Consider the following 56022-nt stretch of genomic DNA (forward strand, 5'->3'; position numbering starts at 1 on the left):
AACACGACCCCTGCTACGAAGTTCCACTCACATAGGTTGGTCTGCGTGACGGCACCAGTTGGGGCCGCGTTCACCATTCGTTAGCCGCGACTGAGCACAGTCCTCGCGGTGAGTGCAACAACCGAACGAGTGCTGCCCACGGCAGGCAAGAAGAGCTTCTTCTCGCGGCCGTGGACCGATTACGCACTGTTCCTGATTCTCGTGGGACCCAACCTGGTTCTGTTGGCGGTCTTCACGTACCGCCCGTTGGTGGAGAACTTCCAGTTCTCGTTCTTCGACTGGAACCTGTCCTCGCCCACGTCCACGTTCGTCGGATTCGAGAACTACCGCGAGTGGGCCGCCCGTGACGACACGTGGCAGATAGTCGGCAACACTGTCGTGTTCACCGTGGCCGCCGTCGTCGGCTCGCTGGTGCTCGGTCTGATACTTGCGCTGCTGCTCGATCGTAAACTGCGGGGCCGCAACTTCGTTCGCTCCGCAGTGTTCGCGCCGTACGTGATCTCCGGTGCCGCGATCGGTATCGCATTCCAGTTCGTCTTCGATCCCAACTTCGGACTCGTCCAGGACCTGATGCGCAGATTCGGCCTCGGTGCGGTCCCGGATTTCTATCAGGATCCGAAATGGGCGATGGTCATGATCACCGTCACCTACTTGTGGAAGAACCTGGGCTACACCTTCGTCATCTATCTCGCGGCGCTGCAGGGTGTGCGCAAGGAATTGATGGAAGCGGCCGAGATCGACCAGGCCGGCCGCTGGACCACGTTCCGCAAAGTGCTTCTGCCGCAACTGCGTCCGACGACGTTCTTCCTCTCGATCACGGTGTTGCTCAACTCCCTTCAGGTCTTCGACATCATCAATGTCATGACGCGCGGTGGCCCACTGGGCACCGGAACCACCACGATGGTCTACCAGGTCTACGAGGAAACGTTCCGCAACTTCCGGGCCGGCTACGGGGCGACCGTCGCGACCATCCTGTTCCTCGTGCTGTTGATCGTCACTCTCGTACAGGTACGAATCATGGATCGGGACGATCAGCGATGACCTTGGTGAGCAAGCCCGATGCTGCAGTCCCGGAAAAGCCTTCGCTCGGTCGGGACCCGCAGCGCACGCGTCGCAGCGCGAATGTCCTCGGCTACGCGGCGATGGTTGCCGTCCTGCTGATGATCGGCCTGCCGCTGTTCTGGATTCTGGTCACCTCGTTCAAGGACCGCCCGGACATCTACGTTCAGCCGGTCACGTGGTGGCCCAGCAGTTTTCATCCGCAGAACTACAACGAGGCGACGACGGAGGTGCCGTTCTTCACGTACCTGCGCAACTCGATCGTCATCACCACGGCGGTCGCGTCGATCAAGTTCGTCCTCGGTGTGCTCAGTGCGTACGGCCTGGTGTTCCTGCGCTTTCCGGGCAAGAACATCGTCTTCCTCGTCATCATTGCCGCGCTGATGGTGCCCAACCAGATCACCGTCATCTCCAACTACTCGCTCATCTCCGAGCTCGGTTGGCGAAATTCGTTTCAGGGCATCATCATTCCGCTGGCAGGCGTTGCATTCGGTACCTTCCTGATGCGTAACCACTTCCTGTCGCTGCCACCGGAGATCATCGAGGCCGCGCGCATGGACGGCGCGGGCCCGGTGCGGTTGATGTTCCGCGTCATCCTGCCGCTGTCGGGTCCGACGATGGTGGCGTTCGCGATCATCACCATCGTCACCGAATGGAACGAATACCTCTGGCCGTTCCTGATGTCCGACGACTCGTCGGTTGCTCCGCTCCCGGTCGGCCTGACGCTGCTCCAGAACAGCGAGGGCTACACCAACTGGGGAGCGGTCATGGCCGCGACAGTGCTCACCATTCTGCCGATTCTTCTCGTCTTCCTCGTCCTGCAGCGCCACATGATCAAGGGCCTCACCTCCGGTGCGGTCAAGGGCTGATCCACCTCACTATCAGGAGTCGAACACCATGGCACACATCATCAATCGGCGTGGCTTCCTCACGCTCACCGGTGCGGCTGCGGCCGCTGCAGCCCTCGCGGCGTGCAGCGGTCCCGGATCGGGATCGTCCGGCGGCGGCGGCGTCGAAGGCGATGCGAACACCATCAACTTCTGGTCGAACCACCCGGGCAAGTCCCAGGAATTCGAGAAGGAGCTGATCTCGCGGTTCCAGGCGCAGAACCCCGGACTGACGGTCAATCTCATCGACGGCGGCAAGAACTACGAGGAGGTGTCGCAGAAGTTCAATGCGGCATTGTCCGGCAACGATGTGCCCGACGTAGTCGTACTCTCGGATGTCTGGTGGTTCAACTACGCACTGACCGGGGCGATCGAGCCCCTCGACAAGCACTTCTCTGCGGCCGGGGTCGACCAGTCCGATTACGTGGATTCGCTGCTGGCCGACTACAACTGGAACGGGAGCCACTGGGCTCTGCCGTACGCTCGCTCCACTCCGCTGTTCTACTACAACAAGGCCGTCTGGTCGGCAGCCGGCCTGCCCGATCGCGGACCGGCCACGTGGCAGGAATTCGACGAGTGGGGCCCGCGCATCCAGGCCGTCGTCGGAAACGGCAAGCTCGCCCACGGCTGGGGCAATGCCGTCGACTATCTCGGGTGGACGTTCGAGGGACCGATCTGGACCTTCGGCGGATCGTACTCCGATCAGTTCGAGCTGAAGTTCGACGACCCCAATACCATTGCGGCAGGCAAGTTCCTGCAGGACATGATCCACACCAAGAAGTACGCGGCGGTCTCCAACGACATCGCCAACGACTTCGCCGCGGGCATCCTCGCATCCACGATCGCCTCCACCGGAGACCTGTCCACCATCACCAAGGGTGCCGCGTTCGAGTTCGGTACGGCCTTCCTGCCGGCCACCGACGGCGCGCCCGGATGCCCCACCGGCGGCGCGGGTCTGGCCATCCCGGCCAAGATCTCCGACGAGCGCAAGGTGAACGCACTCAAGTTCATCGATTTCGTGACCAACGGTGCCAACACTGCGTACTTCTCGCAGAACACCGGGTACATGCCGGTCCGCAAGTCGGCGCAGCAGGACCCGTCGGAAATCGCGTTCCTCGAGGCCAACCCGAACGCGAAGACGGCCGTCGACCAGTTGGCGCGTACCCGCTCCCAGGACGCTGCCCGCGTGTTCGTGCCCGGCGGCGACAAGATCATCGGTAGCGGTCTCGAGCAGATCGCTCTGCAGAATGCAGACGTCGCAACGACATTCGCGTCCGTCTCGGATCAATTACAACAGATCATCGACCGCCAGATCACCCCGAAGCTGCCGAAGTAATGGCGACCGTTCACTATGCGGGTGTCTCGCACAGGTACCCGGGCGCGGACTCTCTCGCCGTCGACACGCTCGAACTCGACATAGCGGACGGCGAGTTCATCGTGCTGGTGGGACCGTCCGGATGTGGAAAGTCGACGAGTCTGCGGATGCTGGCCGGCCTCGAATCCGTCGAGAGCGGCCACATCGACATCGGCGGAGTGGACGTCACCTCGCTCGCCCCACGGGCGAGGGACGTCGCGATGGTGTTCCAGAACTACGCGCTGTACCCCAACATGACCGTCGGCGACAACATGGGCTTCGCATTGCGAAACGCGGGAATGAGCAAGGCCGACACTGCGGCTCGCGTACTGGACGCCGCGAGGATGCTCGAACTCGAGCCGCTGCTGGGTCGCAAGCCCGGCAAGCTCTCCGGTGGGCAGCGGCAGCGAGTGGCCATGGGGCGAGCCATCGTTCGTCAACCCAAGGTGTTCTGCATGGACGAGCCGCTGTCCAACCTCGACGCCAAATTGCGAGTGTCGACGAGGGCCCAGATCGCCGGACTGCAGAAGCGATTGGGTACCACCACCGTGTACGTCACCCATGATCAGGTCGAGGCGATGACGATGGGTGACCGGGTTGCGGTGTTGCGGGACGGCAAGTTACAGCAGATCGCCGCTCCGCGGGAGCTGTACGACAACCCCGTCAACACCTTCGTCGCCGGGTTCATCGGGTCTCCCGGCATGAACCTCGTCGACGCTCCCGTGCACGAGGGCGCTGCGGTCCTCGGAGACGTTCGGATCCCTGTTCCGTCGTCGGCGGGCCACCGCGTCGTCGTCGGGGTTCGGCCGGAATCGTGGGAGCTCGTCGGCGAACATGCGGGCGGACTCCGACTCACCGTCGAATTGATCGAGGAATTGGGTGCGGAGTCGTTCGTGTACGCCTCGGCACCCAACGCCGACGGTCAGTGGACGACGCCCTCTGGACGTATCTCGGTGAGGGTGGACCGCAAGCTGTCGGTCGCCCTCGCCGAGACCGTCCGGTTGAAGCCGGTGCTCGACGAACTGTTCTTCTTCGACGCCGCTACCGGCCTGCGGTTGTCCTGACGGGTTCGCCCAGATCCACCGGAAGTGTTGCCCACCCGTGCAATACGCGCGTGTCGCGACGGGTTCCCTCGCCTGCAGAACGTAGGTGGGGGAACCTGTCGAACAACGTCTTCAGACCCACCTCCGACTCTGCCTTCGCCAGCGCTGCGCCCAGGCAGTAGTGGCGTCCGCCGGAGAACGACAGGTGCTTACCCGCGTTGTCGCGGGTGACGTCGAACCGGTCGGGGTCCTCGAATACCAGCGGATCGCGGTTGGCACCGGCCAGCACGAGGACGACCAGTGAGTCCTTCGTGATCGGCACACCCTCCACGACGACGTCGTGCTTGGCCGCCCGAGCCGTCAGCTGAACGGGAGATTCCATCCGCAACATCTCGTCGATCGCGGTGGGCCAGTGCGATGGATCCTGTTGCAGTACAGCCAGTTGATCCGGATGATCGAGCAGGAGTCGGATGCCGCTGCCGAGCAGATTGACGGTTGTCTCGAACCCGGCCGCCAATACCAATCCTGCTGTGGCCCTGAGCTCTTCGTCGTTCAGGCCGATGCCCTCGTCCTCGGCGGCGATCAGTTGGCTCATCAGGTCGTCGCCGGGGTTGCGGCGAAGTTCGGCGATGTGCTGCGAGAGCCACGCGTCGAAACCGATGAGGCCACGCTCCACCTGCTTGAACTGGCTCCACGAGATACCGATGTCGAGGCTGGGTGCCGCCATTTCGCCGAATTCGAGGACGCGCTGATTGTCCTTCTCCGGAACGCCGAGGATGCGGCCGATGACTGCGACGGGAAGGCGAGCGCAGTATCGGTCGACGATGTCGACGACAGGGCTGCCGTCGGTCAGTTCGTCGAGTAGCGCGTCCGCGGTTTCCTGCACCTGATCTCGCATCTGCGCGACCGCCCGGGCGGTGAAGACCGAGGACACCAGCTTGCGGTAGCGGGTGTGATCGGGTGGCTCGACCGACAGCAGGGACGGCGGAAGGATCGGATGCAGGGCACCGGAGCGGGTGTGGCGTTCCACCCACTTCAGCGGTGCCGGCAGCGTGCCGCCCAGCTGGGTGACCCGAAAATCGTCGGAGCGCAGCAGCGCGAACGCCACCCGGTGATGCACGGTGATGTTGGAGATTCGGGTCTTCACCAGCGGTGCCGTCGCCCGCAGTTCCTCGTACACCGGCGTCGGATTTGCCCGTGTCGCCGGATCGGCGACCAGCATGGCCTGCCGGTCACCGGCGGCCGCAGCACGCTTGGCCCCGAACCTGATGACCCCGTGTGCCGCGATCCACCGTACGAATTCCCTCATCCGACTGTCCTCCCCGTTGTCCCGCCCTATGTGAGTGGTTTCTCGTAGCAGACTACGAAGTTCCACTCACGTGCTACCAGATCTTGACGCGCTTCCCCGGGTCCAAGTACAGCGCATCACCGGGCTGTACGTCGAACGCTTCGTGAAAACTGTCCAGATTGCGCACGACTCCGTTGCACCGGAACTCCGGCGGTGAGTGCGGATCGACGGCGAGGCGGCGAAGTGCTTCGGCGTCTCGTGCCTTGGTGCGCCACACCTGCGACCAGCCGAAGAACACGCGCTGCAACCCGGTCAGGCCGTCGAGCACCGGTGCGTCCTTGCCCTCGAGCGAGATTTCGTATGCGGCGACGGCGATGGACAGGCCACCCAGATCGCCGATGTTCTCACCGATGGTGAATTCGCCGTTGACCTTGTGGCCGGGCAGTGCCTTCGGCTCGAATTCGTTGTACTGCTCGATCAGGGCTGTGGTGCGCTTACCGAATTCGGTGCGGTCGCTGTCGGTCCACCAATCCACCATGTTGCCGTCGCCGTCGTACTTGGCACCCTGGTCGTCGAATCCGTGCCCGATCTCGTGACCGATGACGGCTCCGATCCCGCCGTAGTTGGCTGCGTCGTCGGCCTCGGCGTCGAAGAACGGCGGCTGCAGAATGGCTGCGGGAAAGACGATTTCGTTCATCCCGGGGTTGTAGTACGCGTTGACGGTCTGCGGCGTCATGAACCATTCGTCGCGATCGACCGGACCGCCGAGCTTGTCGAGATCACGCTGATAGTCGGCCTCGTAACCGCGGCGGTAGTTGCCGAGCAGATCGTCGGCGGCGATGACGACGCTCGAGTAGTCGCGCCAGCGGTCGGGGTAGCCGATCTTGGGAGTGAACTTGTCCAGCTTGTCCAAGGCCTTGCGGCGCGTCTCCGGGCTCATCCATTCGAGCTCGGAGATGTTGCGGCGGTAGGCCTCGGCGAGGTTGTCGACGAGCACCTGCATGCGTGCCTTCGAGTCCGCCGGGAAGTGGCGTTCGACGTAGAGCTTGCCGACGGCCTCGCCGAGGACGTCCTGTACGAGCGAGACGCCGCGCTTCCAGCGCTCGCGGTTCTCCTCGGTTCCGGTCAGCGTCGTTCCGTAGAACGCGAAGTTCTCGTCGACGAGTGCGCTGGTCAGGAACGGAGCCCGGGCATGGACGACGCGCCACGCGAGCCACGCCTTCCACGTCTCGATGTCCTCCGACGTCCACAGGGACACGAACGTGTTGACGAACGGTGGCTGGCGCACGACGATCTCGGCGAACTGTTCGGTGGTGCCGCCGAGGCCGGAAATCCATGCGGTCCAATTGAATCCGGGCTCGTTCTGCACCAGAGTGTCGAACTGGACGAGGTTGTAGCTCTTCTCGGCGTCGCGCCGGGCGACGACGTCCCAGTGGCCCGCGGCGATCTTTCGCTCGAGATCGAACACCGTCTGCGCGTCGTACTCGACGCCGCTGAGCGCGAACATCTTCGCGATGTGCGCGATGTAGCTCGTGCGGATGTCGGCGTATTCGTCCTGACGGTAGTACGACTCGTCGGGCAAGCCGATTCCCGACTGGCTGAAGTGCACCAGGTAGCGGTCGGATCGCTTGGCGTCGGTGTCGACGTAGTGAGCGATACCGCCGCCGACTCCGGTGCGTTGCAGAGAACCGAGAACGCCTGCGAGCGTGACCAAGTCGGTCGCATCGGCAACCGCGGCGAGCTCGTCGGCGATCGGGGTGGTGCCGAGCTGTTCGGCCCGGTCGGCGTCCATGAAGCTCGAGAACAGGTCGCCGATCTTCTGTGCGTCGCTACCGGCGGGCGGATTCGCGGCCGCCGATTCTTCGATGATGGTCTGTACGTCGACCTCGGCGCGGTCGTACAACGTCCGGAACGCACCGTCGACGGCGCGGTCGGCGGGAATGCTGTAGTCCTCCAGCCATTTGCCGTTGACGTGCACGAAGAGGTCGTCCTGCGCGCGTGTGTTCTCGTCCTGGTAGCTGAGATCGATGCCCGAGTTCACTACTGAAGTCATGTATCCATCTTTACACTCTTGCGCTCGATTGAACGGGTGTTTAATGTGCTGTACATGCGTTCAGCATCGGAGGATCTGACCACTCGCGCGCGGATCCGCGACACCGCGATCGACGTCTTCGGCATGCAGGGTTTCACCGCCGGTGTGCGGTCCATCGCCAGCGCCGCCGGCGTCTCACCCGGGCTGCTCAACCACCACTTCGGGTCCAAGGACGGACTTCGGGCAGCGTGCGACGAGTACGTCCTGCGCACGATCCGCGAATCGAAGGCCGGTACTACCGGGGTGATGGAACAGCTTGCTCGCATCGACGAGTACGCACCGCTCGTCGCCTACATCGTGCGGAGCTTCTCCTCGGGCGGAGCGCTGGCCCGAGAGTTATTCGAGCACATGGTCGACGACGCGGTCCGGTACCTCGACGACGGAGTACGCGACGGCCGATTCACACCCAGCCGCGACCCCGCGGCGCGCGCCCGGTTCCTGACGCGCCAGAACGTGGGCGGTCTGCTGTTGTACGTGCAGATGGCCGGCCCGGACGTCGATTTCCGTGCGGCTCTCAGCGCGCTCGGTGACGAGGTCATGTTGCCGGCACTCGAGCTGTACACCGATGGATTGTTCACCGATTCCCGAATCTTGGACACCTATCTGGAGGCCGAGCAATGACCGACGCCATCGCAGTCGACGATCTGGTGAAGACGTTCGGTTCGGTCCGGGCCCTCGACGGCCTGAACCTGCACGTCGAGACCGGTGATGTGCACGGCTTTCTCGGCCCCAACGGGTCGGGTAAATCCACCACGATCCGCGTGCTGCTCGGTCTCGTGCGCGCGACGTCGGGGACGGTCCGGTTGCTCGGCGGTGATCCGTGGGCCGACGGCGTCGCACTGCATCGACGGCTGGCCTACGTTCCCGGAGATGTGACGCTGTGGCCGTCGTTGACCGGCGGGGAGGTGATCGATCTGCTCGCCAGGATGCGCGGCGGTATCGATTCCGGCCGCCGGGCCGAGCTGATCGAACGGTTCTCCCTCGACCCAGGAAAGCGGAGTCGCACCTATTCGAAGGGCAATCGCCAGAAGGTCGCTCTGATCTCGGCCCTGGCATCGAACGTGGAGCTGCTGCTCCTCGACGAGCCCACTTCCGGTCTCGATCCCCTGATGGAGCAGCAGTTCGCCGAATGCGTGAAAGATGCTGCGCGACGCGGAGTCACGGTGCTGCTGTCCTCGCACATCCTGTCCGAGGTGGATGCGTTGTGCAGTTCGGTCACCATCGTCCGGGACGGGCGCACGGTGGACACCGGGACCCTGGCGTCGATGCGGCACCTCACCCGCACGACGATGACCATCACTGTGGATCGAGTACCCGGCGATCTCGACAGGCTCACCGGGGTCAGCGGGGTGACCGTGGACGGGTCCACGATTACCTGCACGGTGGAGAACGAGGCGCTCGCTGCGGTGATGCACGTCCTGGCCGACGCAGGCGTGCAGAGCATGATCAGCTCCGCGCCGACTCTCGAAGAGCTGTTCCTGAGGTACTACGCATGAACAGCCTGAGCGGCACAGTGGCATTGCTGCGGTTGTATCTACGCCGCGACCGACTCGTGTTGCCGATCTGGGTCGTTCTGCTCGGAGCGCTCCCGCTGCTGTACGCGGTCAGCTTCGAGGGGCTGTATCCGACGGCGGCAGACCGTCGAGCGTTCTATCTCAGCACCGAGGCAGTGCCGGCGCAAGCGGCTCTCGTAGGGCCGATCTTCGGTAGCGACCTCGGTGCCCTGGTGTCGTGGCGCGCCGGACTGATGCTGACCCTCGTTCCGTTGGCGGCGATCCTCACTGTCGTTCGGCATACCCGCGGTGAGGAGGACGCGGGTCGTGTCGAGCTGGTCGGGTCGACTGCAGTGGGCAGATTTGCAGGGTTGACAGCGGCCGTGCTCCTGGCGGGCGGCGGTGTGATGGCGACGGGAATGCTGACGTCCGTCTCGCTGTGGGCGTTCGGTCTGCCGGTGGCCGGGAGCGTCGCGTTCGGTGCCTCGATCGTCGTCGTCGGTGCGGTGTTCGTCGGCTGCGCGGGGCTGGCAGCACAGGTGGCGTCCGGGGCTCGCGCGGATCGCGGCTATGCCCTCGGCGTGTTGGCCGCAGCGTTCGTTCTCAGAGCGATCGGCGACATCGGTTCGGGAACCCTGTCGTGGTTCTCGCCGATCGGGTGGTCGGCGCAGGTGCCACCGTTCGCCGACGAACGGTGGTGGCCGCTGTTGCTGTCGCTGGCGACCGCGACGGTGTTCGTCGCCGCAGCGTTCGTGGCAGCGAATCGACGCGATCTCGGCAGTGGTCTGCGGGCCGAACGCCGCGGCCGGGTGGCTGCCGTTCCGTCACTGTCCGGTCCCGTCGCCCTCGCGTGGCGACTGTCCCGCGGAACCACCGTCGTCTGGACCGTCGGCCTCGCCCTGTTCGGTATCGCGATCGGATCGTCGACGGACGGCATCGGCGATCAACTCGGCAGCAGCGCCGCCATCAGCGACGCACTGGGCAAGTTCGGCGGCACCACGATCCAACAGTCGTTCATCGCCGTCGTGCTGAGCATGGTCGGCATCATGGTGGCGGCCTATTCCTCGTCGGCCGTGCTACGTCTGCACAGCGAGGAAGAGTCGGGTCTGGCCGAGATCGTGCTGGCCACCGGTATCTCGCGCCCTCGGTGGGCGGCGGGGTATCTACTCTTCGCCGTCCTCGGCCCGGCGTGGCTACTGCTGGTCGTCGGCCTCACCATCGGGCTGACGTACGGGTCGGCAACCGGCGACATGTCGCGCGAACTGCCGTCCGCCGTGGTCGGCGCTCTGGCTCAGCTCCCGGCCGTGTGGGTGGTGACGGCCATCGGCGTGGCATTGTTCGGCGCTGTCCCTCGATTCGCAACCGTCGTGTGGGCCGTCCTCGGCGGCTTCGTTGCCCTAGGGCAGATCGGGGCGGTAGTTGGGCTGCCCCAATGGTTGCAAGACATCTCGCCGTTCACCCACCTGCCCAAGCTGCCAGGTGGGGAGTTCTCGGTGGTGCCCTTGCTGTGGCTCGTCGCTGTCGCCGCCGCCGCAGGCGGTGCCGGAAGCATCGCGCTGCGTCGACGGGACGTCCGCGGCTGAATGAGTCGGCCGCGACTCAGTTCGGTGTCGAGTCGTCGTACTGGTTCTCGACGTTCTGCTTGAATTCGTCGGCGCATTGCTGTTGCGCTGCAGTATCGCTGCCTGCGTTGGTCATGCAGTCGGTGAAGTCCTGTCCACCGACTGCGTTGAACAGGCCGACGCCGACGACGACGAGAACGATCGACAAAGCCGCCGCCACGAAACCGAGGATGATCGCGATGAGAGACACGGTGCCGTTGGTGGCGACGCGCTTCTTGTACCTCGACCGACCGATGAAGCCGAGGACGATCGCGATCAGGCCGAGAACAATGCCGCCGACGATCGTCCAGGAGAACAACACGCCGAGAATCGCGAGAACCAGAGCCACTGTGCCGATGGTGTTCTTCGGCGCTACCGGCTGTTGCTCGTATCCACCCTGCTGATATCCACCCTGCTGATATCCGCCCTGCTGGGGGTACTCGCCGGGTGAAGGATAGTTTCCGGGCGGGGGATAGTCATTCGACACGTCTGATACCTCCGAGATCGGCGATCGTGAACGCTCGGAGTGTATGCAGATCTCTGTCGTGCGCGCAGACGCCACGTGCCCCCGTGATCAACTTGTCATCGAGCGTGCCTGTCAGCCGCCCAGTCGCGAGTGCATCTCCCAGATCAGGATCTCGGCTGGCTCCGAGGCCGTAATTCGCTGTCCGCCAGTGGAACTCATGCGTACCGCGTCACCCTCGTACAGTTCTCCGACACCCTCCATCGAGACGGTGCCGCGGACCACGAACACGTGCACGAACGGTGCGTCGGGAACGGTCACGGTCGAATCCGGTGTCAGTCGCGCAGCGTGCAACGCGGCCGACTTCTGGCCGATGCCGATGGCCGCCTGACCACGGTGTCGGTTCATTCCCGACGCGACGGTGACGAGTCCGCCGCGCAGCAGTTCGTCGTCGATCTCGAGTTGCTCGTAGCCCGGTGCGGTGCCGGGACTGTCGGGTATCACCCACATCTGTACGAAGCGGACGGGTTCGGTGTGCCGATTGCCGTCGATACTCCAGGAGTCGTTCTTCTCCGAGTGCATGATGCCTTCGCCCGCACTCATCCGTTGCGCCAGTCCGGGATAGATGATGCCGGAGTGCCCGATCGAATCCTGATGCACCAGAGAGCCCTGCACCACCCACGTGATGATCTCCGTGTCGCGGTGCGGATGCGTTTCGAATCCCTGCCCGGCAGTGACGATGTCGTCGTTGTTCACCAACAACAGGCCGTGGTGGGTGTTCTCGGGGTCGTAGTGCTGACCGAAAGAGAACGAGTGCTTCGAGTCGAGCCAGGACACACGGGTTTTCAGTCGATCACCGGCACGATGCACGTCGATGTGGGCGGTCAGTGGAGCGGACATGTCCCCACTGTACGAGCATGTCGATGCACCGGCGTACGACCTGCATAACGTTCGGGTGTCTTTGCCGCCGGGGTGTGACGGCGGCCCCGAGTGGGTAGGTTCGGACACGGTACGGTCACACGCTCTGCAACTCCCCGAAGGCGGCGAGAGATACTCATGGTCGGTTCCAGCTCGAGCGCGGCACACGCTGTTCGACACCTGCTCGAGGACGCACTGGTGTCGTGGTTGCCAGGTCAACGATGGTTCGGCGCAAAGGGTTCGACGGTGGGTGCCGTACGGATCGTCGCTCGGGACGTACTGCACGACGAGCCGCATTTCGCCGCCGAGCACCTGCTCGTCGAGGTGGACCTCGTCCAAGACGGCACGTCGGTGACCCAGACCTATCAGGTGCCCCTCGGTTTCCGCACCGAGGTACCCGAGGAACTACGCCCGTGGCTGTTGCCGGTGCCCGGTGAGGTGGCAGTGTTCGACGGGTTACGTGATCCGGAGATCATCGCCCTGTACGGTGATGCGTTCTCCGATGAGAACCCTACGGGCAGTATCGAATTCAAGGTCGTCGACGGTTCGAGCGTGCCGCAGGGCATGCGCGGTCGGGTTCTGGGTGCAGAGCAGTCCAACACGTCGGTGATCCTCGGTGATCTGCTGCTGCTCAAGCTGTTTCGTCAGGTACCGCCCGGAATCAGTCCGGACGTCGAGTTGCACCGTGCGCTGGCCGAGGCCGGCAGCGTCAACGTGGCACCGCTGCGAGGGTGGCTCGAAGCGCAGGTCGGCGGTGAGACCACCACGCTGGGGATGATCCAGGACTTCGCCGCGAATTCTGCCGAGGGATGGACCACTGCGCTGGCCAGCGTGCGCGAGGTGTTCGATTCCCCCGACACACCGATCGAGGATTTGTCCGCCGATTTCGCTCCCCACGCGTATCGACTCGGCGCTGCCGTCGCGCAGGTACACCACGACCTGGCCTCGGTCTTGGGGACCGCCGAACGGTCCGTGGAATCGACGGCCGTCGAAGAGATCCTCGAGCGCATCTCCGGAGTAGCGCGAGTGGTTCCGGAGATCGCCCAGTACATCCCCGCCGCGACGGCCCTGATCTCACGGGCCGAGGCGTCGAGCAGTACCACCGTCCAACGCATTCACGGCGATCTGCATCTGGGGCAGGTATTGGGGACCCCCGAACGGTGGCTGCTCATCGATTTCGAGGGAGAGCCGGCCAAGACGCTGGACGAGCGCAGACAAATGGACAGTGCTTTGCGCGACGTCGCGGGAATGCTGCGGTCGTTCGACTATGCCGCCAACCACCTCCTCGTCGACCTGCCGGAGGACCCGGCTAGACGGGAACGCGCCGAGCAGTGGGCTGCGCGGAGCATCACGGCCTTCTTCGATGGGTACGCATCGGTGGCCGGCCACGATCCACGCGACGAAGCCGATCTGCTGCGCGCATACGAACTGGACAAAGCGGTCTACGAGGTTCTGTACGAAGCGCGCAATCGACCGACCTGGCTGTCTCTGCCGATGCGCGCGGTCGAACGGTTGGTCAGCTGACGGCCGGGAAACGGGCTGTAGGGGCGGGCGTGGACCGGCCCGTCTACGACAAGTACCGTATTGCCTGACACGGGAGGCAGGACATGAACGGTATTTTGGCAATTTTCGGCATCGCGGTGGTAGTCATCACCATCGTCGTGGTGGTCGTGCTCGTCGCGGTGTTGTTCGTCGCGTCGATCAAGCCCGACAAGCTGAACATCGACCTCGGTCGCAAGAAGCGTGAACGGGAAGAAAGTTCCTCGAAGGTCTGAGACCTCGGTCACCTCTGGCACCGATTCGCGCAGACGCGGAGTTGTATCGATTCGAAGCGTCGGTCGACGCTTCCGGTTCTACAACTGGAGACCTCGTGAGCACAGCACTGTCAGCGCCTACGGAGCCCGACTGCAGGGCGCGCCTGTTCGGTGAGACTGTGCCGGCCCAGTTCGCTCGTTTCGTGATCGTCGGGGTATCGAGCAACGGCGTCTATGCACTGCTGTTCGTCGCTCTCGCGTCGTTCGGGTCTTTCCCCGCCAATCTTGCGGGAGCGTCGGCGAGCACCGTTCTCGCCAACGAGTTGCACCGTCGCCACACCTTCCACGCCGCCGACCGCGTCGGCTGGTTCCAGACCCAGTGGGAAGCGGGAGGACTCGCCCTGATCGGGCTGGGTCTGAGTACCGCCGCGCTGGCCGCAGTCCACCTCCTTGTTCCCGCCGCCGCCACGTACGTGCAAGTTCTGGCTGTGATCGCCGTCAGCGGTCTGGTCGGTGCCGCTCGATTCCTCGCCCTTCGCGGATGGGTATTCCGTTCGCCGAGCCTCCCCGGGATGGAAGCGGCTCACTCGTGATGCTGTGACAGAGCACGACCGGTCTCGAAGATCGGTTGCTACCTGTAACAGAGTTTCGGCGAGGCTTCGTGATAGTCGCCCGTATCGACCTAGGCTCGTGAGCTGACGTCAATGCGAGGAGGCATGTCGAATGGCCAGGGATCTGACACAGCTCGAGCTTCTGCAGGAGCTGGTGCCCACTGCCGAGGACAATGTGAACCGTCATATTTCGATGGCGCGCGAATGGCATCCCCACGACTACGTGCCGTGGGACGAAGGCCGCAACTTCGCCGCGCTCGGCGGCACGGACTACGACCCGGAGCAGTCCAAGCTCTCCGACGTCGCGCAGGCCGCGATGATCACCAACCTGCTCACCGAGGACAATCTGCCGTCCTACCACCGTGAGATCGCCGAGAACTTCTCCCAGGACGGTGCCTGGGGAACCTGGGTCGGCCGGTGGACCGCCGAGGAGAACCGCCACGGCATCGTCATGCGCGACTACCTCGTCGTCACCCGCGGTGTCGATCCCGTCGCCCTCGAAGAAGCCCGCATGATTCACATGACCAACGGGTACGCGTCGCCCGCCGGCGCAGGGGTCGGTCTGTTGCACTCGGTCGCGTACGTGACGTTCCAGGAACTGGCGACCCGCGTCTCGCACCGCAACACCGGCAAGGTCTGTGACGACCCGATCGCCGACCGCATGCTCCAGCGCATCGCCGCCGACGAGAACCTGCACATGATCTTCTACCGCAACATCACCGGCGCAGCGATGGACATCTCGCCGGATCAGACGTTGCAGGCCGTCTCGGACATCGTGACGAACTTCGTCATGCCCGGTGCCGGCATGCCGAACTTCCGCCGCAACGGTGTGTTGATGGCCAAGCACGGCATCTACGACCTGCGTCAGCACCTCGAAGACGTCGTCTGGCCCGTGCTGCGCAAATGGCAGGTCTTCGAGCGCAACGACTTCACCGCACGCGGTGAGAACAAGCGTGAAGAACTCGCCGCGTTCCTCGAAGACCTCGAACGTCAGGCCACCAAGTTCGAGGAGATGCGAGATCGCTCGCTGGCCCGCGAACGGGCCAAGGCCGAGGCGCGCGCGTCCTGAGGTGACCCATGTGAGCGGAACTTCGTAGTCTGCTACGAAGTTCCGCTCACATAGGGTGTGGTGTGAACGAATTCTGGGACCGCATTTCCGCGGTGAGTCCTGATCCACCCGTGTGGATCGTCCAAGTGGCTGCCCTGGCGGCGCTCGTCATCGTCGTGTTGCCGCAGACCTGGCGGATTGCACGCAACGTGGTGACCATCGCGCACGAGGGTGCGCATCTGTTCGTCGCGTTGATCACCGGGCGTCAGTTGATGGGTCTTCGGCTGCATTCGGATACTTCCGGCGTCGCGATCTCCAAGGGCAAGCCCACCGGTCTCGGTGTCATCGCCATGACTTTTGCGGGCTACGTCGGGCCGTCGCTTCTCGGACTCGGAGCCGCTCTGGTACTGGGTACACAGCGAGCGTCGGCCGTGCTGTGGATCGGCATCATCTCGATTGCGTTGATGCTGTTGATGATTCGAAATATCTACGGACTGCTGTCTCTCGTCACCGTCGGTGGGCTGCTGTTCGTCGTGTCCTGGTGGGGTACCGGGGAACAACAGGTCGCTGCGGCGTACTTCATCACGTTCTTCCTGCTGATCGCCGGTCCGCGCCCCGTTCTCGAACTGCAGAAATCCCGAAGCGCCGGACGGGCGCGGGACTCCGACGCCGATCAACTGGCTCGGCTCACATTCCTGCCCGGCATCGTCTGGGTCGGACTGTTTCTCGTCGTCACCGTCGGCGCACTCGCACTGGGGGCGTGGAGAATCCTGGTTCCGGTGCAGTGACGGCGGCATGGATGAGGCGCTAGAACACCACCCACAGCAGCGACGCGAGGGCGAAGATAGCCAGTCCCAGTGTCGTTTCCATGACCGTCCAGGTCTTGAGGGTGGTTTTTTCGTCCATGCCGAAGAAGCGGCTGACGAGCCAGAAGCCGGAGTCGTTGACGTGGGAGAGCACGGTGGCTCCGGCGGCCAGTGCGAACACCAACAGCGCGATCTTGAAATTGCTCAGATCGAGCTCGGCGACCTGGACCGAGATCAGCCCGGCGGTGGTGGTCAAGGCGACGGTGGCCGAACCCTGCGCCACGCGTAGCGCGGTGGCGATCAGGAAGGCCTGCAACAGGATCGGCAGTCCGAGATCGGACAACGAGGCGGTCAGAGACTGGCCGATGCCACTGGCCCGAAGTACTCCGCCGAACATGCCGCCGGCACCGGTGATCAGGATGATCGAGCAGATCGGACCGAGGGCCTGGTCCATGTACTTGGCACCGTCGGCGACGGGGAATCGTCCGGGCGCGAGGATGAACAGGGCCAACAGCAAGGTGATGAGCAGCGCGATGGGCGTCTGCCCGATGAGAGTCAGGGCCGCTGCCCAGGTCTCGTCTCCGGTCAGCACACCCGAGGTGGTCAGAGTGTTGACCACGGTGTTGAGCGAGATCAGTACGAGCGGTGTCAACAGAATGAACAGCACCGCACCGAACTTGGGGGCCGGGTCGCGGAGGCCGGCCATCTCTTTGTCGTGTTCTTCGGAGTTGGCTGCGCCGTCGGCGAAGAGGTCGGCAGGCGCGGTGACGAATCGTTTGCCGAGCTGGGTACCGACCAGGTAGGAGCCGACGAACCAGGAGACGACTGCGACGGGGACGCCGACGAGAAGCACCGAACCGATATCTCCGCCGAGGAGTTCCGTGGCGGCGACGGGACCGGGGTGCGGGGGAACGATGGCGTGCATCGCGGCGAACGCGCCTGCGGTCGGCAGTGCGTACAGCAGCACCGACCCGCCGAAACGCCTGGCAACTGTGAAGATGATCGGTAGGAAGACGACGAGTCCGGCGTCGAAGAAGATGGGGAAGCCGAAGATCAGCGCGGCGACACCGAGGGCGAGCGGTGCGCGCTTGGCTCCGAATCGGTTGATCAGAGTATCGGCCAATACTTGAGCGCCACCGGTGATTTCGAGCAGTCGGCCGACCATCACGCCCAGGGCGACGAGTAGAGCGACCGAACCGAGGGTGGAACTGAAGCCCGAGAGCAATGCCGACGGCACGTCTGCCAGTGGGATCCCCGCTGCGACGGCGGTGACGGCGCTGACCAGAACCAGCGAGACGAAGGCGTGCAGTTTCACCTTCATGATCAGGAACAGCAGAACTGCGACGGCTGCTGCGGCGATCAGGAGTAGGGGAGTCGTCCCGTACGCCGGTTCGATCGGATCCATCTGTGTACCTCGTTCACTCGGCTGGAGATTCGACCATAACGGACAGCTCAGTGCCCGCGCGGGGATACCGAGCACGGCCGTCGGACCTGGAGTTCGTGGTGGAGTACCGTGCGAGTATGAGTGATGGGGATCACGTAGTGGGTGGGGACAGCTCCGACAAGCCTTCGAAGGACGCTCTACGCGAGCAAGCGCAGCGCTATGCCGCAGCGGCCCGGCTGAAGATGAAGGAGCGACGCGCGAAGGCGTCGGGTGGCCTCGGGTCCGTGGTCGCCGACCGCGCAGGAGATTGGGATCTCGACGATCAGAACACCGTGGCGATGGACCGTCAGCAGAAGCTCTGGAACGGGGTCATGGATCGCTACTTCCGAATGGAGATCGATGGGTGGGAGACGATTCCCGAGTCGCCGGTTCTCGTCGTCGGAGTGCATTCGGGTGCGCCGTTCGTGTGGGACGCGTGGACGGTGGGTGCGCAGTGGTGGCGACACTTCGGCGACAAGCGCATCCTGCACGGCACTGCGCACGACGCGCTGATGGCATTTCCGTTGATCGGCAAAGTCTTTCGGTCCATGGGAGTGTTACCGGCGGCTCCGGACTCGATGTCGACCGCGTTGGCCGAGGGCCGAGACGTGATCGTGTGGCCCGGTGGTGAGGTCGATTCGCTGCGGCCGTGGAGCAAGCGTGACGAGGCGACACTGGGTGGTCGTACCGGTTTCGTCAAGCTTGCGATCCGGATGGGTGTGCCCATCGTGCCGGTGGCGACCGTGGGCGGGGCCGACGCCATGCCGGTGCTCATTCGAGGCGACAAGCTCGCAAAAGCGCTCGGACTGGACAGGTTTGCGCGCCTGAAGGTCTTTCCCATCGCCATCTCGCTGCCGTGGATCATCGCGCCTGCCGCGCTGCCGCAGATTCCGTTGCCCGCCAAGATCCGAACCCGGTTCATGCCTCCGGTCGAGCTGGACCACGATCCGTCGCGCTGTGACGACGAGGCCTACGTCGACGCGAAATACGACGAGGTCCGGGCCAGTATTCAGGCCGGCATGGACGAGCTCGCCAGCAAGCGCAAGTTCCCGGTGTTCGGCTAGTTCGCTCGCGCCGGGCATCGCGGACCGTAGCTGACCGCGATCGTTTCTAGCGTCTCCTCTCGTACGGATTCACCGATACGACGAGGGGCGCACGAGATGATCGAAACATCGGGATTGACCAAGACTTTTCGGCAGGGCAAGAAGACCGTGGAGGCGGTGCGCGGCATCGATCTGACGATTGGTGAGGGAGAACTGGTCGCTCTCCTCGGCCCCAACGGTGCGGGCAAGTCGACCACGCTGCGAATGCTGACCACACTGCTGGCACCGACGTCGGGTTCGGCCCGGATCGCGGGGTTCGACGTGGGCAGGGACCGGGACAGTGTCCGGCGCAGTCTCGGCTACGTGGGGCAGGGAAACGGCGCGGGACACAACCAGCGCGTGCGAGACGAACTCGTCGTGCAGGGCCTGTGCTACGGCATGACTCGTCAGCGATCACGAACTCGCGCAGACGAATTGATCGACGCACTCGAACTCGGTGAACTGCGCCCGCGCACCGTCTCGACGCTCTCCGGCGGACAGCGTCGTCGACTCGATATCGCCCTGGGGCTGGTGCACCGACCGGCACTGTTGTTCCTCGACGAGCCGACCACCGGGATGGACCCGCAGAGTCGGGCCAACCTGTGGGATCACATCCTCCGGCTGCGACGCGAGATGGGCACGACCATCGTTCTGACCACCCACTACCTCGACGAGGCCGATTCGATGGCCGAGCGGGTCATCGTCGTCGACCACGGAACCGTCATCGCCGACGACACCGCCGCGTCGCTGAAATCGGAACTGGCAGGCGATCTGATCGTTCTCACCGTGTCCGACGCGTCGGCGCTTCTTCCGCTTCTCGACGGCATCGACGGCATCAGAGACGTCACGAGATCGGGTTCGCGCCTGAACCTGCGTGTCGGACGCGCCGAAGTCGTTCTCCCGGAAGTGCTGCGGCGGTGCGAGTTACACGCTATCCGCGTCCATACTGCGGACATGACCCGACCGACTCTCGACGACGTGTTCCTCGGACTGACCGGCCGTAGTCTTCGAGAAAGTGCCGCAGCGCTCGACAACGCTAGCGTGGCAGGAGAACTCCGATGAACGTTCTCTCCGGAAGCACTCTGGTGATGGGTCGGGAATTGCGGCCGATGGTGCGCGATCCGTTCACCGTCATCTTCAGTCTCGTCCAACCGCTGATCCTGCTCGCTCTGTTCGGCCCACTGCTCGCCGATGTCCCCGGTCTCGGCGACGGAAGTGTCTGGGACTGGTTCGTGCCGGGTGTTCTCGCCATGATCACCATCTTCGGCACTTCCATGACGGGCTCGAATCTGCTGGCCGAATTGCAACAGGGTTCTCACGAGCGAATGTTGGTGACCCCGTTGCCGCGATCTGCTCTGCTCGTCGGGCGGGCGTTCAAAGAAATGGTGCCGCTCGCTGCGCAGGCCGTGTTGATCGTTCTGGTCGCATTGCCGCTGGGGTTGTCCGTGAATCCGATCGGTGCCGCTGTGGGAATCGTGCTGCTCGGGGTGTTCGGCGTCGGGCTCGGCGCGCTGTCCTACGCGTTGGCTTTGGCTGTGCGCGGACAGGATTGGGTGTTCTGGTCCATCCAGCAGACGTTGATGTTCCCGCTGCTGATCCTCTCCGGCACGATGTTGCCGCTGACGGCCGCACCGGGGTGGATGCAGTTCCTGGTGAACATCAACCCGCTCGGATATCTCGTCGACGCCGAACGTGCACTCTTCGCCGGAGACTTCGCGAGTTCGACGGTGATGGCAGGTGTCGTCGCAGCCGCGGCCACTGCGGCGGTCGGGTTGATCGTCGGCATCCGGGCTATGGGCTCCTCGCGCGAGTGAGGCTAAGCTCGCGTCATGGATCGGCCTGCGGTAATTCTCGAGAACGACGAGACGGTGTACGACTTCTATCTGCGGCATCAGCAGAATCGTCAGGTTGCGAGGCTGGCGTATGCCGCCCTCGCCCGGCGCTTCCGCCCGCGGGTGTCGTATTCCGACGGTGCCCGGGAGGAGCTGCGGCGTCTGGTGTACGACAACACGCGTCTGCTCATCGCGGTCAATCACCTCACCGAGAGTGATCCGTACACCCTCGCAGCGGCGGCCTGGGCGTCGCCGCTGCGTCCGGTGATCGGGCGCACCAGAGTGCTCGCGAAGGACGAATTGTTCCAGGACCCCAAGCAGCGCAAGCGAATCGACATGATGGGTGGCATTCCCGTCTTTCGCGGTAAGAATCACGGGATGCGGGCAGTCAGTGCGGCAGGCAACCGCATGATGGACATCAGTGCCGAAAGAATGAAGCGCGGCGACGACCTCGCAGTGTTCCCGGAAGGCACCTGCAACCTCGAGGACCCGACGACGGTGCAACACGTCGGCAGCGGAATCGGCCACATCGCGATGCGGGCCCGCAAACTCGGCGTCGAGCCGACGTTGATCTGCATCGGACTGAGTTACGGCCCCGGCTCGGCGAAAGTGAAGCAGGCGAGCGTCTACTTCGATACTCCCATCACCGATCTGCCCCAGAAACCGATCGACATCACCCGGGTGGTGGCAGAGGGAATGCAGAAAGCACTCGACGGAGCGGTGGCTGCGTACTGACTGCGCCGCCGGGGTTGGTAGAAACAGATGACAGGTAATTCGATTCGGCGTTGTGTCAGGAGATATTCGTGAGTGATCAGATCAAGACGGCCATCGTCACCGGTAGTGCCCGGGGCATCGGTGCAGCAGTGGCCAAGCGACTGGCCAAGGACGGTTTCGGCGTCGCGGTGGTCGACCTCGACGAGGCCGCATGCAGCGACACCGTCGGCGCGATCGAGTCCGCAGGCGGGCAGGCCGTGGCCATCGGCGCAAACGTGGCCGACGAGGAGTCGGTGCAGACTGCAGTCGACCGCATCGCGAGCGAGTTCGGTGCACCGACCGTACTGATCAACAACGCAGGCATCACCCGCGACAACCTGCTGTTCAAGATGACGGTGCAGGACTGGGATTCCGTGCTCGGCGTACACCTGCGCGGCTCGTTCCTGATGACGCGTGCGGTGCAGAAGCACATGATCGACGCCAAGTGGGGTCGCATCGTCAACCTGTCGAGCACCTCGGCCCTGGGCAACCGCGGCCAGGCGAACTACTCCGCGGCCAAGGCCGGCATGCAGGGATTCACCAAGACTCTCGCCATCGAGCTCGGCAAGTTCGGCGTCACCGCCAACGCCATCGCCCCCGGATTCATCGAAACCGAGATGACGGCAGCCACCGCCGAGCGGGTCGGAATGTCGTTCGACGACTTCAAAGCTGCTGCGGCGTCGCAGATCCCGGTTAACCGCGTCGGACATCCCGACGACATCGCCCACCTGGCGTCGTTCTTCGTCAGCGAGGGTGCCGGATTCATCTCGGGTCAGGTCGTTTACGCAGCCGGTGGCCCGAAGGACTGACGTCTCCCGCATGCGTGCATGGACCATTCACGAGCCCAGACGGGTGTGAATGGTCCATTCACGCAGAGCGCGGAGCGCACAGCGACTACGGCGTCGGCATTCCGCCGTTGACGTTGAGGGTGTCTCCGGTGACGTATCCCGATTCCGCTGAGGACAGGTACACGTACGCGCCGGCGATCTCGGCCGGCTGACCTGCCCGGCCCAGTGGGGTTTCCTTGCCGAATTCCGGCAGTGCCGACGTCGGCTGCCCGCCCGCGGCCTGCAGCGGAGTCCAGAACGGACCGGGCGCAACGACATTGACGCGAATTCCCTTCGGTGCCAACTGCTGCGCGAGTGCCTTGCTGATGGTGTTGATGGCCATCTTCGTCGTCGCGTAGTCCACCAGACCGGGCGAGGGCGTGTACGCCTGGATGGAGCTGGTGTTCACGATCGTCGAGCCGGCAGGCATGTGCGGCACGGCTTCCTGAATGATCCAGAACAGTGCGTACACATTGGTTTTGAAGGTCTGGTCGAACTGCTCCGACGTGAGATCCGCCAGATCCTCGACGAACTGTTGCTTGCCTGCAACGTTGATCAACAGGTCCAGGCCGCCGAGCTCGTCGACGGCGGTATGCACGAGGGCACGCGCAGCTTTCTCGTCGGTGAGATCTGCCGGTGCCAGGACGGCGGTGCGACCGGCGTCGCGAACCAGCTGGGCGACGTCCTGCGCGTCCTTCTCCTCCGACGGCAGATAGTTCAGGACTACGTCGGCACCCTCGCGGGCGATGGCGATTGCGGCCGCACGCCCGATGCCGGAGTCGGCACCGGTGATCAGGGCCTTACGGCCGGTCAGCCGTCCGGACCCGCGGTACGTCTGCTCGCCGTGGTCGGCCAGGGGTTGTAGATCGGCAGCGAGACCGGGCGGATCCTGGTGCTGCTCAGGGAATCCGTCCTGGCGGTACTGCGTGACGGGATTGGTGAAGGTGTACTGATCACTCACGATGGGGTCGTCTCCGAACCTGGTATTCATTGCGTGGGGAACCTGCTGCTCGATTCCGTCTCCACGCCGAATGCCCAGAGTCGCCCGCAAACAAACTGAGTCGGGTCTCTCCCTGGCTCACGCCATCCCCCAAGTTCACACCATCCCCGCCAACGGATGAATGCGGCATTCAGCTACTTGGAGTAGCTGAATGCCGCATTGATCCAGAAGGGGGCGGCGTGCCGGAAAAGCAAGGCAGCGGGCTAGGAGTACGTGTAGAAACCCTTGCCGCTCTTGCGACCCAGCATTCCCGCGTCCACCATGCGCTGCAGCAGCGGGGGCGGAGCGTAATGCGGCTCGCGGAATTCGGCGTACAGCGATTCTGCGACCGCGAGGGTGACGTCGAGGCCGACGGTGTCGGTCAGACGCAACGGTCCCATGGGGTGGGCGCAACCGTTGACCATGCCGTCGTCGATGTCCTCGGCGCTGGCGAAGCCGGATTCGAGCATCCGGATGGCCGAGACCATGTACGGGATGAGCAGCGCGTTGACGATGAATCCCGCACGGTCGCCCGCACGAATCGTCTTCTTGCCCAATGTGTTCGCCGCGTAATCGGTGACGGCGTCGACGGTCTCTTCGCTGGTGAGGAGGCTGACGACGATTTCGACCAACGGCAGTACCGGCACCGGGTTGAAGAAGTGCACTCCGACGACCTGGTCGGGTCGCTTCGTCGCGTTGGCCATCTTGATGACGGGGATCGACGAGGTGTTCGTCGCCAGGATTCCTTCGGGCTTGACGATGGAATCGAGCTTGCCGAACAGATCCAGCTTCAGCGATTCGATCTCCGGTGCCGCCTCGATCACGAGGTCGCGGTCCGCGAAATCGTTGATGTCGAGCGTCAACGAGATTGCGGCGCGGGCTTTCTCGGCCGCGTCGGCGTCGATGCGGCCGGACTTGACGGCCCGTGCGAACGACTTGTCCAGGCGTGCTTCGGCGGCGTCGGCGGTGCCCTGGGTGGTTTCCAGGATCAGCACCGAGCTACCGGAGCGGGCGCACATTTCGGCGATACCGGCACCCATGGTGCCGCCGCCGATGACACCTACGAGTTCGATGGTGCTCATTTGAGCAGCGCCCGCGACATGACGACACGCTGAATCTGGTTGGTGCCCTCGTAGATCTGCGTGATCTTGGCGTCGCGCATCATGCGCTCGACGGGGAAGTCGGTGGTGTAGCCGGCACCGCCGAAGAGCTGGACGGCGTCGGTGGTGACCTCCATGGCCACGTCGGAGGCGAAGCACTTCGCTGCGGCAGAGATGAATCCGAGGTTCTTTTCGCCGCGCTCGGCGCGTGCCGCGGAGCTGTAGACCATCAGGCGGGCGGCTTCGACCTTCATTGCCATGTCGGCGAGCATGAACTGCACGGCCTGGAAGCTCGAGATCGACGTGCCGAACTGCTTGCGGTCCTTGGTGTATGCGATGGCTGCGTCGAGAGCGCCCTGAGCGAGGCCGACGGCCTGTGCACCGATGGTGGGCCGGGTGTGGTCGAGAGTCTCGAGCGCGGTCTTGAACCCGGTACCGGGCTCACCGATAATGCGGTCTCCGGGGATCTTGCAGTTCTCGAAGTAGAGCTCGGCGGTGGGCGAACCCTTGATGCCGAGCTTCTTCTCCTTGGGGCCGACGACGAATCCTTCGTCGTCCTTGTGCACGATGAACGAGCTGATGCCGTTGGCACCCTTGTCGGGATCCGTGACGGCCATGACGGTGTACCAGTCGGACTTGCCGCCGTTGGTGATCCAACACTTGGAGCCGTTGAGGATCCAGTCGTCTCCGTCGGCCTTCGCGCGGGTCCGCATGCTGGCGGCGTCGGAGCCGGCTTCGCGTTCGGACAGTGCGTACGACGCCATCGCGCCGCCTGCGAGCGAGGGCAGAACCTGCTTCTTGAGCTCCTCGGAGCCCTTGAGGATGAGGCCCATCGTGCCGAGCTTGTTGACGGCGGGAATCAGTGAGGACGAGCCGCAGACGCGGGCGACCTCTTCGATGACGATGCAGGCGGCAACCGAGTCGGCACCCTGACCGTCGTATTCCTCGGGTACGTGCACGGCGTTGAAGCCGGAGGCGTTGAGGGCATCGAGTGCCTCCTGCGGGAAGCGCGAGTCCTCGTCGACCTCCTTGGCGTACGGGGCGATCTCCTTCTCCGACAGGGCCCGGATCGCTGCGCGCAGCTCCTCGTGCTCCTCGGGTGACTGGTAGAGATCGAAGTCGGGATTTCCGGCCATGTCGGCCACGCTCCTCGCGATGTCGGGGGTACAGCACTGCCCAGAAAGGGCACTCAGTGCCAAGCTTCATCCCAGTGTACGACCGGACCGGCCTCGATTCAAGGGTGGGGCTCGCCGAGACGGCACTGAGTGCCATCTCGGGTGGGTGTCACTCGGGGAGGTGGCGGGCCAACGCGTCGGCGACGGTGTTCACGGACGTGCCCCGCGGGAATGTCGCGACCACGACGTCTCCCGAGGACTGGGCGCGGACCTGCGCCAACGCTGCGCGCAAGTCGGTGACGGACGTCGGCAGGCCGTCGCGAATCATCCGTCGTAGAAAGTAGTTGTGGGTCGCGGTCACCGAGGCGGAGAACTGCAGGATCTCCAGATGAGGGTGGTCGGGAAGCGCCCGCTGCAGGTATTCGACGAAGAGACGGTCGTAGCGGAACACGGTGACGATCTCGCGATCGCGCAGGGCGGGAATTCGATGCACCACCTGATATCGCAGCCGCGACATCTCTTTCCAGTCCGAGAATCGCTCGTACACCAACTGGGCGGCATCGCAGACGGCCTGCCATGGGTCGCCGGTGTTGGACGCGAGCAAAGCGCCGACCTGTTCGAGCAGAATCTCGTGATCGGCGAAGACGACGTCTTCCTTGGCGCGGAACTGCCGGAAGAACGTTCGACGCGAGATTCCGGCCGCCACCGCGATGTCGTCCACCGTCGTCGAGTCGTAGCCCTTGACCGAGAACAGATCCAGGGCCGCGGTGGCCACGGTCAGCCTGAAGTCGGTGGATTCCTCGGGTTCTCCGCGCATGCCAGTGAAGGTAGCGGAGTTTCGGCAGGGGCACTGAGGTCGTCCTTCTCGGTGGCTGATTGCTAGTGTTCGCAAGTAGCCTGCTTCGCAGTGCTCGGCGAAGCGGAAGGACGTCATGGCCACGGATTCGAGTCGACCGCTGTACAGAATGAAGGCCGACTTCTTCAAGACGTTGGCTCATCCCGCGCGTATTCGAGTGCTGGAACTGTTGAGCGAACGCGAACACGCAGTGTCCGAGATGCTGCCCGAGGTGGGCATCGAGCCGGCGAATCTGTCACAGCAGCTGTCGATTCTGCGTCGCGCGGGTCTCATCGAGGGCACTCGGGAGGGGTTGTCGGTGTCGTACACGCTGACGTCGCCGAAAGTGGCGGACCTCCTCGTGGTGGCCCGGGAGATATTGACCGGCGTGGTGGCCAACCAGGTAGAACTGCTGGACGGCGAGTCCGGATCGCGCACCTGAGCTGACCGTCGAGGGAGGTGTGCAGTATCTCGCGGCGACTTGATTCATTACTTGCTAAACTTAGCAATCAACTGGATCAAGAACGATGAGCTTTCAGGAAGCGTCGCATGTCCGAACCGACGAAACGCACCCGCACGAACGACGCCCTGAGGGCGGTTTCCGCCCTTCTACCCAGATGGAGCGAGTGGAAGCCCGCGCTGCGCGCACCCGGTTCGGATCTTCTCGCCGGCCTCATCGTGGCGCTGGTGGCGCTGCCCCTCGCGCTCGGATTCGGAGTCAGCACCGGGCTGGGTGCAGCGGCGGGACTGACCACCGCCATCATCGCGGGAGTCGTGGCAGCGGTATTCGGTGGCTCACGGTTTCAGGTATCGGGTCCGACCGGTGCGATGACGGTGGTGCTGGTCCCGATCGTCGCCGAATTCGGGCCGACGGGAGTGCTCGCGGTCGGGCTGCTGGCCGGGATAATTCTGTTGGTGCTCGCGGTAGCAGGAATCGGCCGAGCTGTGCGGTACATGCCCGCGCCCGTCATCGAAGGATTCACCGCGGGCATCGCCGTTGTCATTGCACTGCAACAGGTTCCGTCGGCGCTGGGTATCACGGACGCCGAAGGTGACAAGGTCTGGCAGTCCGCGTTCGATGCCGCCCGTTCGTTTGTCGCGCATGCGAGCATCCTCACCCCCGCTGTGGCGATCGCCGTCGCGATCGTCATGCTCGTCGGCGGCCGCCTGGCACCGAAGATCCCGTTCTCGTTGGTCGCGGTTGCTGCCGCTACCGTGGCCACCCAGCTGTTCGATCTGGACATCGCCCGCATCGGCACCATTCCGTCGTCGTTGTCCGCCCCGAGCCTGGGCTTTTTCCACCTGGGTGACGTGACGGCGTTGCTGGCCCCGGCGTGTGCCGTCGCAGCTCTGGCTGCCCTGGAATCGTTGCTGTCCGCCACCGCCGCGGACTCGATGGGCGTCGGCGCTCGCCACAACCCCGACCGGGAATTGTTCGGACAGGGCCTTGCGAACATCGCCGCACCCCTGTTCGGGGGCATTCCCGCCACAGGTGCGATCGCCCGGACAGCAGTCAACGTTCGATCCGGTGCCCGCACCAGGCTTGCGGCCCTCACCCACGCGGTGATCCTCGCCGTCATCATGTACTCCGCGGCCGGGTTGGTCGCCGATATCCCGCTTGCAGCCCTGGCCGGAGTGCTGCTCGCAACCACCGTGCGGATGGTCGAGACCGCGTCCATCCGGGCGATCACCCGCGCCGGCCGCGGGGACACCGTGGTGATGGCGGCGACCTTCCTCGTCACGGTGGTCTTCGATCTCGTGACGGCGGTGGCGGTCGGCGTCGGGTTCGCTGCCGTCCTGGCTCTCCGGGCCGTTGCGCGATCGGCCACGGTCGAGCAGGTCCCCCTGAACACACTCGATGCGGTCTCGAAGGAAGAAGGAGACCTGCTGCGGGAACACATCGTCGCGTACCGCATCGACGGTGCGCTGTTTTTCGGTGCCGCGCACAGCTTCCTGCTCGAACTCGCCGACGTCTCGGACGTGAAGGTGGTGATCCTGCGCATGTCCCGAGTCACCACGATCGACGCCACCGGCGCCATGGTTCTCAAGGACACCATCACCGAACTCGAACACCGACACATCACCGTCCTGATCTCCGGTGCCAAGCCCGAGCACCTGCGTCCCCTCGCAGCCCTGGGCGTGTTCACCACCAAGGACGACGACGCTCGACACGTCTTCGACACCACCCCGCAGGCCATCGCCTGTGCACGCACGCTGGTGACCGAGGCGACCACGCCCCGCGGGTAGGGTCGTAGGTCACACTTGCGTACGAAAGGACCAGCTCATCGTGGCTCTCGTTGCCGGAATCGACTCTTCCACCCAATCGTGCAAGGTTTTCGTTCGCGATGCCGACACCGGGGAGTTGGTGCGTCACGGCCGTGCCGGTCATCCCGACGGCACCGAGATCGACCCGCAGCGGTGGAAAGAAGCACTCGACGAGGCCGTCGACGCCGCCGGCGGGCTGGACGATGTCGCTGCGGTGTCGGTCGGCGCGCAACAACACGGCATGGTCTGCCTCGACGACAACGGATCCGTGGTCCGTAAAGCATTGCTGTGGAACGACACTCGATCGGCCCAGGCGGCAGAGGATCTGATCGCGGAGCTCGGCGAGAAGACCGGTGGCGACGGCGGTCAGGCCTGGGCCGACGCGGTCGGCGTGGTTCCGTTGGCCTCGATCACCGTCGCCAAGCTGCGGTGGCTCGCCGACAACGAGCCCGACAACGCCGATCGCACTGCGGCGGTGTGCCTTCCGCACGATTGGATCGGCTGGCAGCTCGGTGGCGCGTCGGGGCTCGACGCCTTGGCCACCGATCGCGGCGATGCGAGCGGCACCGGATACTTCTCGGCGGCCACGAACGAGTATCGAACGGATCTGTTGCAGTTGGGCTTTCGTGGCCGCAACCCACTGCTGCCCCGCGTGGCTGCGCCGAATGAGGCGATAGGCCACACTGCCGCCGGGGCGCTGATCGGCCCGGGTACCGGAGACAATGCCGCGGCGGCGCTTGCCCTCGACGCACAGCCCGGTGATGTGGTGGTCTCGATAGGCACGTCCGGCGTCGTCTCGGCGGTGACCACCGCAGCCGCGGCCGACGGTTCGGGCCTGGTCGCCGGATTCGCCGACGCCACCGGGCGTCAGCTGCCGTTGGTGTGCACGCTCAACGCGGCTCGCGTCCTCGATGCGACGGCGCGAATGCTGGGCGTCGATCACGACGAGTTGTCGCGGTTGGCTCTGTCGACGACGAGCGACGGTGTGGTGATGGTGCCGTACTTCGAGGGCGAGCGGACGCCCAATCTCCCCGATGCGTCCGGTGCGATTCATGGACTACGACTGAACAATTCGACTCCGGGCCACCTGGCTCGCGCTGCCGTCGAAGGACTGCTGTGCGGACTGGCCGACGGTATCGACTACCTGCGTGCACAGGGAGTGGACGTGCAGCGAGTACTGCTCATCGGCGGCGGTGCGAAGTCCGCGGCGCTCCGAGCCTTGGCCCCGGCAATTCTCGGGGTGCCGGTGGCCGTACCCGAGCCCGGTGAATACGTCGCCGACGGGGCAGCGCGCCAGGCAGCATGGACTTTGGCCGGGACCAGTGAACCGCCGACCTGGGCGCAGGCCACCTCGAAGACATACGAGGCAGACCCCACGCCGGCGGTGCGAGAGCGCTACGCGCATGTGAGTGGAAACTCGTAGCAGGGGTCGAGTTTCCACGCACATGCGGCGCAGCCGCTCAGGGAATCAGACGTGCATCTCGGTAACGCTGAATCACCGAGGCGATGGCATCGGGCGTGGATCGGAAGCCCAAGAAGCCGGCCTTCTTGGACTTGTTCATGTCCGTCAGGCATTCCATGTCGCGGCCGAGGTCACCGTCGGTGTGCCACCACGACGCCAGCCGTGAGACGTCGCTCTCCACCAGATCGTGCTTCTCGGCGATCCGCTTCCACGTCGCGGCCGCGTCGGACATGCGGGGTTCGAGGGGACGCGGCTCGGTGTCGAAGCCCTCGGGCTCGACGCCGAAGTGCTCGGCGAACTGCGGCCACAGCCAGCGCCAGCGAAAGACGTCACCGTTGGCGATGTTGAACGCCTCGTTGCGCGCGTTGTCGTCGGTTGCCGCCCAAATCATCTGCTCGGCGAGCAAGTCGGCGTCGGTGAGGTCGGTCAAGCCGTTCCACTGGGTTTCGGAGCCGGGGAAGACGAACTTCTCGCCCAGTTCTTTGCAGATCGACGCGTAGACGGACAGCGTCAGCATCATGTTCATCGCGTTGCCCACGGCAAAACCGGAGACGGTGTGTGCGCGGTGCACGCTCCACCCGAATCCGAGTTTCTCTGCGCCGGCGAACAGTTCGTCTTCCTGCGCGTAGTAGAAGTTCGGCGTGTCGAGGCGGTCCTCGGTTTCGTGGAACGGCGTCTCGGCCATCACGGCCTCACCGTATGCATCGAACGGGCCGAGGTAGTGCTTGAGTCCGGTCATCAGCGCGACGTGCTTCACCGAATCGAGGGGACCGAGAACGTTCAGCACGTTGCGGAGGGTCGCCGAGTTGACCTCGATGTTCTCCTGCTCGGAGTCCTTCTTCATCCACGCGGTGAAGAACACGACCTCGGGGCGGACGTCCTTCAGCGCGTCCTCGAGGGACTGCGGGTCCAGCAGATCCGCCGCGACCGGCACGACGCCGTCGACGGGGGTACTGCCGCTCCGACTCAGTCCGTAGGTGGTCCAGCCTGCATCGAGTGCTGCGCGGCACAGCGCCTGCCCGGAAATGCCGGTGGCACCGACGATCAACGCGCGCGTGGTGTTCGTAGTCATCGAATCCGGTTACCCACTGGAGCCGATGCAACACGTGACGCTTCACTCACGTCAGGGCCAGTACTTGCTGGACCACCAGCACGATCGCGCCCACGGCCGAGACGGCGATTGCCGTGATACGTAGGCGTCGCCGATCGAGAACTCGGTTGATCACCCGAGAGAGCAGGAACCCCAGAACTGTCGCCGGGGCCAGGAACGCGAACAGCGTGGCGGTGTGGCTGTTCACCGCTCCGGCCACCGTCAACACCGCGATGGAAATGATCGAGCCGACGAGGAAGAAGCAACTCATGGTGCTGCGGAGTTCGGCTCCGGAGTTGCCTTGCCACACCAGAGCCATCGGTGGCCCACCGATGGAGGTGGCGGTTCCCAGAACTCCCGACGCGGCCCCGGCGACGACGAGATTACGTCTGTGCGGCAACGGAACCCAGCCGAACGACGTCAGCGCGACGCCGCCCAGGACCACGAGTGCCAACAGTATCGCCAGCCCGCGTTCGGGCAACAGGACCAGTAGCAGCGCACCCACCACCGAGCCGGGGAGTCGTCCGGCGAGTGCCCACCCGGCTCCCGAGAGATCGAGAGCCGTCCGGTCGCGTACCAGTACGAGCACGCTGACCACGACCGCGAGCATGATCAGCGTTCCCGGTACCAGTCCGGGGTCGACGATGGCCACGATGGGGGCGGCCAGCATGCCCATGCCGAAGCCGATCGACGCCTGCATCGCGGATGCGAAGAAGATCGCGAGCGCGACGACGACGAAGCCGGTGACACTCAGGTGCGTGAGTGTCATGTTCCGGCGGCGACGAGACCGAGATTTCCTGCCACGAGCGGATAATGGCATTCGGCAACATGATCGGCCTCGTCGGCGTCGTGTGCGACGGGTGGTGCGTCGCTCGCGCACAGGTCGGTCGCCTTCCAGCAGCGAGTACGGAAACGGCATCCCGACGGCGGATTCAGTGGCGACGGCACCTCGCCTTTCAGCAGAATCTTGTCCCCGCGGCTCGACGCGTCGAGTGTGGGTGCGGCCGACATCAACGCTGCGGTGTAGGGGTGGGCGGGCCGATCGAATACTGCCTCGGTGGCTCCGGATTCGACGATGCGGCCCAGGTACATCACCGCGACTCGGTCGGCGACGTGCCGGACCACCGAGAGATCGTGCGAGATGAAGACGTAGGAGATGCTGAGTTGCTTCTGCAGATCGTTGAGCAGGTTGAGCACCTGGGCCTGGACCGAGAGATCGAGAGCCGACACCGGCTCGTCGCAGATGATGACGTCGGGGTTCAGTGCCAGAGCTCGCGCGATGCCGAGGCGCTGGCGCTGACCGCCGGAGAACTCCTGTGGGAACCGGTTCTCGTCGCTCGGCCGCAAGCCCACCAGATGCAGCAGCTCACGCACCCGCGCGGAGCGGTCACGCCGAGTCTTGTACAGGCCCTTGTGGGTTCGCCACGGCTCGCCGATGATGTCACCTGCCGTCATGCGCGAGTTCAGTGAACCGTACGGGTCCTGGAAGACCATCTGTACTCGTCGACGCCACGCGAGGAGGTCCTTGCCGCGCAGCGCGAACGGATCGATGCCGTCGAAGGCGACGGTGCCCGAGTCGGGTCGTTCGAGCATCATCAGGGTGCGAGCGAGAGTGGACTTGCCGCAGCCGGATTCGCCCACGAGGCCGAGGGTCTCGCCACGTCGTAGATCGAGGTCGATGGCGTCGAGGGCCCGGAGCTTCCCGCGGCCGACGTCGAAGGTCTTGTTCAGGCCGCGCACGGTCAGCAGTTGCTCAGACATGGCTGGGTACCTCGTTCGGGAAGTGGCAGGCCGACATCCGGCCGGTGCCGACGGATTCGAGCGGCGGTCGAGTGCTGATGCAGATCTCGCGGGCGAGAGGGCAGCGGGCCTGATAGACGCATCCGCTGGGAATGGAATGCAGATCCGGTGGGGTGCCGCCGATGGATTTGAGATCCTCGCCGCGGACGGCGTGCACGGGTACCGAGTCGAGCAGACCCTTGGTGTAGGGGTGGCGCGGCGATCCGAACACCTCCGAAACCAACCCGGTTTCGACGACGTTGCCCGCGTACATGATTGCCACTCGATCGGCTTCTTCGGCCACCAGAGCGAGGTCGTGGGTGATGAGTACGACGGCCATGTCGTGCTCGGTGCGCAATTCCTTGAGCAGTGCCATGATCTGCGCCTGCACGGTCACGTCGAGGGCGGTGGTCGGTTCGTCGGCCAGCAGTACCGACGGACTCAGGGCCACGGCCATCGCGATCAGCAGGCGCTGCCGCATGCCGCCGGAGAACTGGTGCGGGTAGGAGTCGGCGCGTGATTCGGGCTCGGGGATACCGACGCGGGCCATCAGGGCGATGGCCTCGACTCGCGCCTGCTTGGCCGACATACCCCGGTGGATCCGAAACGGCTCGGCCAGTTGAGTTCCCACGGTATAGACGGGATTGAGTGCGGTCAGTGCATCCTGGAAGACGATGGCCAGTTCGGTGGCCGCGATCGTGCGTCGCACCTTGGTCTTGGCGGTGACCAAATCGACGTCGCCCATCTCCACCGAGCCGCCGGTGATGTCGGCGATCGGCTCGAGCAACCCGACGATGGCCTGTGCCGTCATCGACTTGCCGCAGCCGGATTCACCGAGCAGAGCCAGGGTTTCACCGCGGCGAGCGCTGAAGGTGACGTTGTCGACGGCGCGGATGACACCCGACGGCGTTCGCAGGTCGACGGTCAGTCCGCGTACGTCCAGGGCGACACTGCCGGTGTCGGGTCGCGCCGACGGTGCGCTGGTTGCCGGTGCGCTCATGAGACGACCTTTCGTGCGGGGATCAGGCGAGACCGCTTGGAGCGGGGGACATTGAGTCGCCACCGCTGCGCGGGATCGGTGGCGATGCGGGCCCAGGCGGCGAGAACGGTGGCCGAGACGGTCGTCAACACGATCGCGAGGCCGGGGAAGAAGGAGAGCCACCAGGCGGTCTGCAGGTAGGTGCGGCCCTGCGAGACCATCAGGCCCCAGGAGACGTCGGGCGGCTGAATGCCGATGCCCAGGAAGCTCAGTGACGACTCGGCCAGGATGACGAAGCAGAAGTCCAGGGTTGCGACGGTCAGCAGAGTCGGCAGCAGAATCGGTGCCACGTGACGCCGGATCACCGATCCGCTCTTCGCGCCGAACGTACGGGCAGCGTCCACGAACAACCGACTCTGCAGTTCTGCGGACTCGGCGCGGGCGGTACGCAGGTAGATCGGGATACGCGTGACCGTCAGGACCAGAACGATGTTCGCGGCACTGGGCGAGAAGACGTAGAGCACGACGACGGCCATCAGCAGGGACGGAAAGCTGAGGATGACGTCGGCGACGCGCATCGCCGCGGTCTCGCGCCAGCCGCGATGGAAACCGGCCCACATACCGATGAACGAGCCGATGATCGCCGAAAGGATCACTGCTGGAATGGCCACCGAGAGTGTGGTTCTGCTGGCGACGATCAGCCGTGCCAACATGCTGCGTCCCAGTGGATCCGTGCCGAAGATGTTCATCCAGCCGGTGTCGAGGGTGAACGGTGGCAGGTTGGAGCGGTCGAGATCCTGATCGGTGGCGGCGTCACCGACCAGCATCGGGCCGAAGATTGCGGTGAGGAAGACCAGCACCAGGATTGCGGCAGCGACGGTGGCCACCCTGTCTCGCAGGAGTAGCTTCCACAGCGGGGCCGACGTCTTGCGGGCTTCCACCGGAGCCGTCGGTGGAACATCCTCCGGCTCGGATGTTTTCGGTGCTTCGAAGTCGAGTGACATGTTCTTAGACCTTCACCTTGTCGCGAACCCGGGCATCGAGCAGTGCATAGCAGGCATCGATGACGATGTTGAGCACGAAGATGCTCACCGCCGTCAACAGCACGGCCGCCTGCAGAACAGCGAAGTCGCGCTGCAGGATGGCGTCGATCATCAGTTTTCCGATACCGGGCCAGCCGAAGATGGCCTCGACCACCACTGCGCCGTTGACGAGCCCGACCATCAGGTCGCCTGCGACAGTCAACGCCGGTGCCGCGGCGTTGCGCAGAGCGTGGTGGGTGACGACCCGAAGGTCGCCTGCCCCTTTGCTTCTCGCCAATCGAACGTATGGTGCCGACAGCGCCGAGACCATCGCGCCACGGACGACCTGTGTCAGGACTCCGAGCGGTCGAATGAGCAGTGTGGCAATCGGCAACACCCAGGAGAGCATTCCGCTGTCCACGCCGGAGGTGGGCAGCCAACCGAACAGGATGGCGAAGACGTAGACGCCCATGATGGCGAACCAGAAGTCGGGAATGGATGCGGCCGTCATCGACAGCAGGCTCGAGATGCGATCGGCGAGCGAGTTCGGCCGGTATGCGGCCCAGCAGCCGATGATCACCGCACCGAGGATGGCGAGGAACATCGTTGCGAACGCCAGCTGCAGCGTTGCGGGGAAGGCGCGTAAGGCCATCGCCGACGCGTCCTCACCGGTGCGGAGCGACTGCCCGAAATCGAGTTGTACGACACCTTTGAAGTAGTCAAGCAACTGAGTCAGCACCGGCTGATCGAAGCCGTTGGTGGCACGGAATGCTTCGCGTTGGGCCTGGGTCGCGGATTCGGGGAGGTACAGGCTGGTGGGGTCGCCGGTGAGCCGGGCGAGAAAGAAGACGCCCAGCAGAACGACGAACAGCGGGATCAAGCTGGTGTAGATCCGTCGGCGCAGAAATCTGAACATGTCAGGGCCTCTCGGTCTCGGCGCGGGTCATCGCGGCCAGATGCATTTCGTCGACCGTGGCCGAGTCCGGCGTGTAGTCGACCGAGGCGGCCTTGGCGAGCACCCCGTTCATGTGTGCGATATAGGCCATCTGCATGATGTCCTTCGGTTCGTCCGCGAATACCTGCGCGTACGCGGCCTGCCTGTCTTCTCCGGTGAGTGCACCGGCGGCGGCGATCTCCTTGTCGAAGTCCGCTGTGCCGTAAGCGCTCTGGAACCCGTCACTGGTGAAGTACTGATCGACGGTGAAGGCGGAGTCGCCGGCCTGGTTGCCGTGCTGAATCACCAGTAGATACGGCCCGACGTTCGGGAACGGACGTTCCTGGTATTCGGCCGTACCTGCGGCGTCCATCATTTCGATCTTGACGTTCATGCCGATCTTGGACAGCGAGTTCTGGATTACCTCCACTGTCTCGTTGATCTTGGGGAACTGTCCGGTGCGTCCGATCAGGCGGATCTCTGTGTCCACCGGTACCCCGTCTGCCCGCGCCTCGTCGATCAGCGTGCGTGCCTGGTCCATGTCGTAGGGCCACGGCGTCAGGTCCTCGTTGTAGCCGACGACACCCTCGGAGATGAGCTGTGCTGCAGGGGAACCGAGTCCACGGAAGAGCGCCTTGACGATGCCGTCGCGGTTGATGGCGTAATTGATCGCCTGCCGCACCCGCATGTCGTCCAGTGGCGGTTGCGCGGCCTGCATGCGCAGTGCCGTGGTCTCGTTGTTGGGATAGGCCACGCCGAGGTCGCCTGCACCGTCCTCCGGTCCGACCGACGTGGCGATCTCGGCCTCGCCGTTGGTCACCATCGACGCGCGGACACTGCCCTCGCTGCGCCACTGGTATTCGGCCCTGGCGTATTCGGGCTTCGGACCCCAGTAGGTCTCGTTGCGTACCAGCGAGAGCTTCTGGCCGTAGTCCCACCGCTCGATCGCGAACGGGCCGGTGCCGATCGGCTCGCGCACCCGCTCGGTGTAGCTCGCAGTGCGCGGAACCATCTCCACGAACGAGAGCCGCAGCGGCAGAATGGGATCGGGCTCGGGTGACTGCACCGTCAGCGTCAACGGGTCGACGGCTTTCACCACCAGATCGGCGTCGCCGAAGACATATCCCTCGACGTTGCATCCCAGTTCGGAGTTGACGGTGCGGTCGATGGAGAACGCTGCATCCTCGGCTTCGAAGGGGCTGCCGTCGCTGAACGTCACGCCGGGGTGAATGGCGAACGTCCACTCGGTGTCCGAGGTCTGCTCCCAGGAGTCCGCCAACTTCGGTTCGAGATCACCGGTACTCGGATTGCGCTCCATCAGCGGCTCGGTGATGTTCGAGCGCGTGACCACTCCGACCGACGTCAGCGATACGTCGCAGGCTTCGAGGGTGGGCGGTTCCTGAGGCAGAACGATGCGCAGGGTGTCTGCGCGGGCTGCGGTTCCGTTGCTCGAGTTCGCGACGGTGCAGCCGCTTGCGATCAATGAAAGTGATAGTGCGCCAACAGCAATAGCGGCGACGCGATGGGTCCGTCCCTGCTGCACGGACAGTGCAGGGCTCATGGTGGCCTCCAGTGGGAAAAGGGATACGCGTCATCGAGCCGCATTCGGATCTGTGACGGTAGACACACGGTAGGAGTGGGTGATCTCCACCGTCAACCGGACGAAAGCGACGTTTCGGCCCGTTATCCACGTCACAATCGTGCTGGATCAGTGCGGATGCTCGCAGTTCAGCGCCTCTGAGCAGGTCGAACGTCCAAACGGGTTAGGTCTACCTGCATGCTGAGGGTCATGTTCATGCCGTTTGGGTATCGGTCCATGTTATTTGCGTGTTGGACAGGTATCCGAGAAGCGGCATACCGTACAGGAAACGCGCACGCTCCACCACATCGCGAGGAGAACAACGGTGACCACCGGTCAACAGGAAAAGTCTGTGTTGCAACAAGATTCACGCCCAGGGGGCCGCGTGCTCCGAGTCGGGCCGCTGAAGCCGTCCCTGATGGACACTCTGGTTGCCGACTACGACGCGCTGACCTTGCCCGACGGGGACGAGCGTGAGCAGTTCCTGGCCGAGCACGGCCCGTCGATCACCGCCGTCGTCACCTCCGGCCGAACCGGCGTCGACGCAGCGCTGATGGAGCGGTTGCCGCAGCTCGGAGCCGTCGTGAACTTCGGAGTCGGATACGACACCACCGACGTCGACGCGGCCACCGAGCGTGGCATCGGGGTCAGCAACACCCCGGACGTGCTCACCGACTGCGTCGCGGATCTCGCTGTCGGCCTGGTGATCGACACCGTGCGTGGGCTCTCGTCCGCGGAGCGATTCGTACGGGCCGGCCGCTGGCCGGCCGAGGGCAACACTCCGCTGACCCGTCAGGTCACCGGCAAACGAGTCGGGATCATCGGGCTCGGCCGGATCGGATCTGCAATCGCGGACCGGCTCACCGCATTCCGATGCCCCATCTCGTACCACAACCGGAACGAGATCGACGGTTCACCGTATGTGTACGCGGCCAGTCCTGTAGCGCTCGCCGAGAGCGTCGACGTACTGATCGTCGCCGCTTCGGGCGGTTCGGGAACGGCCCATCTGGTCGATCGCGCGGTGCTCGACGCGCTGGGGCCGCAGGGCTATCTGATCAACGTGGCCCGCGGAAGCGTCGTCGACGAGGAGGCGCTGATCGAACTGCTCGCCTCCGGGCAGCTCGCCGGTGCGGGTCTGGACGTGTTCGCCCACGAACCGAACGTGCCCGACTCTCTGCTCGCGATGGACAACGTGGTGCTGCTGCCGCACGTGGGCAGCGCAACGGTGGAGACTCGCGCGGCCATGGAAGCACTGACACTGGAGAACCTCGATCGATTCCTGGCCGACGGCTCCCTCGTCACGCCGGTGACGAAGTGACCGTCGTCGTCGGCTACTCGCCGACCACCGAAGGAAAAGGCGCGCTGCCCTTCGCATTTCGCGAGGCCCAGATGCGCGGAACGGATCTGCTCATCGTCGCCGAGGACAACAGCGCGGCAGACGCCGAGTTCGCTGCCACCGTCGAATCGGCTCGCGAGGAGGCGTCGGCGGTCGGTGTCACGACGAAGATTCACGACAACGAGGCCGGCCGCTCGCACGCCGACAACCTGATCGACCTGTCGTTCGACGAGCAGGCTCAGCTGGTCGTCATCGGCATCCGACGTCGATCGCCCGTCGGAAAGTTGTTCATGGGCAGCATCTCTCAGCGCGTACTGCTCGAGGCGCACTGCCCGGTGACGGCCGTCAAGCCGCCGGTGGGGACGCCGCGGTAGTCGTCACGCCCACTCGCGCGTCGGCAGCACGTCGGTCATGAAGCGGTGCAGTGCCGGGTTGTCGTTGTCGACGCGCCAGGCAGCGTCGAGTTCGACGGGGCGTTCCTTTACGGTCCGAACCGGCCGGAACACAACGCCTTCCGGCCGCATGGTCGACGCCGACTCGGGTACCAGGGCCAGTCCGATTCCCGAGCGAACGAGCACCAGCATCGTGTGCACCTGCGTCACGTACTGCACGTAGCGCGGTGAGACCCCGACGATGGTGAAGGTGCTGATCAGCAGTTCGTGGAAGTACCGCGCGTCGACGGGCGAGTACATGATGATCGGCTGCTCGTCGAAGTCCTCTACCGACAGTTCGTCCTTCTCGGCCAGCGGGTGTTCTTCGGGCATCGCCGCGATCAACGACTCGTGCAGCACCGGCCGGGACGCGATGCCCGGTCGCTTGAGCGGGGGTCTGGCCAACCCGAGATCCAGATCGCCGATGGCCAGAGACTCCATCTGTACCGCCGAGACCATCTCGCGTAGAACGATTTTCACGTCCGGTAGCTTCTCGCGCGCGGCGTCGAGCAGCTGCGGGAGCACCGCATGCGCCGATGCCCCGGTGAAGCCCACGATCACTGTCCCCAAGTCTCCGGTGGGAACGCGTCGCACCGTCAGCAGTGCGCCCTCGGCGAGGTCGAGGATGCGTCGGGCCTCGGGTAGGAAGGCCAATCCCGCGGCCGTCAGGGTCACCGACCGGCTCGTGCGGTCGATCAGCTGCACGCCGACTTCGCTCTCGAGTTGTTGGATCTGTCTGCTGAGCGGCGGCTGCGTCATGTGGAGACGTTCGGCGGCGCGGCCGAAGTGCAATTCCTCGGCGACGGCGATGAAGCAGGACAGCCTGTTGAGCGAGAACATCGATTCATTCCTTGCATCGCGCTGGGAGTTCCGGCGTGCCTTTTCGTATAAATCTAGCGCACGTCGTCCGTGCTTCAGTGATTGGTAACCTTCCCTCCGGTAAGAGTAGAGTTGCTCGCGGAGTGGACGCCCATCCCGGTTGTCGTCCCTCGTAACCATCGAACGGAGTCGTCGTGTCTCGAGCTGCCCAGGTGCCCGGCACCGCCGTCGAAGACGTCTCGGTGCTGGGTGCGTTGCGCTCACCGAGGCGACTGAAGACCGAGGTTCTTGCCGGGCTGGTGGTGGCGCTGGCGTTGATCCCGGAAGCCATTTCGTTCTCGATCATCGCCGGTGTCGATCCACGCGTCGGCCTGTTCGCGTCGTTCACGATGGCCGTCACCATCTCCATCGTCGGGGGTCGACCGGCGATGATCTCCGCGGCCACCGGAGCGATCGCCCTGGTGGTCGCCCCCTTGGCTCGCGAGTACGGCCTCGACTACCTCATTGCCGCGGTCATCCTCGGCGGAGTGCTGCAGATCGTGTTGAGCGTCCTCGGTGTCGCCAAGTTGATGCGATTCATCCCGCGCAGTGTCATGGTCGGATTCGTCAACGCCCTGGCTATCCTGATCTTCACCTCACAGGTGCCGTACCTGATCGGGGTGCCGTGGTTGGTCTACCCGATGGTGGCCGTCGGACTGCTCATCATGTTCTTCTTGCCGAAGCTCACCTCTGTCGTGCCTGCACCTCTGATCGCCATCGTGATCCTCACCGCCGTCACGCTCGTCTTCGCGCTGGCCGTCCCGGACGTGGGCGACGAGGGTGAACTGCCGTCCTCGCTGCCGTCGTTCCTGATCCCGGACGTACCGTTCACGTTCGACACCCTGTCGATCATCGCGCCGTTCGCTCTGGCCATTGCCCTGGTCGGTCTGCTCGAATCACTGATGACGGCCAAGCTCGTCGACGACATCACCGACTCGCACTCCAACAAGACTCGTGAGGGCTGGGGCCAGGGCGTGGCGAATCTGGTCACCGGATTCACCGGCGGTATGGGCGGCTGCGCGATGATCGGCCAGACCATGATCAACGTGAAGGTCTCCGGTGCCCGCACCCGTATCTCCACGTTCCTCGCCGGCACCTTCCTGCTGATCCTGGTGGTCGGTCTCGGCGACATCGTCGCGCTCATTCCGATGGCCGCATTGGTCGCCGTGATGATCATGGTGTCGGTCGGCACCTTCGACTGGCACAGCATTCACCCGAAGACGTTGCGGCGCATGCCCAAGAGCGAAACTCTCGTCATGGTGGCCACCGTCGCTGTCACCGTGGTCACCCACAACCTCGCGTACGGCGTCGTGGTCGGAGTGATCACCGCGATGGTCTTGTTCGCCAGGCGGGTTGCACACCTGACCGAGGTTGTCGACGTCGCACATCCCGACGACGACACCCGCGTCTACGCCGTCAAGGGCGAGTTGTTCTTCGCGTCGAGCAACGATCTGATCTACCAGTTCGACTACGTCGGAGATCCGAAGAACGTCGTCATCGACATGTCCGAGTCGCACATCTGGGACGCGTCGACCGTGGCGACCCTGGACGCCATCACCACCAAGTACGCCGCCAAGGGCAAGACGGTGGAGATCGTGGGCCTGAACGCGCCGTCGACCGAGCGGCACGATCGTCTCAGTGGGAACCTGGGTGCCGAGCACTGACTAGGGTGGTTGGTCGGGCGAAGAGAGGCGGCACATGACAGACGACGGCGTACACATGCAGATCGGGCAGGTAGCTCAGCGAACCGAGCTGTCGATTCGCACGGTTCGTCATTACGACGATGTCGGTCTGGTCACGCCCTCTGCTCGGACCGTCGGCGGCTTCCGGCTCTACACCGAGTCCGACGTCGAAAGACTGCTCGTCATTCGCCGGATGAAGCCACTCGACTTCACGTTGGCCGAAATGAAACAGCTACTGGAATCCCTCGACATTCTCGGCGACGAGAACGCGACCGACGACGCGAGGTCGTCGGCCGCGGCCTTCGTTCGTGAGTGCCACACCAAGGCCGAGGAAAGCTGCCGCACGTTGCGGCGGCAGCTCGCCTACGCCGAGGAGCTGACCGAGGTGCTGTCCACCCGTGGTGCGGCAGCTCAGATCTGACCGGACCGGCTTTAGCCGTCCACGACCACCGGGACGATGAGGGGCTGGCGGCCCAGGGTCTGCTTGGCCCAGCGGGCCGATTCCTGCACGATGCGCTTCTCAATGTTTTCGCGCGAGGCAACCTTGACGTCGCTCTCGCGTGTGAGGGTCTTGCCGATCGCCTTGGCCAACGAGTCGAAAGCGTTTGCCTCGTGGGCGAATCCGCGTCCGATGAAGTCGACGTCGTCGACCAGCAGCCCGGTGTCGGGATCGACGATGGCGATGACGGTCAGCACGCCCTCGTTCGCGAGGAGGCGACGCTCGGCCAGTGAATCCTCCGTCACGCCACCGACGGCACTGCCGTCGACGTAGATCAGTTCGATGGGGACGGAGCCGGTGATCTGCGCGACGCCGTCGTACAGGTCGATGACGCTTCCGTTCTCGGCGATGATCACGCGATCGCGAGGAACACCGGTCCTGATGGCGAGATCGGCATTGGCACGCAGGTGCCGCGACTCACCGTGTACGGGAAGCACATTGGCGGGTTCGAGGATGTTGTAGCAGTAGACGAGCTCGCCGGCGCTGGCGTGACCGGAGACGTGCACCTTCGCATTTCCCTTGTGCACCACGCGTGCACCCTTGTCGACGAGGCCGTTGATGACGCGGTAGATCGCGTTCTCGTTGCCGGGGATCAGGCTGCTCGCCATCAGCACGGTGTCGCCGTCGCCGACCTTGATCTGATGCTCGCCCGACGCCATCCGCGACAGCGCCGCGAGGGGCTCGCCCTGGGAGCCGGTGCAGATCAGGGTGATCTTGTTGGCCGGGAGCCGGTTGAGCTTCGGGAGGTCCACGACGAGGCCGTCGGGAACGTCGAGGTAGCTCAGGTCGGTCGCAATCTTCATGTTGCGCACCATCGATCGGCCGACGAACGCAACCTTGCGGCCCTGCGCATGTGCGGCGTCGAGTACCTGTTGAATGCGGTGCACGTGACTGGCGAAGCTCGAAACGATCACGCGTCCCGTCGTTTCGCGGAACACCTTCTCGATGGCCGGGACCAGGTCGCGTTCGGAGACCATGAACCCGGGCACTTCGGCGTTGGTGGAGTCGACGAGGAGTAGATCGAGCCCCTCCTCGCCGAGGCGTGCGAAGCTCCGGAGGTCGGTGATCCGACCGTCCAGCGGGAACTGTTCCATCTTGAAGTCACCGGTGTGCAGCACCAGCCCGGCGTCGGTACGAATGGCGATGGCCAGACCGTCGGGAATCGAGTGGTTGACGGCGATGAACTCGAGCTCGAACGGGCCTTCCTGCCGGGTTTGCCCCGCCTCGACCTCGATCAGCGTCGTCGAGACCTTGAACTCCTCGAACTTGGCAGCCAGGAAATGCAGCGTCAGCCGCGACGAGATGACGGGAATGTCGCCACGCTCGCGCAGCAGATACGGGACGCCGCCGATGTGGTCCTCGTGTCCGTGCGTCAGAACGATGGCGACGACGTCGTCGAGGCGATCCCGGATGCAACTCCAGTCGGGGAGGATGACGTCGACGCCGGGCTGATGCTCCTCGGGAAACAGCACGCCGCAGTCGACGATGAGCAGCTTTCCGTCGAATTCGAAGACGGTCATGTTCCGGCCGATCTCGCCGAGACCGCCCGTCGCGATCACGCGAAGGTGCCCTGCCGACAGCGCTGAGGAGGATCGCTTTCGAGGTGCGGCGGGGGATCTGCGGTTCCGTGGTGATCTCGACATGCCTCTTACGCTACGGGGGCCGCCCGACCTGGCTTCGACCCCGGTCCGAAGATCCACGCATTGCTCGCCGTCGAGGGTGGAATGCCGACCGTGTCATGGCCGTCCTCGAGCCATGGGACAGCTCGTCGTCCACGTCGATCTCGCGGCCGGCGCTCGTGTCGTCAGGGGGTGCAGAGTGAACGCGATGCAGCAACCAAGGCTGCAGCGTGCACGATGTCGCTGTCGTGGGCGGTGTTCGTGGCAACGACCGCTTGGACGAGGTCCGTGTAGCACGTCGGTGATCGAAGGGCTTGCGCGTTCGAGGCAAGCTGGGTGACCACCGCAGAACTGAGTGCGGTGATGCGTTCCCGGATCGGCGCGAGGTCCGCGGGCGCATCGGGAGCCCCGGCCGGATCGGCGTGCCACTGGGCCAGGCGGAGCGATTGGATCGCCTTGCCCACCTCGATCTGGTCGCGAACCACAGTCCCTGCGCGTTCTGGTGCAAGTCCGAGCCCGATGGCAGCGTTCTGCGCCGCATCGATCACCTGGGCCTCGCGCTCGGGATCGCTGACGGGGCCGCCTGTCTTCCACTTCACCGCGGCCACGCTGTCTGCGGTGGCCAGACGGTCTGCAAGAACGTCGGTCAGAGATTGCAGATTCTCGGCAGGCGTCTCGGCCGCGCTCGTCGCCGCCGTCGGTAACAGGACCAGCGGTACGACCGCTGAGATCACGGCAATTCTGGCGATGCGACGCAGCCGCGACGCGTTTGCCGGTAAGGACACCTCAGGAGACATCTCACGCACCTTTCGTTCGACGGTTCGACGCCGATAGTGACCGACGACGGTGAACAACAAGGGAACCGCCATTGCGGAATCACGCGTCATCACTTTAATGTGATGACACGCAACATCGGATTGCGTCTTGTGCTGGAGGGGTTCGTCGATATGCGTATTCACACCGTGGTGATCATCGGTAGTGGCTTCGGAGGTCAATGCGCCGCCAAAGCCCTGCTCGACCGCGGTATCGACGACCTCGTCATTCTCGAGCGAAGGCCCTTTCTCGGTGGAACCTGGAAGCAGAATCGCTACCCGGGCGCGGCAGTCGACGTGCAGAGTCCCCTGTACTCCATTGCCTCCGAGCCGTTCCAGTGGTCGCGCATGTTCGCCGAGCGGGAGGAACTCGAGCGCTACACCCAGCACGTGCTCGAGTCCAACGGTCTGCCGCAACGCACACATGCCGACACCGACGTTCAGAAGATCCAATGGGTCGGCGATCACTGGCTGATCACCACGTCGCGCGGTGACTACGCAGCGAAGTTCGTCGTCAATGCGTCCGGGCCGCTCAGCACCCCGGTGATCCCTCCGTTCTCGGGCCGAGAGAAGTTCCGCGGCAAGCAGTTCCACACCAACGACTGGGACACTTCCTACGATCACGCCGGAAAACGGGTAGCCATCGTCGGTAGCGGTGCCAGCGCCGCACAGGTGATCCCCGCGATCCAGCCCGACGTCGAAGCGTTGCACGTCTTCCAGCGCACGCCACACTGGGTGATGCCGCGTCACGATCGCGAATTCACGCCGCTGCAACGAAAGTTGCTGCGATTCGAGCCCATTCGACGGCTGGTGCGAGCCGGCATCTACTGGAGTCTCGAGACCCGCATCATCGGATTCAAGTACTCGCGGCAGATGCTGAAAGCCGTGGCCCAGCGGACTGCCCTGAAGCACATCGAGTCTCAGGTTCCGGACTCCCAGCTTCGGGCGAAAGTCACCCCCGACTACACCATCGGGTGCAAGCGGGTGCTGCTGTCCAACACGCTGTATCCCGCACTGGGGCAGCCGAACGTGACCCTGCACGACAAGAACGACGGCATCGCCGAGATCACCGAAACCGGGATCGTGACCACCTCGGGGGAACACGTCGACGTCGACCTGCTGGTGTGGTCGACCGGATACGACGCCACCGACGGGGTCATCTCGTATCCGGTGATCGGGCGGGACGGCCGGGCGCTGTCCGAGGTCTGGGATCCCTACCCCCGCGCTTACCTCGGCACCACGATTCCCGGTTTCCCCAACCTGTTCGTGGTCACCGGGCCGAACACCGGAATCGGGCACACCTCCGCCATCTTCCTCATCGAGGCGCAGATGGAATACATCGTTCGAGCCGTCGACGCAGTTCAGCGCGCGGGTGCAACCGCCATCGAGGTCACTGCCGCCGCCGAGCAGGAGTACACCGACACGATTCACCGCGAGATGGACGGCACCGTCTGGAAGGACGGCGGCTGCCACAGCTGGTACCAGTCGAAATCCGGGCATGTCGTCGCCATGTTCCCCGGCTTCAGCTTCACGTTCCGACGGTGGGCCAAGCGTTTTCGGCCGGAAGCCCATCACATCCATCGGTCGTCCACCGACGTGACGACGAAGGACGAGGTATCGGCATGAAGAATCATTCGGGCCAGGTAGCGCTGATAACCGGTGCGGCAGGCGGTATCGGCTCTGCTGTGGCGGCAGCACTGCATCGGCGCGGTGCCTCGATCGTTCTGGTCGACATGGCGTCGACCGATCTTGAGTCGGTAGCAGCGAAGCTGGGCAACCAGCGCGTAGCGATCGCCTATGCCGACGTCACCGTGCGAGAGCAACTCGACGCGGCGGTCGCCACCGCGATCGACACCTTCGGCTCGCTCGACATCGTGATGGCCAACGCCGGAATCTCCAGCGGTGCACTGGCATCGACGATCCGTTCCGTCGACGATGGTGTTTTCGAGAGAGTCATCGGGGTCAACCTCGTCGGCGTGTGGAACACGGTGCGAGCGGCGCTGCCGCACATCGTCGAGTCCGGGGGCTACGTGCTGCTCACCTCCTCGACGTACGCCTATCTCAACGGTCTGGCGAACGCACCGTACGCGGCCTCGAAGGCGGCGGTGGAACAACTCGGTCGCGCTCTGCGTGCGGAACTCGCGGGCACGAAAGCGACAGCGGGAGTGCTGTATCCGGGGTGGGTGGCGACGCCGATCGCCGACGTTGCGTTCGGCGGCGACACCGTCGCTACGGCGATGACTGCCCGCGCCTTTCCCTCGCCACTGCTCCGCCCGATCACACCGGACAAGCTGGCCCGCGTGGCCGTACGAGGCATCGGACGCCGGGCGGCGCGCATCGCCGTGCCCGGTCGCTGGATCCCGATCTCGATATTGCGCGGCATCGTCAACCCGATCATGGACGCCGCGATGGAGCGGGATGCCGAATTGATCCGTCTGACTGCCGAACTGGATGCCCGGCGGTCATGAGCACCGTGTCCGAAGCGGCCGGCCGCGCCTACGGCGGTGAAAGCGCGGCCGACCGCGACGATCGCAGGCGGCGACAGCTGCTGGACGCGGGACTGCGGGTGTTCGGCAGCGTCGGGTACCGCGCTGCGACCGTCCGTGGACTGTGCCGCGAGGCCAAGATCGCCGACCGGCACTTCTATCAGTATTTCGACAAGACCGAGGATCTTCTGCTCGCCGTCTATGCCGAATGCATTGCACGCCTGACCGATTCGGTGTCCGACGCAATTGTGCAGGTGAATCGGGACGGTGATCTGAGGGCTGTCACCGAGCAGTTGCTCGACCCGTTCTTCCGGGTCGTCGAGGACCCGCACCTGGCCCGCGTGGTGTGGATGGAGGTGCTCGGCGTCAGCCCTCGCGTGGAGCAGACGTATCTGACGGTGATGCAGCAATTCGGCACCCTGCTGCTCGGCTACCTCCGCACGTTCGCCGGCGAGGTGCCGTCGGGCCCGGAGCTCGACGTGGACCTGCTCGCCACCGCTGCCATCGGTGCCATCAGCCACACCGCCATGACCTGGTACCAGAGCGACTACGCCGCGGATCGACGCATCGTCGTCGCCACGATCGCGACCATGCTCGCCAATATCGTCGCGCCGCTGCAGACGTAGAGTCCGATCACCAACGCGGGCAGGTGTTCTCGAAGCGCGGATCGATGCTCTGCATGTATCCGGTGTCGTCGCGGTCACGAATTCCGCAGTCCAGGTACTGCTGATGCAGTGCCGCGAGCGCGTCCTCGTCGATCTCGATGCCCAGACCGGGTCCGGTGGGAACGGCCACTGCGCCGTCGACGAAGTTCAACACCCCCGGCACGACGACATCCTCGTTCTTCCAGGGCCAATGCGTGTCGCAGGCATAGGTCAAGTTCGGTGTCGCCGCTGCGAGATGAACCATGGCGGCCAGACTGATTCCGAGGTGGCTGTTCGAGTGCATCGACAGTCCCATCTCGAACGTCTCGCAGATTCCGGCGAGCAACCTCGATCGCTGCAGTCCACCCCAATAGTGATGGTCTGACAACACCACCTGCACCGAATCCTTCACCACGGCAGGCTTCAGGTGATCGAAGGCAACGACACACATGTTCGTCGCCAGCGGCATCTTGGCTTCGCGCGCGACCTCGGCCATCCCGTCGAGCCCGGGCGTGGGATCTTCGAGATATTCGACGATGCCGTCGAGTTCGGCGGCTACCCGGATGGATGTGTCGACAGTCCAGGCGGCGTTGGGATCCAACCGCAACGGTAGCTCCGGGAACGCCTCACGAAGAGCCTTGATTCCGGCGATCTCCTCGTCGGGTGGAAAGACGCCGCCCTTGACCTTGACGGCCCCGAAGCCGTACTCGTCGATCATCTTTCGGGCCTGACGAACCAATCCGTCCGGATCGATCGCCTCACCCCATTCGTCGGGCTCCTGGCCGGGATGAGCTGCCCACTTGTAGAACAGATACGCACTGAACGGAACGGAGTCCCGAACCTTGCCGCCGAGCAGGTCGGACACCGGTCGACCCAGGACCTTGCCCTGCACGTCCAGGCACGCGATCTCGAACGGGGAGAACACCCGATCGGTGGTGCTGGCCGTGGTGATCATGCCTGCGACGCCGTCTCCGCCGGTGATCGACAGGGTTCCCAGAACGGCATCGATGGCATCTCGGATCTCGTTGAGCGCGAACACGTCCAGACCGGAGATGGCGGTGGAGGCCGCTTCCAGTCGAGCCAGATGAGCAGTGTCGGCGTACGTTTCACCGAGTCCGACGACACCGGCGTCGGTGTCCAGCTGAATTATCGCGCGGAGCGCATACGGCTGATGTACGCCGACGGTGTTGAGCAACGGAGGATCGACGAAGGCGATCGGTGTGATTCGAGCGCCGGTGATCAGGACCGGTTCTTGCATCAGTGCACCGCAAGCTCGTCTGCCAGCACGGCCCGGCCGGCGGCAACGATTGCGGTGAGTTCCTCGAGGTGCGGTGCGCTGATGTCCACCAGGGGTGGGCGAACCGGCCCTGCTTCGATGCCCTCCATCGTCACGCCGGCCTTGATGAGGGAGACGGCGTAGCCGGGAACCTTGTCGCGCAAGCGCACGAGCGGGTGGAAGAACTCGCGGAGCAATGCGGCAGTGAGCTTTTCGTTTCCGCTGTCGAGAGAGCGGTAGAACGCCAGTGCCAGTTCGGGTGCGAACGCGAATGTCGCGGAGGAGTACAGCGTGACACCGATCGCTCGGTACGCCTGCTGGGAGACCTCGGCGGTCGGTAGTCCGTTGAAGAACTGGAAGGGCTTGCCCGACGGCTCCAGAGCGTCCAGTACCGCGCGGACGATGCGGCCGACCTGGTCGAGATCGCCGGTGCCATCCTTGAATCCGACGACCGTGGGAAGCTGCGCAACCTCGACGGCGGACTCCTCGGTGAAGCGAGCGTTGCCGCGGTTGTAGACGATCAGCGGCAGATCCGATGCGGCGGCAACGGCCTTGGTGTAGTTGACGAGACCGGCTTGCGGCATCGTCACCAGGTACGGCGGCAGCAACAGGATGCCGTCGGCTCCGTTGGCCTTCGCCGCGTGTGCGAATGCCTTTGCCTGCGCGACGGATCCGCCTGCACCGGCGTAGACAGGAACGCGGCCTGCGACGCTGTCGACTGCGGCACGGACGATCTTGCCGAACTCCTCGAGTTCGAGGGCGTGGAATTCGCCGGTGCCGCAGGCAATGAACACTCCACCGGGTCCCGCGTCGACACCCTTCGTGATGTGAGCGGCCAGGAGGTCGTAATCGACCTCACCGGATGCGGTGAACGGGGTGACGGGGAAGAACAGAACTCCGTCGAGCATGGGGGTCTCCTCGAGAACTAGGTGGGGTGTGTCAGTCTTGGGTGAGCTGGCCGTCGATGCGGCGGAAGATGCCGTCCGGATTTCCGTCTGCGATGGCGTTGGGCAACAACGATTTCGGTACGTCCTGGTACGCGACCGGGCGCAGGAAGCGTTCGATCGCGAGCGATCCGACCGACGTGGTGCGGGAGTCCGAGGTCGCGGGGAACGGCCCGCCGTGCACCATGGCATGGCCGACCTCGACTCCGGTGGGCCATCCGTCGAACAGGATCCGGCCGGCCTTGAGTTCGAGCACCGAGAGCAGCTTTCCGGCCTCGGAATGATCGGATTCGTCGGCATGAATGGTGGCGGTGAGCTGACCTTCGAGCTGTGCCGCCACCTGCCGAACCTGCTGGGAATCTGCACAGCGCACGACGAGGCTCGACGCGCCGAACACCTCGGCCTGCGCTGCCTCCGAGGTGAGGAACGTGTCCGCATCGGTGTCGAACAGCGCTGCGCGGCACGCATTCGGGGCGTCGGTGTCGGATCCCCGCGCTACCACCGTCACCGCGTCGGACAGTGTTCGCACACCCTCGGCGTAGCTCGAGGCGATGTTCGGCGTCAGCATCGTGGAGGGAGCGGATTCTTGCACGGCGGCGGCAGCGGCGTCGATGAACGACTGCAAGCCCGGGCCGTCGACGGCAATGACCAGACCGGGGTTGGTGCAGAACTGACCCGAGCCCATCGTCAGCGATGCGACGAACGCGCGGCCCAATTCGGCTCCACGGGTGGCGAGTGCACCGTCCATGACGAACACCGGATTGATGGAACTCATCTCGGCGTACACCGGGATGGGCTCACGGCGACCCGCCGCCGCGGCGACGAGAGCTGTTCCACCCGAACGCGATCCGGTGAATCCGACGGCCTTGATGCGAGGGTCGGTCACCAGAGCGGTGCCGAGTCCGCGACCGGAGCCGAAGAGCAACGAGAATGTGCCGGAGGGCATTCCGGTGGAGACAACCGCGTCGGTGATGGCGCGGGCGACCAGCTCGGACGTTCCTGGATGGGCGTCGTGTGCCTTGACGATCACCGGGCAGCCGGCAGCGAGGGCGGACGCGGTGTCGCCGCCTGCGACGGAGAAGGCGAGGGGGAAGTTGCTGGCACCGAACACGGCAACCGGCCCGAGGGGGATCTTGCGCTGGCGGATGTCCGCCCGCGGCAGCGGGCTGCGCTCGGGCTGGGCCGGATCGATGCGGGCTCCGTTCCAACTGCCCTCGCGCAGAACCGAAGCGAACAGACGGAGTTGACCGGTGGTGCGGCCGACCTCGCCGGTGATGCGTGCCAGCGGCAGACCGGACTCGGCGACCGTACGCTCGATGAGCGTGTCGCCCAGGGCCGCGATGTTGTCGGCGATGGTCTCGAGAAACCGTGCGCGAGTGTCCGACGAGGTAGCGCGGTAGTCGGCGAAGGCGTCGGCCGCTGCGGCACAGGCCCGCTCGACATCCGAGTCGTCGCCGTGGCCGTAAGCGGGTTCGAGATTCTCTCCGGTACCGGGATCGATTCCGTGAATCTGCGTCCCGGCACCGAAAACCGGAACGCCGGCGATGATCATCCGACCGGTGAGGTCGGTGGACTGTGTCGTCGACGCTGTCATGGGGTGACTCCTAAGGCTGTGGTGCGGTACGTGCAGTGACGCCGAGGCCGTGACCTGGCTCATAACTCACCACGGTAGGAGCTGGATCGATACATGTCCAAGTCTAAAAATGTTGTGTTTGATGCAGTCTCGGTATCGCCTGGCTGACCGTCTACTCGAGCGTGGATGCCGATCCTCGATACCTCGACTGCATCAGTCGATGCGCAGATGGTGTTGGACGGGAATCGATAGCTGGCCCTACTGTCGTCTGTGAGCCGAATCACCAGAGGTATGCGAGAAAGGTCGGGCATGGTCGTCCACACCAGCACCCCCGTCGTCGCCGAAATGCGTGTCATTCCCATTGCCGGTCACGACGACATGTTGCTGAACCTCAGCGGCGCGCACGCGCCGTATTTCACCCGCAATCTGGTGGTGCTCACCGACTCGGACGGGCGCACCGGCGTCGGCGAAGTGCCGGGCGGGGAGCCGATTCGGCAGACGCTCGAAGACGCGCGCGTGCTGGTCGAGGGGCAGAACATCGGCCGGTACAACGCGGTGCTGGCCGCCATGCGTCGCGCGTTCGCAGATCGTGATGCCGGTGGCCGCGGCGCGCAGACGTTCGATCTGCGGATCGCCATTCATGCGGTAACGGCAGTGGAATCGGCGTTGTTGGATCTGCTCGGTCAGCATCTCGGCGTCAGCGTCGCGGCGTTGCTGGGCGAAGGACAGCAGCGCGAGAAGGTGCAGGCGCTGGGCTACCTGTTCTTCGTCGCCGATCGCAACAAGACCGATCTCGCATACCGGAGCAGCGCCGACGAGGCGGCCGGAGCCGACGACTGGCTGCGGATCAGGCACGAGGAGGCGATGGATCCGGAGTCGATCGTGCGCCTCGCCGAGGCTGCGCAGGCACGCTACGGCTTCCAAGATTTCAAGCTCAAGGGTGGTGCACTGCCGGCAGCCGAGGAGGCCGCCGCTGTTCGTGCTCTGGCCGAGCGCTTTCCCGAGGCGCGAATCACGTTGGATCCCAACGGCGGCTGGTTGCTGAAGGATGCGATCGAGACCTGCCGAGGGCTGCGTGACGTGCTGGCGTACGCCGAGGATCCCGTCGGCCCCGAGGGTGGTTTCTCGGGCCGCGAGGTGATGACGGAGTTCAAGCGGGCCACCGGGTTACAGACCGCGACCAACATGATCGCGACGGACTGGCGCGAGATGGGCCACACCGTCCGGTCCGGTGCCGTGGACATCCCGCTGGCCGATCCACACTTCTGGACGATGGCCGGGTCCGTGCGCGTCGCGCAGCTCTGCGACGCGTGGGGCTTGACGTGGGGATCGCACTCCAACAACCACTTCGACGTCTCCCTGGCGATGTTCACGCACGTCGCTGCTGCAGCTCCCGGGAACATCACCGCCATCGACACCCACTGGATCTGGCAGGACGGGCAGCGAGTGACCAAGGAGCCGTTCACGATCGAGGATGGCTACCTCACGGTGCCCGACAAGCCGGGTCTGGGTGTCGAACTCGACTTCGAGCAGATCGATGCGGCGCACGAGCTGTACCAGAAGGAAGGACTGGGTGCCCGAGACGACGCCATCGGCATGCAGTACCTGATCGAGGGCTGGACATTCGACAGCAAGCGCCCGGCCCTCGTTCGATGAGTTCTGGTTCGAAAAGTTCTGGTGCGTCGATGAAGATCGTCGTCGGTGACCGCAACGTCGTGCCGCATCGCGAGCAGTTCGAGGCGGGTCTACCGGCGAACGCCGAGGTGGTGTGGAGCGTTCCCTTCGACGAGCAGGACGTGATCGCCCATCTCCACGACGCCGACGTCTATGTCGGCGGCAAGTTCAGTGCGGCCATGGGCGCGGCTGCCCCGAGGCTGCGGATGGTTCACGTTGCCGGCGCCGGTACCGACAACGTGGATCGATCCGGAATGCGGCCCGATGTGCAGGTGTGCAACACCTTTCACCACGAGCAGTCGATTGCCGAATACGTCGTCGCGGCAACGGTGATGTTGCGACGAAAGTTCCTGGAGCAAGACCGCGCCCTCCGCTCGGGATTGTTTGCCACGTCCGTGTACGACCCGACCATCCCGCAGCCGTTGTCGCTGAGCGGTGCGCGGATCGGGTTCGTCGGGTTCGGACATATCGGCCGGCAGACCTGGCAGCTTTTTCGGGCATACGGGGCAACCGGTGCTGCCGTCACCGGGAGCGGTCGGGCTTCGGACGAGGGGCTCGAATGGGTTTCGGATGCAAAGGATTTGGGAAAGCTTGCCGAGTTCGCCGATGTACTCGTGGTTTCCGCACCGCTGAACGAGCACACCCGCGGCATGATCGGTGCCGAGGAACTGCGCAGGCTGGGAAGCGGAGGGATAGTCGTCAACGTCGGTCGAGGCCCGCTGATTCAGGAACAACCACTGTTCGACGCTCTGTCTCGCAACGAGATTGCCGCCGCCGCCATCGATGTCTGGTACAGCTACCCGGGGCCGGACGGGCGTGGTGAGCCCAGTTCCCTGCCGTTCCGCGAGCTGGAGAACGTGCTGATGACGCCGCACTCGTCGGGCGTCACGCATCACACGTTCGTCGGCCGGGTCGCCGACATCGCGTCGAACATCAATGCACTTGCCGTATCGATGGCCCGCTGAATTGTGTTGGACGCGTAAGGAACCCGAATTAGGCTGTGAGGCAACGCCCTTCGCAAACACAGGAGATGTGAGATGACAACGTACATCGACAAGCCCTCGAGCGGACTCACCGCGCCCGATGCGGCGATTCGGGCCCTCGCATCCGGTGACGCGTCCGTCGACAGCATCTCCGAGGTGACGCTGTCCTCGATCGTGCTGCCGCTGCGCAATCCGATCAGCGACGCCAAGGTTCTCACCGGTCGACAGAAGGCGATGACCGAGGTGGTGTTTCTGTTCGTCGAGATCCGTACCGAACAGGGCCATGAGGGAATCGGTTTCAGCTATTCGAAGCGGGCGGGTGGGCCTGCCCAGTTCGCGCACGCCCAGGAGATCGCGCCGGTGCTCATCGGTGAGGACCCGAACGATATCGGCAAGGTCTGGACCAAGTTGGTGTGGGCCGGAGCGTCGGTCGGCCGCAGTGGCGTTGCGACACAGGCCATCGCTGCGATCGATATTGCCCTGTGGGATCTCAAAGCCAAGCGCGCCGGGTTACCGCTGGCGAAGCTGATCGGCGCGTCCCGCGATTCGGTGCAGACGTACAACACCTCCGGTGGATTTCTGCATACTCCGATCGAGGAGGTCATGGACAACGCGGCCGGGTCGCTCGCGAACGGAATCGGCGGTATCAAACTGAAGGTGGGCCAACCTGATTGGCGCACCGACATCTCCCGCGTCACCGCGGTACGCGAGTTTCTCGGTGACGACGTCCCGCTGATGGTCGACGCGAATCAACAGTGGGATCGTCCGACGGCGAACCGCATGTGCCGCATCCTCGAGCAGTTCGACCTCGTCTGGATCGAAGAACCGCTCGATGCCTACGACGCCGAGGGGCATGCGATGCTGGCCAGGAATTTCGACACCTCCATTGCGACGGGGGAGATGCTGGCCAGCGTCGGCGAGCATGTCCGTCTCCTCGAGGCCGGCGCGGTCGACATCCTGCAGCCCGACGCACCCCGCATCGGCGGCATCACCCAGTTCCTGAAATTGGCCGGGCTGGCCGAACACCACAACGTGCAGCTCGCCCCGCACTTTGCGATGGAGATTCATCTGCACCTCGCAGCGGTGTACCCACTGCAGACCTGGGTGGAGCACTTCGACTGGTTGGACCCATTGTTCGACGAGCACCTCGAGACGCGGGACGGCCGGATGCACCTGTCCGCTCGCCCGGGGCTGGGATTCACATTGAGCGAGCAGGGCCGGGCCTGGACGGTGGCGAAGGCAGTGGTGCGCTGACGTGGAGCCCAGACGTGGAGCGCTGACGTGCGCGGAAACTCGACCCCTGCTACGAAGTTCCGCGCACGTGCCGCGAAGCGGCTTTACCGCACTCCCTCGGCTCGCAGTTCTCGGGCCCAGGCCGCAGCATGGTCGGTGAGGACGCCCGCGATGCGTTCGAGTTCGCCCGGGTACGACGCGACTTCGGCAGGCATGGAGACGCTGAGTGCGTCGGTGGCCGGAATTCGGTACGGCACCACGGTCGCGATGCAGACGACGCCGGGGGTGCCCTGCTCCTGCTCCAGTGACCAGCCGCGGCGGCGAACCTGCGCGAGTTCGGCGATCAGGGCATCACGGTCGACGATGGTGTTCTCGGTGTACCGCTCGAGTTTCTTCGGCAGCAGCTGTGTCACCTCGTCGGTCGTGAGTTCGGCGAGCAGTGCTTGGCCGAGGGCGGTGACGTGGCACGGCAGCTTGCGTCCGACACGGTGCATGCGCC

Annotated in this window: 53 protein-coding genes (1 of these 53 only partly in view); 30 read left to right on the top strand and 23 right to left on the bottom strand. The window is 64.6% G+C overall.

From position 1 onward, the window contains the following. Nucleotides 1-108: 108 nt before the first annotated feature. The 4 genes from RFA01S_RS06045 to RFA01S_RS06060 are packed head-to-tail and all read left to right on the top strand — an operon-like array spanning nt 109 to nt 4364. Nucleotides 109-1041 (top strand): carbohydrate ABC transporter permease, encoded by a 933-nt coding sequence (locus RFA01S_RS06045; RefSeq protein ID WP_174557223.1) that lies wholly within the window; start codon nt 109-111, stop codon nt 1039-1041. Further along, entirely contained in the window at nt 1038-1928 is an 891-nt protein-coding gene (locus RFA01S_RS06050) for a carbohydrate ABC transporter permease (RefSeq protein ID WP_027495271.1), read from the top strand. The genes RFA01S_RS06045 and RFA01S_RS06050 overlap by 4 nt, the downstream gene beginning before the upstream one ends. A gap of 28 nt (nt 1929-1956) precedes the next feature. Further along, nucleotides 1957-3282, top strand: coding sequence for an ABC transporter substrate-binding protein (locus RFA01S_RS06055; protein WP_032392476.1), 1326 nt, complete (start codon nt 1957-1959; stop codon nt 3280-3282). After that, the gene (locus tag RFA01S_RS06060) at nt 3282-4364 is read left to right on the top strand and encodes an ABC transporter ATP-binding protein (protein WP_032406017.1); all 1083 of its coding nucleotides are present in this window, start codon (nt 3282-3284) and stop codon (nt 4362-4364) included. The genes RFA01S_RS06055 and RFA01S_RS06060 overlap by 1 nt, the downstream gene beginning before the upstream one ends. Here RFA01S_RS06060 and RFA01S_RS06065 read toward each other — a convergent pair. Beyond that, the gene (locus RFA01S_RS06065) at nt 4342-5652 is read right to left on the bottom strand and encodes a cytochrome P450 (RefSeq protein ID WP_032374753.1); all 1311 of its coding nucleotides are present in this window, start codon (nt 5650-5652) and stop codon (nt 4342-4344) included. The two genes, RFA01S_RS06060 and RFA01S_RS06065, sit on opposite strands and share 23 nt — an antisense overlap. 73 nt (nt 5653-5725) lie before the next feature. Then, nucleotides 5726-7684, bottom strand: coding sequence for a M13 family metallopeptidase (locus tag RFA01S_RS06070; RefSeq protein WP_032406018.1), 1959 nt, complete (start codon nt 7682-7684; stop codon nt 5726-5728). A 54-nt stretch (nt 7685-7738) separates the two neighbouring features. Between RFA01S_RS06070 and RFA01S_RS06075 the strand changes: the two genes are divergently transcribed. Genes RFA01S_RS06075 through RFA01S_RS06085 form a run of 3 tightly spaced genes read left to right on the top strand, consistent with a single transcriptional unit; the run spans nt 7739 to nt 10799 of the window. Next, entirely contained in the window at nt 7739-8344 is a 606-nt protein-coding gene (locus RFA01S_RS06075; RefSeq protein WP_032406198.1) for a TetR/AcrR family transcriptional regulator, read from the top strand. Continuing rightward, nucleotides 8341-9219, top strand: coding sequence for an ABC transporter ATP-binding protein (locus RFA01S_RS06080; RefSeq protein ID WP_032374755.1), 879 nt, complete (start codon nt 8341-8343; stop codon nt 9217-9219). The genes RFA01S_RS06075 and RFA01S_RS06080 overlap by 4 nt, the downstream gene beginning before the upstream one ends. Then, nucleotides 9216-10799, top strand: coding sequence for an ABC transporter permease (locus RFA01S_RS06085; RefSeq protein ID WP_238325021.1), 1584 nt, complete (start codon nt 9216-9218; stop codon nt 10797-10799). Before RFA01S_RS06080 ends, RFA01S_RS06085 begins: the two co-directional genes overlap by 4 nt. A 16-nt stretch (nt 10800-10815) precedes the next feature. On the opposite strand, the gene RFA01S_RS06090 is transcribed toward RFA01S_RS06085, so the two are convergent. Together RFA01S_RS06090 and RFA01S_RS06095 are read right to left on the bottom strand one after the other, a co-directional pair. Further along, nucleotides 10816-11304, bottom strand: a complete 489-nt coding sequence (locus tag RFA01S_RS06090) for a DUF4190 domain-containing protein (RefSeq protein ID WP_238325022.1) — start codon at nt 11302-11304, stop codon at nt 10816-10818. 111 nt (nt 11305-11415) lie between these two features. After that, nucleotides 11416-12180 carry a pirin family protein gene (locus RFA01S_RS06095; RefSeq protein ID WP_032406019.1) on the bottom strand — a complete coding sequence of 255 codons (765 nt, stop codon included), beginning with the start codon at nt 12178-12180 and terminating at the stop codon, nt 11416-11418. A 156-nt stretch (nt 12181-12336) separates the two neighbouring features. On the opposite strand from RFA01S_RS06095, the gene RFA01S_RS06100 reads away from it, so the two are divergent. From RFA01S_RS06100 to RFA01S_RS06115, 5 genes are all read left to right on the top strand, one after another. Further along, nucleotides 12337-13722 (top strand): maltokinase N-terminal cap-like domain-containing protein, encoded by a 1386-nt coding sequence (locus RFA01S_RS06100; protein WP_052060385.1) that lies wholly within the window; start codon nt 12337-12339, stop codon nt 13720-13722. An 83-nt stretch (nt 13723-13805) separates the two neighbouring features. After that, complete coding sequence (locus tag RFA01S_RS27650) at nt 13806-13973, top strand: hypothetical protein (RefSeq protein ID WP_167326956.1); 168 nt, start codon at nt 13806-13808, stop codon at nt 13971-13973. A 95-nt stretch (nt 13974-14068) separates the two neighbouring features. Further along, entirely contained in the window at nt 14069-14545 is a 477-nt protein-coding gene (locus tag RFA01S_RS06105) for a GtrA family protein (RefSeq protein WP_045841001.1), read from the top strand. A 130-nt stretch (nt 14546-14675) separates the two neighbouring features. Further along, nucleotides 14676-15632, top strand: coding sequence for an acyl-ACP desaturase (locus RFA01S_RS06110; RefSeq protein WP_027495283.1), 957 nt, complete (start codon nt 14676-14678; stop codon nt 15630-15632). A gap of 62 nt (nt 15633-15694) precedes the next feature. After that, nucleotides 15695-16399 (top strand): M50 family metallopeptidase, encoded by a 705-nt coding sequence (locus tag RFA01S_RS06115; protein WP_032369542.1) that lies wholly within the window; start codon nt 15695-15697, stop codon nt 16397-16399. A 19-nt stretch (nt 16400-16418) separates the two neighbouring features. Here the strand turns inward: RFA01S_RS06115 and RFA01S_RS06120 are convergent, their stop codons facing one another. Beyond that, a complete protein-coding gene (locus RFA01S_RS06120) occupies nt 16419-17822 on the bottom strand; it encodes a GntP family permease (RefSeq protein WP_032367146.1) in 1404 nt (467 codons plus the stop codon). Between the two features lie 116 nt (nt 17823-17938). On the opposite strand from RFA01S_RS06120, the gene RFA01S_RS06125 reads away from it, so the two are divergent. The 5 genes from RFA01S_RS06125 (at nt 17939) to RFA01S_RS06145 (ending at nt 22316) form a co-directional block, all read left to right on the top strand. Then, on the top strand, nt 17939-18904 hold the full coding sequence (locus RFA01S_RS06125; protein ID WP_052060443.1) for a lysophospholipid acyltransferase family protein: 966 nt from the start codon (nt 17939-17941) through the stop codon (nt 18902-18904). A 96-nt stretch (nt 18905-19000) separates the two neighbouring features. Then, nucleotides 19001-19984, top strand: coding sequence for an ATP-binding cassette domain-containing protein (locus tag RFA01S_RS06130; RefSeq protein ID WP_032406020.1), 984 nt, complete (start codon nt 19001-19003; stop codon nt 19982-19984). Beyond that, on the top strand, nt 19981-20736 hold the full coding sequence (locus RFA01S_RS06135) for an ABC transporter permease (protein ID WP_032406021.1): 756 nt from the start codon (nt 19981-19983) through the stop codon (nt 20734-20736). Before RFA01S_RS06130 ends, RFA01S_RS06135 begins: the two co-directional genes overlap by 4 nt. A gap of 15 nt (nt 20737-20751) precedes the next feature. After that, entirely contained in the window at nt 20752-21489 is a 738-nt protein-coding gene (locus RFA01S_RS06140) for a lysophospholipid acyltransferase family protein (protein WP_027495291.1), read from the top strand. Nucleotides 21490-21557: 68 nt separating this feature from the next. Then, a complete protein-coding gene (locus RFA01S_RS06145) occupies nt 21558-22316 on the top strand; it encodes an SDR family oxidoreductase (RefSeq protein ID WP_027495292.1) in 759 nt (252 codons plus the stop codon). A gap of 85 nt (nt 22317-22401) precedes the next feature. Here the strand turns inward: RFA01S_RS06145 and RFA01S_RS06150 are convergent, their stop codons facing one another. From RFA01S_RS06150 to RFA01S_RS06165, 4 genes are all read right to left on the bottom strand, one after another. Beyond that, complete coding sequence (locus tag RFA01S_RS06150; protein ID WP_080736605.1) at nt 22402-23325, bottom strand: glucose 1-dehydrogenase; 924 nt, start codon at nt 23323-23325, stop codon at nt 22402-22404. Between the two features lie 212 nt (nt 23326-23537). Continuing rightward, the gene (locus tag RFA01S_RS06155; RefSeq protein WP_272945594.1) at nt 23538-24386 is read right to left on the bottom strand and encodes a 3-hydroxybutyryl-CoA dehydrogenase; all 849 of its coding nucleotides are present in this window, start codon (nt 24384-24386) and stop codon (nt 23538-23540) included. 5 nt (nt 24387-24391) lie between these two features. Next, the gene (locus tag RFA01S_RS06160) at nt 24392-25549 is read right to left on the bottom strand and encodes an acyl-CoA dehydrogenase (RefSeq protein ID WP_027495295.1); all 1158 of its coding nucleotides are present in this window, start codon (nt 25547-25549) and stop codon (nt 24392-24394) included. Nucleotides 25550-25697: 148 nt separating this feature from the next. Beyond that, on the bottom strand, nt 25698-26345 hold the full coding sequence (locus tag RFA01S_RS06165) for a TetR family transcriptional regulator (protein WP_027495296.1): 648 nt from the start codon (nt 26343-26345) through the stop codon (nt 25698-25700). 115 nt (nt 26346-26460) lie between these two features. Here RFA01S_RS06165 and RFA01S_RS06170 point away from each other — a divergent pair, with 115 nt between their 5' ends. The 3 genes from RFA01S_RS06170 (at nt 26461) to RFA01S_RS06180 (ending at nt 30051) form a co-directional block, all read left to right on the top strand. Then, entirely contained in the window at nt 26461-26805 is a 345-nt protein-coding gene (locus tag RFA01S_RS06170) for an ArsR/SmtB family transcription factor (protein ID WP_027495297.1), read from the top strand. 107 nt (nt 26806-26912) lie between these two features. Next, nucleotides 26913-28610 carry a SulP family inorganic anion transporter gene (locus RFA01S_RS06175; RefSeq protein WP_032406023.1) on the top strand — a complete coding sequence of 566 codons (1698 nt, stop codon included), beginning with the start codon at nt 26913-26915 and terminating at the stop codon, nt 28608-28610. Between the two features lie 40 nt (nt 28611-28650). Continuing rightward, nucleotides 28651-30051: a xylulokinase gene (locus RFA01S_RS06180; protein ID WP_027495299.1), complete on the top strand. Its 1401-nt coding sequence runs from the start codon at nt 28651-28653 to the stop codon at nt 30049-30051. Nucleotides 30052-30088: 37 nt separating this feature from the next. On the opposite strand, the gene RFA01S_RS06185 is transcribed toward RFA01S_RS06180, so the two are convergent. Genes RFA01S_RS06185 through RFA01S_RS06215 form a run of 7 tightly spaced genes read right to left on the bottom strand, consistent with a single transcriptional unit; the run spans nt 30089 to nt 37455 of the window. Continuing rightward, nucleotides 30089-31162, bottom strand: a complete 1074-nt coding sequence (locus RFA01S_RS06185; RefSeq protein ID WP_032406024.1) for an SDR family oxidoreductase — start codon at nt 31160-31162, stop codon at nt 30089-30091. A 46-nt stretch (nt 31163-31208) separates the two neighbouring features. Further along, entirely contained in the window at nt 31209-31949 is a 741-nt protein-coding gene (locus RFA01S_RS06190) for a sulfite exporter TauE/SafE family protein (RefSeq protein ID WP_080731235.1), read from the bottom strand. Further along, nucleotides 31946-32941 (bottom strand): ABC transporter ATP-binding protein, encoded by a 996-nt coding sequence (locus tag RFA01S_RS06195; RefSeq protein ID WP_032406025.1) that lies wholly within the window; start codon nt 32939-32941, stop codon nt 31946-31948. The genes RFA01S_RS06190 and RFA01S_RS06195 overlap by 4 nt, the downstream gene beginning before the upstream one ends. Beyond that, complete coding sequence (locus tag RFA01S_RS06200; protein WP_032367137.1) at nt 32934-33959, bottom strand: ABC transporter ATP-binding protein; 1026 nt, start codon at nt 33957-33959, stop codon at nt 32934-32936. Before RFA01S_RS06200 ends, RFA01S_RS06195 begins: the two co-directional genes overlap by 8 nt. Further along, entirely contained in the window at nt 33956-34942 is a 987-nt protein-coding gene (locus RFA01S_RS06205; protein WP_032406026.1) for an ABC transporter permease, read from the bottom strand. Before RFA01S_RS06205 ends, RFA01S_RS06200 begins: the two co-directional genes overlap by 4 nt. A gap of 4 nt (nt 34943-34946) precedes the next feature. Next, nucleotides 34947-35876: an ABC transporter permease gene (locus tag RFA01S_RS06210; protein ID WP_027495305.1), complete on the bottom strand. Its 930-nt coding sequence runs from the start codon at nt 35874-35876 to the stop codon at nt 34947-34949. A gap of 1 nt (nt 35877) precedes the next feature. After that, on the bottom strand, nt 35878-37455 hold the full coding sequence (locus tag RFA01S_RS06215; RefSeq protein WP_032406027.1) for an ABC transporter substrate-binding protein: 1578 nt from the start codon (nt 37453-37455) through the stop codon (nt 35878-35880). A 343-nt stretch (nt 37456-37798) separates the two neighbouring features. On the opposite strand from RFA01S_RS06215, the gene RFA01S_RS06220 reads away from it, so the two are divergent. Then, nucleotides 37799-38791, top strand: a complete 993-nt coding sequence (locus RFA01S_RS06220) for a 2-hydroxyacid dehydrogenase (RefSeq protein ID WP_238325023.1) — start codon at nt 37799-37801, stop codon at nt 38789-38791. Further along, nucleotides 38788-39183 (top strand): universal stress protein, encoded by a 396-nt coding sequence (locus RFA01S_RS06225; RefSeq protein ID WP_032406029.1) that lies wholly within the window; start codon nt 38788-38790, stop codon nt 39181-39183. Before RFA01S_RS06220 ends, RFA01S_RS06225 begins: the two co-directional genes overlap by 4 nt. A gap of 3 nt (nt 39184-39186) precedes the next feature. Here the strand turns inward: RFA01S_RS06225 and RFA01S_RS06230 are convergent, their stop codons facing one another. Further along, a complete protein-coding gene (locus tag RFA01S_RS06230; RefSeq protein WP_032406030.1) occupies nt 39187-40080 on the bottom strand; it encodes a LysR family transcriptional regulator in 894 nt (297 codons plus the stop codon). Nucleotides 40081-40253: 173 nt separating this feature from the next. On the opposite strand from RFA01S_RS06230, the gene RFA01S_RS06235 reads away from it, so the two are divergent. Continuing rightward, nucleotides 40254-41762 (top strand): SulP family inorganic anion transporter, encoded by a 1509-nt coding sequence (locus RFA01S_RS06235; RefSeq protein ID WP_032406031.1) that lies wholly within the window; start codon nt 40254-40256, stop codon nt 41760-41762. 34 nt (nt 41763-41796) lie between these two features. Further along, the gene (locus RFA01S_RS06240; RefSeq protein WP_032383326.1) at nt 41797-42201 is read left to right on the top strand and encodes a MerR family transcriptional regulator; all 405 of its coding nucleotides are present in this window, start codon (nt 41797-41799) and stop codon (nt 42199-42201) included. An 11-nt stretch (nt 42202-42212) separates the two neighbouring features. On the opposite strand, the gene RFA01S_RS06245 is transcribed toward RFA01S_RS06240, so the two are convergent. Together RFA01S_RS06245 and aroQ are read right to left on the bottom strand one after the other, a co-directional pair. Further along, the gene (locus RFA01S_RS06245; RefSeq protein ID WP_174557224.1) at nt 42213-43838 is read right to left on the bottom strand and encodes a ribonuclease J; all 1626 of its coding nucleotides are present in this window, start codon (nt 43836-43838) and stop codon (nt 42213-42215) included. A 245-nt stretch (nt 43839-44083) separates the two neighbouring features. After that, a complete protein-coding gene (gene aroQ / locus RFA01S_RS06250; RefSeq protein ID WP_052060386.1) occupies nt 44084-44785 on the bottom strand; it encodes a gamma subclass chorismate mutase AroQ in 702 nt (233 codons plus the stop codon). Nucleotides 44786-44797: 12 nt separating this feature from the next. Here aroQ and RFA01S_RS06255 point away from each other — a divergent pair, with 12 nt between their 5' ends. From RFA01S_RS06255 to RFA01S_RS06265, 3 genes are read left to right on the top strand one after another with little or no spacing between them, the layout of a single operon-like run. Then, nucleotides 44798-46336, top strand: coding sequence for a flavin-containing monooxygenase (locus RFA01S_RS06255; RefSeq protein ID WP_238325024.1), 1539 nt, complete (start codon nt 44798-44800; stop codon nt 46334-46336). Further along, nucleotides 46333-47178: an SDR family NAD(P)-dependent oxidoreductase gene (locus tag RFA01S_RS06260; protein WP_032406032.1), complete on the top strand. Its 846-nt coding sequence runs from the start codon at nt 46333-46335 to the stop codon at nt 47176-47178. The genes RFA01S_RS06255 and RFA01S_RS06260 overlap by 4 nt, the downstream gene beginning before the upstream one ends. Beyond that, complete coding sequence (locus RFA01S_RS06265; RefSeq protein WP_032406033.1) at nt 47175-47822, top strand: TetR/AcrR family transcriptional regulator; 648 nt, start codon at nt 47175-47177, stop codon at nt 47820-47822. The genes RFA01S_RS06260 and RFA01S_RS06265 overlap by 4 nt, the downstream gene beginning before the upstream one ends. 7 nt (nt 47823-47829) lie before the next feature. Here RFA01S_RS06265 and RFA01S_RS06270 read toward each other — a convergent pair whose 3' ends face one another. From RFA01S_RS06270 to RFA01S_RS06280, 3 genes are read right to left on the bottom strand one after another with little or no spacing between them, the layout of a single operon-like run. Then, nucleotides 47830-49098: a glucarate dehydratase family protein gene (locus RFA01S_RS06270; RefSeq protein ID WP_032406034.1), complete on the bottom strand. Its 1269-nt coding sequence runs from the start codon at nt 49096-49098 to the stop codon at nt 47830-47832. After that, complete coding sequence (locus RFA01S_RS06275) at nt 49098-50024, bottom strand: 5-dehydro-4-deoxyglucarate dehydratase (protein ID WP_032406035.1); 927 nt, start codon at nt 50022-50024, stop codon at nt 49098-49100. The genes RFA01S_RS06270 and RFA01S_RS06275 overlap by 1 nt, the downstream gene beginning before the upstream one ends. Before the next feature lie 31 nt (nt 50025-50055). Next, complete coding sequence (locus tag RFA01S_RS06280; RefSeq protein WP_032406036.1) at nt 50056-51654, bottom strand: aldehyde dehydrogenase (NADP(+)); 1599 nt, start codon at nt 51652-51654, stop codon at nt 50056-50058. A gap of 288 nt (nt 51655-51942) precedes the next feature. Between RFA01S_RS06280 and RFA01S_RS06285 the strand changes: the two genes are divergently transcribed. The 3 genes from RFA01S_RS06285 to RFA01S_RS06295 all read left to right on the top strand — a co-directional run bounded on the left by RFA01S_RS06285 (nt 51943) and on the right by RFA01S_RS06295 (nt 55544). Then, nucleotides 51943-53289: an enolase C-terminal domain-like protein gene (locus tag RFA01S_RS06285; protein WP_027495319.1), complete on the top strand. Its 1347-nt coding sequence runs from the start codon at nt 51943-51945 to the stop codon at nt 53287-53289. 29 nt (nt 53290-53318) lie between these two features. Beyond that, the gene (locus RFA01S_RS06290) at nt 53319-54272 is read left to right on the top strand and encodes a 2-hydroxyacid dehydrogenase (RefSeq protein ID WP_027495320.1); all 954 of its coding nucleotides are present in this window, start codon (nt 53319-53321) and stop codon (nt 54270-54272) included. 72 nt (nt 54273-54344) lie between these two features. Continuing rightward, nucleotides 54345-55544, top strand: a complete 1200-nt coding sequence (locus tag RFA01S_RS06295; RefSeq protein WP_032369519.1) for an L-talarate/galactarate dehydratase — start codon at nt 54345-54347, stop codon at nt 55542-55544. A gap of 83 nt (nt 55545-55627) precedes the next feature. On the opposite strand, the gene RFA01S_RS06300 is transcribed toward RFA01S_RS06295, so the two are convergent. Next, a protein-coding gene (locus tag RFA01S_RS06300; RefSeq protein WP_027495322.1) for an IclR family transcriptional regulator crosses the window boundary here: on the bottom strand, nt 55628-56022 show its end. It continues 403 nt past the right edge of the window; the window shows 395 of its 798 coding nt (coding positions 404-798); the start codon falls outside the window, past its right edge — the gene reads right to left on this strand; its stop codon occupies nt 55628-55630.

Source organism: Rhodococcoides fascians NBRC 12155 = LMG 3623 (assembly GCF_001894785.1).
In the GTDB taxonomy this organism is placed as follows: Bacteria; Actinomycetota; Actinomycetes; order Mycobacteriales; family Mycobacteriaceae; genus Rhodococcoides; species Rhodococcoides fascians.

What these genes read in the sequence shown, in the direction of transcription:
- RFA01S_RS06050 (WP_027495271.1), top strand. Translation starts at nt 1,038, where the DNA reads ATGACCTTGGTGAGCAAGCCCGATGCTGCAGTCCCGGAAAAGCCTTCG.
- RFA01S_RS06055 (WP_032392476.1), top strand. Translation starts at nt 1,957, where the DNA reads ATGGCACACATCATCAATCGGCGTGGCTTCCTCACGCTCACCGGTGCG.
- RFA01S_RS06060 (WP_032406017.1), top strand. Translation starts at nt 3,282, where the DNA reads ATGGCGACCGTTCACTATGCGGGTGTCTCGCACAGGTACCCGGGCGCG.
- RFA01S_RS06065 (WP_032374753.1), bottom strand. Translation starts at nt 5,652, where the DNA reads ATGAGGGAATTCGTACGGTGGATCGCGGCACACGGGGTCATCAGGTTC.
- RFA01S_RS06070 (WP_032406018.1), bottom strand. Translation starts at nt 7,684, where the DNA reads ATGACTTCAGTAGTGAACTCGGGCATCGATCTCAGCTACCAGGACGAG.
- RFA01S_RS06075 (WP_032406198.1), top strand. Translation starts at nt 7,739, where the DNA reads ATGCGTTCAGCATCGGAGGATCTGACCACTCGCGCGCGGATCCGCGAC.
- RFA01S_RS06080 (WP_032374755.1), top strand. Translation starts at nt 8,341, where the DNA reads ATGACCGACGCCATCGCAGTCGACGATCTGGTGAAGACGTTCGGTTCG.
- RFA01S_RS06085 (WP_238325021.1), top strand. Translation starts at nt 9,216, where the DNA reads ATGAACAGCCTGAGCGGCACAGTGGCATTGCTGCGGTTGTATCTACGC.
- RFA01S_RS06095 (WP_032406019.1), bottom strand. Translation starts at nt 12,180, where the DNA reads ATGTCCGCTCCACTGACCGCCCACATCGACGTGCATCGTGCCGGTGAT.
- RFA01S_RS06100 (WP_052060385.1), top strand. Translation starts at nt 12,337, where the DNA reads ATGGTCGGTTCCAGCTCGAGCGCGGCACACGCTGTTCGACACCTGCTC.
- RFA01S_RS27650 (WP_167326956.1), top strand. Translation starts at nt 13,806, where the DNA reads ATGAACGGTATTTTGGCAATTTTCGGCATCGCGGTGGTAGTCATCACC.
- RFA01S_RS06110 (WP_027495283.1), top strand. Translation starts at nt 14,676, where the DNA reads ATGGCCAGGGATCTGACACAGCTCGAGCTTCTGCAGGAGCTGGTGCCC.
- RFA01S_RS06120 (WP_032367146.1), bottom strand. Translation starts at nt 17,822, where the DNA reads ATGGATCCGATCGAACCGGCGTACGGGACGACTCCCCTACTCCTGATC.
- RFA01S_RS06125 (WP_052060443.1), top strand. Translation starts at nt 17,939, where the DNA reads ATGAGTGATGGGGATCACGTAGTGGGTGGGGACAGCTCCGACAAGCCT.
- RFA01S_RS06130 (WP_032406020.1), top strand. Translation starts at nt 19,001, where the DNA reads ATGATCGAAACATCGGGATTGACCAAGACTTTTCGGCAGGGCAAGAAG.
- RFA01S_RS06135 (WP_032406021.1), top strand. Translation starts at nt 19,981, where the DNA reads ATGAACGTTCTCTCCGGAAGCACTCTGGTGATGGGTCGGGAATTGCGG.
- RFA01S_RS06140 (WP_027495291.1), top strand. Translation starts at nt 20,752, where the DNA reads ATGGATCGGCCTGCGGTAATTCTCGAGAACGACGAGACGGTGTACGAC.
- RFA01S_RS06150 (WP_080736605.1), bottom strand. Translation starts at nt 23,325, where the DNA reads ATGAATACCAGGTTCGGAGACGACCCCATCGTGAGTGATCAGTACACC.
- RFA01S_RS06160 (WP_027495295.1), bottom strand. Translation starts at nt 25,549, where the DNA reads ATGGCCGGAAATCCCGACTTCGATCTCTACCAGTCACCCGAGGAGCAC.
- RFA01S_RS06165 (WP_027495296.1), bottom strand. Translation starts at nt 26,345, where the DNA reads ATGCGCGGAGAACCCGAGGAATCCACCGACTTCAGGCTGACCGTGGCC.
- RFA01S_RS06170 (WP_027495297.1), top strand. Translation starts at nt 26,461, where the DNA reads ATGGCCACGGATTCGAGTCGACCGCTGTACAGAATGAAGGCCGACTTC.
- RFA01S_RS06175 (WP_032406023.1), top strand. Translation starts at nt 26,913, where the DNA reads ATGTCCGAACCGACGAAACGCACCCGCACGAACGACGCCCTGAGGGCG.
- RFA01S_RS06185 (WP_032406024.1), bottom strand. Translation starts at nt 31,162, where the DNA reads ATGACTACGAACACCACGCGCGCGTTGATCGTCGGTGCCACCGGCATT.
- RFA01S_RS06190 (WP_080731235.1), bottom strand. Translation starts at nt 31,949, where the DNA reads ATGACACTCACGCACCTGAGTGTCACCGGCTTCGTCGTCGTCGCGCTC.
- RFA01S_RS06195 (WP_032406025.1), bottom strand. Translation starts at nt 32,941, where the DNA reads ATGTCTGAGCAACTGCTGACCGTGCGCGGCCTGAACAAGACCTTCGAC.
- RFA01S_RS06200 (WP_032367137.1), bottom strand. Translation starts at nt 33,959, where the DNA reads ATGAGCGCACCGGCAACCAGCGCACCGTCGGCGCGACCCGACACCGGC.
- RFA01S_RS06205 (WP_032406026.1), bottom strand. Translation starts at nt 34,942, where the DNA reads ATGTCACTCGACTTCGAAGCACCGAAAACATCCGAGCCGGAGGATGTT.
- RFA01S_RS06210 (WP_027495305.1), bottom strand. Translation starts at nt 35,876, where the DNA reads ATGTTCAGATTTCTGCGCCGACGGATCTACACCAGCTTGATCCCGCTG.
- RFA01S_RS06215 (WP_032406027.1), bottom strand. Translation starts at nt 37,455, where the DNA reads ATGAGCCCTGCACTGTCCGTGCAGCAGGGACGGACCCATCGCGTCGCC.
- RFA01S_RS06230 (WP_032406030.1), bottom strand. Translation starts at nt 40,080, where the DNA reads ATGTTCTCGCTCAACAGGCTGTCCTGCTTCATCGCCGTCGCCGAGGAA.
- RFA01S_RS06240 (WP_032383326.1), top strand. Translation starts at nt 41,797, where the DNA reads ATGACAGACGACGGCGTACACATGCAGATCGGGCAGGTAGCTCAGCGA.
- aroQ (WP_052060386.1), bottom strand. Translation starts at nt 44,785, where the DNA reads ATGACGCGTGATTCCGCAATGGCGGTTCCCTTGTTGTTCACCGTCGTC.
- RFA01S_RS06255 (WP_238325024.1), top strand. Translation starts at nt 44,798, where the DNA reads ATGACACGCAACATCGGATTGCGTCTTGTGCTGGAGGGGTTCGTCGAT.
- RFA01S_RS06260 (WP_032406032.1), top strand. Translation starts at nt 46,333, where the DNA reads ATGAAGAATCATTCGGGCCAGGTAGCGCTGATAACCGGTGCGGCAGGC.
- RFA01S_RS06265 (WP_032406033.1), top strand. Translation starts at nt 47,175, where the DNA reads ATGAGCACCGTGTCCGAAGCGGCCGGCCGCGCCTACGGCGGTGAAAGC.
- RFA01S_RS06270 (WP_032406034.1), bottom strand. Translation starts at nt 49,098, where the DNA reads ATGCAAGAACCGGTCCTGATCACCGGCGCTCGAATCACACCGATCGCC.
- RFA01S_RS06275 (WP_032406035.1), bottom strand. Translation starts at nt 50,024, where the DNA reads ATGCTCGACGGAGTTCTGTTCTTCCCCGTCACCCCGTTCACCGCATCC.
- RFA01S_RS06280 (WP_032406036.1), bottom strand. Translation starts at nt 51,654, where the DNA reads ATGACAGCGTCGACGACACAGTCCACCGACCTCACCGGTCGGATGATC.
- RFA01S_RS06285 (WP_027495319.1), top strand. Translation starts at nt 51,943, where the DNA reads ATGGTCGTCCACACCAGCACCCCCGTCGTCGCCGAAATGCGTGTCATT.
- RFA01S_RS06290 (WP_027495320.1), top strand. Translation starts at nt 53,319, where the DNA reads ATGAAGATCGTCGTCGGTGACCGCAACGTCGTGCCGCATCGCGAGCAG.
- RFA01S_RS06295 (WP_032369519.1), top strand. Translation starts at nt 54,345, where the DNA reads ATGACAACGTACATCGACAAGCCCTCGAGCGGACTCACCGCGCCCGAT.